Annotated in this window: 47 protein-coding genes (1 of these 47 running past the window's edge); 24 read left to right on the top strand and 23 right to left on the bottom strand. The window is 37.5% G+C overall.

The features are described 5' to 3' along the window. On the top strand, positions 1–1,206 hold the 3' portion of the coding sequence (gene gldG, locus NAT51_RS17345; RefSeq protein ID WP_250600960.1) for a gliding motility-associated ABC transporter substrate-binding protein GldG. The gene continues 459 nt to the left of window position 1, outside the view; 1,206 of the gene's 1,665 nt are visible here — the last part of the coding sequence; the start codon falls outside the window, past its left edge; its stop codon occupies positions 1,204–1,206. 118 nt (positions 1,207–1,324) lie between these two features. Further along, positions 1,325–2,443, top strand: coding sequence for a DNA polymerase III subunit beta (gene dnaN / locus NAT51_RS17340; RefSeq protein WP_250600958.1), 1,119 nt, complete (start codon positions 1,325–1,327; stop codon positions 2,441–2,443). Positions 2,444–2,486: 43 nt separating this feature from the next. Here the strand turns inward: dnaN and NAT51_RS17335 are convergent, their stop codons facing one another. Together NAT51_RS17335 and NAT51_RS17330 are read right to left on the bottom strand one after the other, a co-directional pair. After that, positions 2,487–2,873, bottom strand: coding sequence for a response regulator (locus NAT51_RS17335; RefSeq protein ID WP_250600956.1), 387 nt, complete (start codon positions 2,871–2,873; stop codon positions 2,487–2,489). Then, entirely contained in the window at positions 2,870–5,422 is a 2,553-nt protein-coding gene (locus NAT51_RS17330; protein ID WP_250600954.1) for a GAF domain-containing sensor histidine kinase, read from the bottom strand. Before NAT51_RS17330 ends, NAT51_RS17335 begins: the two co-directional genes overlap by 4 nt. A 136-nt stretch (positions 5,423–5,558) precedes the next feature. Between NAT51_RS17330 and NAT51_RS17325 the strand changes: the two genes are divergently transcribed. From NAT51_RS17325 to NAT51_RS17300, 6 genes are all read left to right on the top strand, one after another. Continuing rightward, positions 5,559–6,905: a DEAD/DEAH box helicase gene (locus tag NAT51_RS17325; protein ID WP_250600952.1), complete on the top strand. Its 1,347-nt coding sequence runs from the start codon at positions 5,559–5,561 to the stop codon at positions 6,903–6,905. A gap of 75 nt (positions 6,906–6,980) precedes the next feature. Continuing rightward, positions 6,981–7,493 carry a DUF4442 domain-containing protein gene (locus tag NAT51_RS17320; protein ID WP_250600950.1) on the top strand — a complete coding sequence of 171 codons (513 nt, stop codon included), beginning with the start codon at positions 6,981–6,983 and terminating at the stop codon, positions 7,491–7,493. 153 nt (positions 7,494–7,646) lie between these two features. Further along, the gene (locus tag NAT51_RS17315) at positions 7,647–9,575 is read left to right on the top strand and encodes a vWA domain-containing protein (RefSeq protein ID WP_250600948.1); all 1,929 of its coding nucleotides are present in this window, start codon (positions 7,647–7,649) and stop codon (positions 9,573–9,575) included. Beyond that, positions 9,572–10,825 carry a dihydroorotase gene (locus tag NAT51_RS17310; protein ID WP_250600946.1) on the top strand — a complete coding sequence of 418 codons (1,254 nt, stop codon included), beginning with the start codon at positions 9,572–9,574 and terminating at the stop codon, positions 10,823–10,825. The genes NAT51_RS17315 and NAT51_RS17310 overlap by 4 nt, the downstream gene beginning before the upstream one ends. Continuing rightward, a complete protein-coding gene (locus NAT51_RS17305; RefSeq protein WP_250600944.1) occupies positions 10,826–11,149 on the top strand; it encodes a DUF4870 domain-containing protein in 324 nt (107 codons plus the stop codon). After that, positions 11,150–11,800 (top strand): alpha/beta hydrolase, encoded by a 651-nt coding sequence (locus tag NAT51_RS17300; RefSeq protein WP_250600943.1) that lies wholly within the window; start codon positions 11,150–11,152, stop codon positions 11,798–11,800. Between the two features lie 575 nt (positions 11,801–12,375). Here the strand turns inward: NAT51_RS17300 and NAT51_RS17295 are convergent. Then, positions 12,376–12,840: a hypothetical protein gene (locus NAT51_RS17295; RefSeq protein ID WP_250600941.1), complete on the bottom strand. Its 465-nt coding sequence runs from the start codon at positions 12,838–12,840 to the stop codon at positions 12,376–12,378. Positions 12,841–12,843: 3 nt separating this feature from the next. Continuing rightward, positions 12,844–13,608 carry an MBL fold metallo-hydrolase gene (locus tag NAT51_RS17290; protein WP_250600939.1) on the bottom strand — a complete coding sequence of 255 codons (765 nt, stop codon included), beginning with the start codon at positions 13,606–13,608 and terminating at the stop codon, positions 12,844–12,846. Positions 13,609–13,693: 85 nt separating this feature from the next. On the opposite strand from NAT51_RS17290, the gene NAT51_RS17285 reads away from it, so the two are divergent. Continuing rightward, positions 13,694–15,166: a TonB-dependent receptor gene (locus NAT51_RS17285; protein ID WP_250600937.1), complete on the top strand. Its 1,473-nt coding sequence runs from the start codon at positions 13,694–13,696 to the stop codon at positions 15,164–15,166. Positions 15,167–15,192: 26 nt separating this feature from the next. On the opposite strand, the gene bcp is transcribed toward NAT51_RS17285, so the two are convergent. Then, complete coding sequence (bcp, locus tag NAT51_RS17280) at positions 15,193–15,645, bottom strand: thioredoxin-dependent thiol peroxidase (RefSeq protein ID WP_250600935.1); 453 nt, start codon at positions 15,643–15,645, stop codon at positions 15,193–15,195. 106 nt (positions 15,646–15,751) lie between these two features. Between bcp and NAT51_RS17275 the strand changes: the two genes are divergently transcribed. Next, the gene (locus NAT51_RS17275) at positions 15,752–16,414 is read left to right on the top strand and encodes an endonuclease III domain-containing protein (protein ID WP_250600933.1); all 663 of its coding nucleotides are present in this window, start codon (positions 15,752–15,754) and stop codon (positions 16,412–16,414) included. Positions 16,415–16,443: 29 nt separating this feature from the next. On the opposite strand, the gene NAT51_RS17270 is transcribed toward NAT51_RS17275, so the two are convergent. Beyond that, the gene (locus NAT51_RS17270; protein ID WP_250600931.1) at positions 16,444–16,587 is read right to left on the bottom strand and encodes a hypothetical protein; all 144 of its coding nucleotides are present in this window, start codon (positions 16,585–16,587) and stop codon (positions 16,444–16,446) included. Positions 16,588–16,637: 50 nt separating this feature from the next. Further along, positions 16,638–17,222, bottom strand: a complete 585-nt coding sequence (locus NAT51_RS17265) for an RNA polymerase sigma factor (RefSeq protein ID WP_250600929.1) — start codon at positions 17,220–17,222, stop codon at positions 16,638–16,640. A gap of 243 nt (positions 17,223–17,465) precedes the next feature. On the opposite strand from NAT51_RS17265, the gene uvrA reads away from it, so the two are divergent. After that, the gene (uvrA, locus tag NAT51_RS17260) at positions 17,466–20,252 is read left to right on the top strand and encodes an excinuclease ABC subunit UvrA (RefSeq protein ID WP_250600927.1); all 2,787 of its coding nucleotides are present in this window, start codon (positions 17,466–17,468) and stop codon (positions 20,250–20,252) included. 26 nt (positions 20,253–20,278) lie between these two features. Here the strand turns inward: uvrA and NAT51_RS17255 are convergent, their stop codons facing one another. Further along, the gene (locus NAT51_RS17255) at positions 20,279–21,460 is read right to left on the bottom strand and encodes a M20/M25/M40 family metallo-hydrolase (protein ID WP_250600925.1); all 1,182 of its coding nucleotides are present in this window, start codon (positions 21,458–21,460) and stop codon (positions 20,279–20,281) included. Positions 21,461–21,731: 271 nt separating this feature from the next. Here NAT51_RS17255 and NAT51_RS17250 point away from each other — a divergent pair, with 271 nt between their 5' ends. Then, positions 21,732–22,430 (top strand): hypothetical protein, encoded by a 699-nt coding sequence (locus tag NAT51_RS17250; RefSeq protein WP_250600923.1) that lies wholly within the window; start codon positions 21,732–21,734, stop codon positions 22,428–22,430. 199 nt (positions 22,431–22,629) lie between these two features. Here the strand turns inward: NAT51_RS17250 and NAT51_RS17245 are convergent, their stop codons facing one another. The 4 genes from NAT51_RS17245 to NAT51_RS17230 form a co-directional block, all read right to left on the bottom strand. After that, on the bottom strand, positions 22,630–23,904 hold the full coding sequence (locus tag NAT51_RS17245; RefSeq protein WP_262921825.1) for a glycosyltransferase family 4 protein: 1,275 nt from the start codon (positions 23,902–23,904) through the stop codon (positions 22,630–22,632). Then, a complete protein-coding gene (gene crcB, locus NAT51_RS17240) occupies positions 23,904–24,278 on the bottom strand; it encodes a fluoride efflux transporter CrcB (protein ID WP_250600921.1) in 375 nt (124 codons plus the stop codon). Before crcB ends, NAT51_RS17245 begins: the two co-directional genes overlap by 1 nt. 6 nt (positions 24,279–24,284) lie before the next feature. Beyond that, the gene (locus NAT51_RS17235) at positions 24,285–26,696 is read right to left on the bottom strand and encodes a YfhO family protein (protein WP_250600919.1); all 2,412 of its coding nucleotides are present in this window, start codon (positions 26,694–26,696) and stop codon (positions 24,285–24,287) included. A 126-nt stretch (positions 26,697–26,822) separates the two neighbouring features. Beyond that, entirely contained in the window at positions 26,823–27,089 is a 267-nt protein-coding gene (locus NAT51_RS17230; RefSeq protein ID WP_250600917.1) for a DUF4834 family protein, read from the bottom strand. A 94-nt stretch (positions 27,090–27,183) separates the two neighbouring features. Between NAT51_RS17230 and NAT51_RS17225 the strand changes: the two genes are divergently transcribed. Together NAT51_RS17225 and NAT51_RS17220 are read left to right on the top strand one after the other, a co-directional pair. After that, complete coding sequence (locus tag NAT51_RS17225; RefSeq protein WP_250600915.1) at positions 27,184–28,245, top strand: transporter; 1,062 nt, start codon at positions 27,184–27,186, stop codon at positions 28,243–28,245. A 3-nt stretch (positions 28,246–28,248) separates the two neighbouring features. Beyond that, positions 28,249–29,367, top strand: coding sequence for a GTP cyclohydrolase (locus tag NAT51_RS17220; protein WP_250600913.1), 1,119 nt, complete (start codon positions 28,249–28,251; stop codon positions 29,365–29,367). A 52-nt stretch (positions 29,368–29,419) separates the two neighbouring features. Here NAT51_RS17220 and NAT51_RS17215 read toward each other — a convergent pair whose 3' ends face one another. After that, a complete protein-coding gene (locus NAT51_RS17215) occupies positions 29,420–30,679 on the bottom strand; it encodes an aminotransferase class I/II-fold pyridoxal phosphate-dependent enzyme (RefSeq protein WP_250600912.1) in 1,260 nt (419 codons plus the stop codon). 266 nt (positions 30,680–30,945) lie between these two features. Between NAT51_RS17215 and NAT51_RS17210 the strand changes: the two genes are divergently transcribed. After that, positions 30,946–32,259: an APC family permease gene (locus NAT51_RS17210; RefSeq protein WP_250600910.1), complete on the top strand. Its 1,314-nt coding sequence runs from the start codon at positions 30,946–30,948 to the stop codon at positions 32,257–32,259. A 418-nt stretch (positions 32,260–32,677) separates the two neighbouring features. Here the strand turns inward: NAT51_RS17210 and NAT51_RS17205 are convergent, their stop codons facing one another. Next, positions 32,678–35,074: a hybrid sensor histidine kinase/response regulator gene (locus NAT51_RS17205; RefSeq protein WP_250600908.1), complete on the bottom strand. Its 2,397-nt coding sequence runs from the start codon at positions 35,072–35,074 to the stop codon at positions 32,678–32,680. Between the two features lie 135 nt (positions 35,075–35,209). Between NAT51_RS17205 and NAT51_RS17200 the strand changes: the two genes are divergently transcribed. The 5 genes from NAT51_RS17200 to NAT51_RS17180 all read left to right on the top strand — a co-directional run bounded on the left by NAT51_RS17200 (position 35,210) and on the right by NAT51_RS17180 (position 40,286). Further along, the gene (locus tag NAT51_RS17200; RefSeq protein WP_250600906.1) at positions 35,210–35,785 is read left to right on the top strand and encodes a non-canonical purine NTP diphosphatase; all 576 of its coding nucleotides are present in this window, start codon (positions 35,210–35,212) and stop codon (positions 35,783–35,785) included. Between the two features lie 176 nt (positions 35,786–35,961). Further along, positions 35,962–37,902, top strand: coding sequence for a DEAD/DEAH box helicase (locus NAT51_RS17195; RefSeq protein WP_250600904.1), 1,941 nt, complete (start codon positions 35,962–35,964; stop codon positions 37,900–37,902). Positions 37,903–37,997: 95 nt separating this feature from the next. Next, entirely contained in the window at positions 37,998–38,753 is a 756-nt protein-coding gene (locus NAT51_RS17190) for a carboxypeptidase-like regulatory domain-containing protein (protein WP_250600902.1), read from the top strand. Between the two features lie 10 nt (positions 38,754–38,763). Next, positions 38,764–39,396, top strand: a complete 633-nt coding sequence (locus NAT51_RS17185) for a DUF2306 domain-containing protein (RefSeq protein WP_250600900.1) — start codon at positions 38,764–38,766, stop codon at positions 39,394–39,396. After that, positions 39,393–40,286: a YARHG domain-containing protein gene (locus tag NAT51_RS17180; protein WP_250600898.1), complete on the top strand. Its 894-nt coding sequence runs from the start codon at positions 39,393–39,395 to the stop codon at positions 40,284–40,286. The genes NAT51_RS17185 and NAT51_RS17180 overlap by 4 nt, the downstream gene beginning before the upstream one ends. A gap of 4 nt (positions 40,287–40,290) precedes the next feature. On the opposite strand, the gene NAT51_RS17175 is transcribed toward NAT51_RS17180, so the two are convergent. Then, on the bottom strand, positions 40,291–40,965 hold the full coding sequence (locus NAT51_RS17175; RefSeq protein WP_250600895.1) for a TrmH family RNA methyltransferase: 675 nt from the start codon (positions 40,963–40,965) through the stop codon (positions 40,291–40,293). A 678-nt stretch (positions 40,966–41,643) separates the two neighbouring features. On the opposite strand from NAT51_RS17175, the gene NAT51_RS17170 reads away from it, so the two are divergent. The 4 genes from NAT51_RS17170 (at position 41,644) to NAT51_RS17155 (ending at position 45,473) form a co-directional block, all read left to right on the top strand. Further along, positions 41,644–42,327, top strand: coding sequence for an SIR2 family NAD-dependent protein deacylase (locus NAT51_RS17170; RefSeq protein ID WP_250600893.1), 684 nt, complete (start codon positions 41,644–41,646; stop codon positions 42,325–42,327). A gap of 145 nt (positions 42,328–42,472) precedes the next feature. Continuing rightward, a complete protein-coding gene (purB, locus tag NAT51_RS17165) occupies positions 42,473–43,816 on the top strand; it encodes an adenylosuccinate lyase (protein WP_250600891.1) in 1,344 nt (447 codons plus the stop codon). 322 nt (positions 43,817–44,138) lie between these two features. Next, positions 44,139–44,438, top strand: coding sequence for a hypothetical protein (locus NAT51_RS17160; protein WP_250600889.1), 300 nt, complete (start codon positions 44,139–44,141; stop codon positions 44,436–44,438). A gap of 15 nt (positions 44,439–44,453) precedes the next feature. Then, positions 44,454–45,473, top strand: a complete 1,020-nt coding sequence (locus tag NAT51_RS17155) for a radical SAM protein (protein WP_250600887.1) — start codon at positions 44,454–44,456, stop codon at positions 45,471–45,473. Between the two features lie 131 nt (positions 45,474–45,604). Here NAT51_RS17155 and NAT51_RS17150 read toward each other — a convergent pair whose 3' ends face one another. From NAT51_RS17150 to NAT51_RS17115, 8 genes are all read right to left on the bottom strand, one after another. Next, positions 45,605–46,918, bottom strand: coding sequence for an ammonium transporter (locus tag NAT51_RS17150; RefSeq protein ID WP_250600885.1), 1,314 nt, complete (start codon positions 46,916–46,918; stop codon positions 45,605–45,607). Positions 46,919–47,118: 200 nt separating this feature from the next. Next, a complete protein-coding gene (gene guaB / locus NAT51_RS17145; protein WP_250600883.1) occupies positions 47,119–48,591 on the bottom strand; it encodes an IMP dehydrogenase in 1,473 nt (490 codons plus the stop codon). A gap of 80 nt (positions 48,592–48,671) precedes the next feature. Continuing rightward, complete coding sequence (locus tag NAT51_RS17140) at positions 48,672–51,110, bottom strand: TonB-dependent receptor domain-containing protein (protein ID WP_250600881.1); 2,439 nt, start codon at positions 51,108–51,110, stop codon at positions 48,672–48,674. Continuing rightward, on the bottom strand, positions 51,091–52,458 hold the full coding sequence (locus NAT51_RS17135; protein WP_250600880.1) for an HTTM domain-containing protein: 1,368 nt from the start codon (positions 52,456–52,458) through the stop codon (positions 51,091–51,093). Before NAT51_RS17135 ends, NAT51_RS17140 begins: the two co-directional genes overlap by 20 nt. A 2-nt stretch (positions 52,459–52,460) precedes the next feature. Next, positions 52,461–53,579 carry an imelysin family protein gene (locus NAT51_RS17130; RefSeq protein WP_250600878.1) on the bottom strand — a complete coding sequence of 373 codons (1,119 nt, stop codon included), beginning with the start codon at positions 53,577–53,579 and terminating at the stop codon, positions 52,461–52,463. Between the two features lie 74 nt (positions 53,580–53,653). Beyond that, positions 53,654–54,865, bottom strand: a complete 1,212-nt coding sequence (locus NAT51_RS17125) for a DUF4856 domain-containing protein (RefSeq protein WP_250600876.1) — start codon at positions 54,863–54,865, stop codon at positions 53,654–53,656. Positions 54,866–55,118: 253 nt separating this feature from the next. After that, complete coding sequence (locus tag NAT51_RS17120) at positions 55,119–55,988, bottom strand: hydroxymethylglutaryl-CoA lyase (RefSeq protein ID WP_250600874.1); 870 nt, start codon at positions 55,986–55,988, stop codon at positions 55,119–55,121. A gap of 21 nt (positions 55,989–56,009) precedes the next feature. Continuing rightward, the gene (locus tag NAT51_RS17115) at positions 56,010–57,029 is read right to left on the bottom strand and encodes a quinone-dependent dihydroorotate dehydrogenase (protein WP_250600872.1); all 1,020 of its coding nucleotides are present in this window, start codon (positions 57,027–57,029) and stop codon (positions 56,010–56,012) included. Between the last annotated feature and the right edge of the window lie 642 nt (positions 57,030–57,671).

Raw genomic sequence — 57,671 nt, 5'->3', positions numbered from 1 at the left:
TTGGGCGCCACAACCGAACAGAAAGTTGTAAGTTCTGTCCAACATCTGGAATACGCCTTTGCAGACGGATTCAATAAAGTTACAACCCTAAAGCAAAAGAAGATAGCCGTTATCAAAGGGAAAAACGAATTACCTGATGCTTTTAAAGCCGATTTCCTGCAAACAGTACGTGACAATTATTACATCGCTCCGTTCCCGTTGGATTCCGTAGCCAAAGACCCGATTTTATTTACCAAAGCCTTAAAAACATTTGATTTAGCGATTATTGCCAAACCAAAAGCTGCTTTTACCGATGCTGAGAAACAGGTTTTGGACCAATACATCATTAACGGAGGGAAAGCCATCTGGTTAATTGATGCGGTAAACATTGATATGGAAAGTCTGAATCAATCCGGTTCGGGATTTGCTTTTCCTGTTGATTTAGGCTTGAATGATATGTTTTTTAAATACGGTTTCAGAATCAACCCTATTTTAATCAAAGACCTTCAAAGTGCTCCGATTGCTTTGGCCACAGGAAAACAGGGAAGCGAAACCCAATATCAGAAGTATCCGTGGTTTTATTCGCCGTATATTTTCCCTGAAAGCAAACATCCGGTCGTTAATAATATCGACGGACTTAAATTGGAATTTGCAAACAGCATTGATACGTTGAAAAACGGCATTAAGAAAACGGTTTTACTGCAATCTTCGATTTATTCCAAAAAAGTAGGAACACCTGTTGAAGTGGAATTAAAAATGGTTAACGAAAAACCAAATCCGGCAGATTATACGGCCGGTCATGTCCCTGTAGGTGTTTTATTGGAAGGTAATTTTCATTCGGTATTTGAAAACAGGGTACTGGCATTTAAAGATCCTGCTTTTAAACCGACTGACAAACCTTCAAAAATGATTGTGATTTCGGATGGTGATATCATCAAAAACCAATTGGACGAAAAAGGTCAACCCATGGAGCTTGGCTTCGACAAATGGACAAATCAGGTGTATGCCAACAAAGAATTCTTAATGAACTGTGTAAATTACCTGCTGGACGACAACGGACTTATCAACATTAGAAGCAAAGAAGTTGATTTACCGCTTCTGGACAAAGAAAAAGTGTATGAAAACTATTTGTACACCCAATTACTGACCGTTGGTCTTCCACTGGTAATCCTGACCATTTTCGGTGTGGCATTAACCTATTTAAGAAAAAGAAAATTCGCACGATAATTGTTGAAAACCTCAATTCTTGTTGATAAAAATGTTTTCAATAGTGATTCGTTTGCGATATATTTGTAAAATGTAAAAAAGTCTTCATTAGAAAGAAGAAATATATAAAAAGATGCAAATGAAATTTATAGTATCAAGTTCATATTTATTAAAACAACTACAGGTTTTAGGAAGTGTTATCAACAGTAGTAATACCTTACCTATCCTGGATAACTTTTTGTTTGAATTAAAACAAAACCAGTTGGTAGTTTCTGCATCTGACTTAGAAACCACTATGTCAGCTACATTATCTATCGATTCGACCAGTGAAGGAAGCGTGGCGGTTCCGGCAAAATTATTATTGGAAATCCTGAAAACGTTCCCTGAACAGCCTTTAACATTCACGGTTGAAGAGAACAATACTATAGAGATCAGTTCGCAATCAGGTAAGTATGCTTTAGCGTATGCGCCGGGTGAAGAATTCCCTAAATCGGTTAATTTGGAAGAACCTTCAAAAACATTGGTTCCTGCCGAAGTTTTATCAACCGCAATCAGTAAGACTATTTTTGCTGCCGGTAATGATGATTTGAGACCGGTTATGAGTGGTGTTTTCTTCCAGTTTTCTACAGAAGGATTGATTTTCGTAGCTACAGATGCACACAAATTAGTGAAATATGCACGTACAGATGTAAAAGCATCACAGGTTGCAGAATTCATCATGCCAAGAAAACCTTTGAATATTTTAAAAGGAATTTTATCTACATCAGATGCTGAAGTGACTATTGAATATAACGATGCCAATGCAACTTTCTCATTTGACAATTATGTATTGACCTGTCGTTTGATTGATGGTAAGTATCCAAACTATGAAGCGGTAATCCCGAAAGAGAATCCGAACAAATTAATGATTGACAGAACACAATTCCAAAGTTCAGTACGTCGTGTAGCGATCTTCTCGAATAAAACAACACACCAGATCCGTTTAAAAATTGCCGGTGCCGAATTGAACATTTCTGCTGAAGACATTGATTACTCAAACAAAGCAGAAGAGCGTTTGACTTGTGATTACCAGGGTGATGACATGCAGATTGGTTTCAACTCACGTTTCCTTACTGAAATGTTAACGAATTTACAGAGCGACATGATTATGCTTGAAATGTCTATGCCTAACCGTGCGGGTATTTTAACTCCTATTGATGGTTTAGACGAGGGAGAAACCGTTACAATGCTTGTAATGCCTGTTATGCTTAATAATTAAAAAAAACTCTATACTAAAAAAGCCATCTTCCTGATGGCTTTTTTTAATTTATTTCTTCGAGTATTTTATTTAGTTTATCTGCATTAACAGGCTTTGAGATAAAGTCTTTAACAATGGAATAGGTTTTTGATTTCTCAATATCGGTTCTGTCGATGGAAGAAGACATAATGTATACATTGAGTTGATCTTTCAGATCCGAATCTTCCAATTGATCCAAAAATTGCCAACCGTCAATAATAGGCATATTTAAATCCAACAGGATTACACAGGGTAATTCAGATTGTTTACTGAAAAGAATATCAATAGCATCATTCCCGTTTTTAAAATCAATTATATTCCCGAAATTCCCGTTCTTCTCAAGTAATTTCTTCAGAACGAAAACAAAAATAGCATCATCATCGATGATGTATGTCATTTTAATTTTACTCATATAAAATACAAACTAAATGTTGTTCCTTTATTAATTTCACTCTTTACTTCTACTCTTCCGCCCATAGATTCGATATGGTTTTTCACCATAAACAGACCTAATCCTACTGCATCAGGATTCCCATGGAATGTTTTATACATTCCGAAAATCTTTTCTTTATTTTTTTTCAAATCAATCCCTATCCCATTATCTGTAATTTGCAGTTTAACCTCATCACCTATTTTTTCAGCTGTTATTTTAATCCTTGGAGATCTATCCGGTGATTTATACTTAATGGCATTTGTCAACAAATTGAACACTATACTTTCAAAATAAGACTGCGTAGCTTCAATTACCAAATCTTCCGGGACTTTTATAATCAGTTCTGCATCACTGGTTTTGATGATTGCACTGATTCCCAATATTGTTTTCTGGATTTCTTCCCTCAAATTCAGTTTCACCTTTTCATTATTAATTCCGCTTTGTACGGCAACCGTTTCATTAAGAAAGAAAATAGTATCCGATAACTTATTGGTACTCTGTTTAAGCATTTTAAAATACTCTTTCCGTTCATCAGGATTGTCTGTTTCTTCAAACAGATCCAGAATCATGGCCAGATTACTTGTATGCGAACGGATATCATGCGATACGATATGGGTAAAATTGATCAGCTTCTCATTTTGTTTTTCGGTTATCTTAAATAATTTATTCCGTTCCCTCTCTTCTTCCTTCCGTTTGGAAATATCCCGGGTAATAATAATATACTTCGTATACATCCCTGTTTCAGGATCATAAATCACATTGGCTGAATCTTCCCGCCAGTGGTACACACCATCGGCTCCTTTAAAACGCAGTTCATATTTAAACTCCCCAAGCTGTTGTGAAAGACAGTCTAAAACATAATGTTTCACCGAATCTACATCCTCAGGATGGACCCGATCAAACAAATCATCTGCAGTGAAACTCAAATATTCTTTTCTTGAATAGTTAAGTAACCGGACATAAGAAGGAGAACAATAGGTAACTTTACCTTTTTCAATAACAACCACTCCGTCTGAAGTGTTTTCGGTAATTAAGCGGAGTTGATTTTCACTTTCCTTAAGCTTCTTTTCGGCTTTTTTCCTTTTATTTTCTTCAAGCGCAATACTTAAATAATCTGCCAGGGCTCTTGCGAATGAGATATCATTTTCACTCCAAACTCTCGGTTCATCCCGGTGTTCACAACATAAAACCCCGAAAAGCTGGCCGTTTGCCCTGATTGGGATATCCAGCATATCAGTTATACCAAGCGGTTTTAAATAGTTATCAACCAACTCCGATGTATGTTCATTGGTATATACATCATCAGCAACCAACGCCACCTGATTGTTAACGGCTGCAATATATTTTGGGATATCGCGGGTATCCAGAATCCGTTTTTTGGAATAAATATTTTTAACCTTGTCAAATAAATTACGGCATATCAGTTTATCCTTTTTAACTACCCAATAACTGGCCCTGTCAATATTCAAGCCTTTTGTTGCCAATGAAATAATATCAGCGACTTTACCCTTCACGTCTTTCCTTTCATTCGAACTGTAAAGCTTCAACAGTAATCCGTTTTGGATTTCCAGCGCTTTTTTCTGGATTTCAGCCTCAAACTCCAACTCCTTTTCCTGAGTAATATCCCTTGCCACCGTAACGGCTCTTACCGGCTTTCCGTCTTCATCATAATGCACGTTCATGATATCCTCGCGCCACATATAAGTGCCATCTCCCCTTTTTAAACGGAAAATATATTTGAATGAAGACATCTTCTTTGCAAGTGACCCGTAAATTGTGTTTTTGACATAATCATAATCATCAGGATGCACCAGATGAAACATATCAAGTTTGTGGTGTTTGTGCTTTTCTTCCGGCGTCATCCGGATCATTTCGTAATACCGTTTGGAAGCAAAAGCCATCTGATCGTTTTCAATTATATAAATACCATCGGATATATTTTCAGAGATAAACTTAAACCGCTCCTGGTTTTCAATAAGAATTTCTTCACTTTGCTTTCTTTTAAAAGCCTGTGTAATCAAACTCAGGATATCTGCAACAGAACGTGCAAAAGCAATATCATTTTCTGTCCAATCCTTAAATTTACCAGCCGACTCACAACAAAGAATTCCAACCAATTCACCGTTTTCGAGAATAGGTACATCCATAATACTTCTCACATCCAGAGGAAGCAGGTAAGAATCTTTTATTTCGGAAAACTGATGGTCTTCAAATGCATTACCGGCTGCAATTGGAACTCCTTTTAATAATAAGTCGTAATAAAAAGGAACATCTTCTTTTTTCAGATCATCGTACTGTTCAAATTTTCCGGTATTGGCAAGGTAAAGTTTTTCACATTTTAGCAGGTTATTTTCGAACTTCCATATCCCTACCCTTGATATCATTAATCCCAATGCCACCGATTTTACGATTTCTTCCTGTACTTCAGCAATAGATTCAAAACTGGTGAAGGAAGATTGGTACAAATCCAAAAGAATTTCAAACTGTTCATTTGAAAAATGCAACGAAAAACGGTTGGAAGTCAGCATTAATTTTTTTTATGAATTAACACGTACAATATAGCAGAATTATTCTGAAAAAACTATTTTTTTTCGACGAACTGCACACCACAATGGACAACTATGGATTTTAAACAATACCTTTGCATAAAATTTACATAGCAAGATGGCATCATTCGAGCAATTCAATCTCCCGAAATCATTACAAAAAGCAATAGACGACTTACAATTAACGACTCCGACACCCATTCAGGAAAAATCGTTTTCTGTGGTGATGTCAGGACGTGACATGATGGGAATTGCCCAAACCGGTACTGGTAAAACCTATGCTTATTTACTGCCATTACTGAAACAGTACAAATTCGTCAATACGTTCAATCCGAGGATTATGATATTGGTTCCAACCCGTGAACTGGTTGTCCAGGTGGTGGAAGAAGTTGAAAAACTGACCCAATATATGTCGGTTAGAACACTTGGTATTTACGGAGGCGTTAACATCAACACACAGAAAAACCAGGTATATCAGGGAATTGATGTTTTAGTGGGAACACCGGGACGTATAATGGATTTATCTTTAGACGGTGTCTTATCCTTACAGGAAGTAACAAAGTTAGTTATTGATGAGTTTGATGAAATGCTGAATTTAGGATTCCGTCCCCAGTTGACATCTATTTTGGCCATGTTAAAACCAAAACGTCAGAATATTTTGTTTTCGGCAACGATGACTGATGAAGTAGATGAAATCCTGAATGATTATTTTGACTTTCCCGAAGAAGTTTCATTGGCTCCGTCCGGAACTCCTTTGGAAAAAATTGAACAATTGTCATATCATGTTCCCAACTTCAACACTAAAGTCAATTTACTGAAGCATTTACTGAATACAGATGATTCTCTTGACAAGATATTAGTTTTCGTCAATAATAAAAAGATTGCCGATATGCTGTTGGACAAAATCGAAGCTGATTTTCCGGAGCAGTTTGGTGTAATTCATTCCAACAAATCACAAAACTACCGTTTGCTGACCATGCAGGATTTCCAGAACGGAACCTTACGCGGATTAATTACAACCGATGTTATGGCCCGTGGTTTGGATATTTCCAATATTTCCCATGTCATCAACTTTGAGATGGCTGAAATTCCGGAGCAATACATTCACCGTATTGGGCGTACCGGACGTGCCGATGCCAGCGGTATTGCTATCAGTTTTATCGCTCCACGTGAGGAAGACATCAAGATAGAAGCTGAAGTGTTGATGGAAAAAGAGATTGCTATCCTGGAGATGCCTACTGAAGTAGAAATATCAACCCAACTGATTGGTCCTGAGAAAGAAAAACAGAAAGTAAAATTCCTGCTAAAAAAACCGAAAGTAAGCGAGAACGCCGCTTTTCATGAAAAGTCGGATAAAAATAAAAAAGTAAACCTTGGTGGTCCCGGTAAACGTACACCTCGTAAAACCGCACCCCGTAACCGTGCCGTTGAACGCCAGCGTGCCCAAAAAAGAAAAAAGAAATAATTCATTTATAAATCCTCAATCCACCGATTGGGGATTTTTATTATATGCGCTATCTTTGGAATCCTAATCAATAGTATGTACCAGCAGTTATCAAAAATCGCCCGTAAGTTCATGAAAGAATCGACCATGTTTAAAGTCGGATTCAATTTATCACCCATGTACCGCCGCAGTACCGCACGCATTCAGTATGTGTCTGATGATCTTAAAACGGTAAAAATTAAAATTCCTTTGAACTATAAAAACAGGAACTATGTGGGCTCTATATTCGGGGGAAGTTTATTTGCAGCTGTCGATCCGATTCCGATGATCCAGCTGATGTACATATTCAAAGAACATTATATTGTTTGGGACAAATCGGCACAAATCCGTTTTAAAAGACCGGCAAGGGAAGATGTGTATGCCACTTTCGAATTTACCGAATCAGAATTAAAGGAGATTTTACAAAAAGTACATGAACAGAAAGAAGTTGAACATTTAAAAACAACTTATATCACTGACAAGACAGGGGAAACTGTATTTTGTGAAGTCACGAAAACGATTTATATTGCCGATAAAGAATTTTACAAACAGAAGAAGAGTACTAAGTGATTAGTGAATAGTAATTAGCAGATGATTTCTTTCAAATATTGAAAACTAATTACTTGTCACTATTTACTAATTACTTTAAATTTAATTATCTTTGGCAGACGAAATTACTAAACTCCGATAAGCAAGGTCCTGTAAAGTAAACATTAGAACTGAATGCAATTCAAACACCCGGAAATCCTCTACTTTCTCTTTTTACTGGTTATACCTGTTCTTGTGCATTTGTTTCAGTTACGGAAATTCAAAAAGGAATATTTCACCAATGTAAAATTACTGAAAGAACTTGCAATCCAAACCCGGAAAAGCTCTAAAATAAAGAAATACCTGCTACTGGCAACACGCCTTTTACTATTGGCCACATTGATTTTGGCTTTTGCCCAGCCTTATTTTAAAGCCAAAGACAGCGAAAGCAAGAACAACGAACTTTTTGTTGTGATTGACAATTCCTTCAGTATGCAGGCTAAAGGACAAAAAGGAGAATTGCTTAAACGTGCCGTTCAGGATTTACTGGAACACGCGCCTGAAAACTTACAGCTTTCGGTAGTGAGCAACAGTGAAGATTTTTGGAACACCAATATCAAATCAATTGAAAGAGACTTACAGAAACTAACGTATAGTCCCATTCCGTTTTCGATTGAAAACGCGCTTATAAAAGTCCGTTCACACAACAGCAACCGCGGTAAAGACATATTGGTAATTACTGACGGGATAGGCTTAAAAACAACCGGCTTAGACCAATTACCCGAGAATACCAAAACCCATTTCATCATCCCCGAAGCTGAAAAACTGGAGAACATTGCCATTGACAGTGTGTTTGTTTCACAGATACTCGACAACTTCTATGAAATTGGTGTGGATGTATCCTCCAACTTTGAAGAAGACAAATCGATACCCGTTTCGGTTTATAACAAAGAGAACCTTATTGCCAAAGCAATTCTAAAACTGAACCAGCGCAAACAAACACTCCGTTTCACCATTCCGAAAGATAATTTCAACGGTTATGTCTCCTTAAATGACAACAGCCTTGCGTTTGACAATACCTTTTATTTCAATATTTCAAAACCCGAAATCTGTAACGTATTAAGCATTGGGGAAACTGAAAAAAGCAGGTTCTTATCCAAAATATACACACAACCCGATTTCAATTACCGTAATGTTGAACTAAATACACTGAATTACAGTGAAATTTCGAAACAGGATGCCATCATTTTAAATGAATTGGACCAGATTCCAATGGCAATGCATACCAATTTGAGACAGTTTGTATCAAAAGGCGGGAATTTAGTTATCATTCCATCCGAGAAAAACGAAATCAGTAACATCAATAGTTTCCTTGCTAATTTTGGAGGGATACAGTTTACCAATGCACAAAGTGTAGAAAAGAAAGTGACCAAAATCAACTTCACCAATCCGTTATTTGCCAATGTATTTGAGAAGAAAACATCTAATTTCCAGTATCCTTACGTTACCAAAAGCTTCAGTCTGAAATCGAATGCTTCACAAGCTATTACTTACGAAGACCAAACCGCTTTCCTGTCAACACTTTCAAGAGATAGCGGAACATTGTATTTGTTTTCGGCACCAATAAACAAAGCCAACAGTAATTTCCAGAATTCGCCGTTAATTGTTCCTACCTTCTATAAAATGGGAATGAGCAATGAGAAAAACGGAGTTAAATTTGAAACCATCGGAAACAGTAAGCCAACGATTGTTGATGCCAAAGTAAGCAAAGACGAAGTGGTATCCATCCGTAATAAGTCGGAGGAATTCATACCCATGCAGCAAATCATGGATGACAAAATCAAGATTACCTCAGGAGACAATCCAAAGACAGCCGGGAATTTTGCCATCACACAAAATAAAAACGAAATTGGAAACCTGAGTTTCAACTACGACCGTAAGGAAAGCATGCTGACCGAACCGAGCAGTGAAAGTTTAGGAGACATCAACCAGACAGACAGTATGGAAACCTTTTTCAATACTTTACAGACCGAGCGTGAAGACAATCAGATCTGGAAATGGTTTCTTATTTTTACACTTCTGTTTCTAACCCTTGAAATACTTATTCAAAAATTTATAAAATGAGCTTAATTATCAGAAACGCCCGAATTATTGAATCTAAAAATCCCCTTCATAACCAAGTGGTCGACATTAAAATCAGTCACGGTAAAATTGAAAAAATAGGAAATTCAATTCAATCAGAAGACGGCTTTCAGGAAATTGAACTCCCAAATGCGCATGTTTCACCCGGATGGTTTGACATTAGTGTTTCACTTGGAGAACCAGGCTTTGAAGAACGCGAAACCATCAGCAACGGATTACTGGTTGCTGCAAAATCAGGATTTACCGGAATAGCATTACAGCCCAATTCAAACCCGGTTATAGACAACCAGTCGCAGGTACATTTTGTAAAGCAAAAAGCAAACGGAGCAGCCACTGAATTATACCCTATCGGAGCTTTAACCAAAAACAGTGACGGAATTGAATTAGCCGAACTATTTGACATGAAAAACGCCGGAGCGGTTGTTTTCGGGGATTACAATAAAAGTCTGGACAATGCCAATTTACTCAAAGTTGCCCTGCAATACACACAAGATTTTGACGGAAAAGTAATTGCTTTTTCACAAGACAACAACATCAAAGGAAAAGGAATTGTGAACGAGGGCATTACTTCAACCCAATTGGGTTTAAAAGGTATTCCTTCACTGGCAGAAGAATTAATCATTGCCCGCAATCTTTTCATACTGGAATACACAGGGGGAAAATTACACATCCCAACAGTTTCCTCAGCCAAATCAGTTGAACTGATCCGCGAAGCAAAAGCAAAAGGATTAAACGTTAGCTGCAGTGTAGCCGTTCATCAATTGGTTTTCACCGATGATGTTTTAAAAGCTTTTGATTCCAACTTCAGGTTAACACCGCCACTACGAACAGAAAAAGACAGAGAAGCTTTGATCAACGGTGTTTTGGACCATACAATCGACTGTATTACTTCTGATCATAATCCGATAGATGTGGAATTCAAAAAACTAGAGTTTGATTTGGCCAAAAACGGAACCATCGGTTTGGAAAGTGCATTCGGGGCGTTACAGACTGTTTTACCAACAGAAACCATCATCGGTAAATTAACAGCAGGAAGAACCATTTTCGGATTAGATGCAATTGAAATCAAAGAAGGAACTACCGCAAACCTTACATTCTTCAATCCGGAAGGAGAATCGACATTCACTTTGGAAAATATCCTTTCAAAATCGAAGAATTCAGCTTTCCTTGGAAGTAATTTAAAAGGAAAAGTATACGGAATTTACAATAACCAACAATTAGTTTTATCATAAATGCAGGACGAAATCAAACAAGGCAAAAACGCAGCCATTATCAGTTATATTTTATTTATCGGGCCCTTAATTGCCTTATCGATGAATTCGGAAAGTAAAAACAAATTTGCTTCCTTCCATATCAGACAGGGATTAGGATTAACAATCTGCTTTGTTGCCTTAGGATTGTTGATTTCAAATTTCAACTTTCCGATGGTCACCATTTCCATGTGGATTTTCATTTCCGTTTTATGCGTTTACGGATTAGTTACTGCTGCCAATGGAGAAACCAAAGCAATTCCGATATTGGGCAACTTCTTTCAAAAAATTTTTAAAAATATCTAAATGAGCTTATCCTTACACCATTTGGTCAGAGAACCGAAGGTAAAACTTGACAAAAACCCTTTTTTAGTTTTATTACACGGTTACGGAAGCAACGAAGAAGATTTATTTTCGTTTGCAACTGAGTTACCTGAAGAATATTATGTTATTTCGGCCCGTGCCCCTTATGATATGATGTACGGAAGTTATGCCTGGTATGCGATCAATTTTGATGCAGATGAAAACAAGTTCTCTGATTTAGACCAAGCCCGTGAATCAAGGGATCTTATCGTGAAATTCATTGATGAACTGGTAGCAACTTATCCTTTGGATGCAGAAAAGGCAACATTGGTAGGTTTCAGTCAGGGGTGTATCCTGAGTTATTCGGTTGCGATGTCCTATCCGCAGAAAGTACAACGTGTGGTGGGAATGAGCGGTTATTTCAATGAAGAGATAGCAGTAGACAATTACCAAACGAATGACTTCAGCAATCTACAGATTTTTGCTTCACACGGTAATGTGGATCAGGTTGTTCCGGTGGAATGGGCCCGCAAGGCAAAACCAATCCTTGACAACTTAGGCATTAAAAACATTTATAAAGAGTATCCGGTGGGTCATGGTGTGGCGCCGCAGAATTTTTACGATTTCAGGAATTGGCTGAATGATACGATGTAAAAATGACTCCATCCGGAGTCATTTTTATTTTAGTACTTAGTGATTAGTAACAAGTAATTAGTGGTTTTTATTTTTGAAAGAGAGCTTCAACAATGGTGAGTAGTGACTAGTAATTAGTCTATAGCACTTAGTCCTTAGTACTTTTATTTTAAAAATAGAGTTTCAACAATGAGGGAGTAGTGATTAGTAAAGAGTGATTAGCACTTAGTCCTTAGTAGTCCATCATTGATGCTATTAGTTCCACAATAAAATATATTGGCTCCACAATAAAACATATTGCCTCCACAATAAAATATGTTGGTTCCACAAGCGGTAATCGAGGCTTCACAAGCAACAATATTGACTCCACAATAGACAACAGAGGCTCCACAAGCAGCAATTGAGGCTCTACAAGCAACAATACTGACTCCACAATAGACAACAGAAGCCCAACAAGCAGCAATATTGACTCCACAATAGACAACAGAGGCTCAACAAGCAGCAATAGAAGCTCCACAAGCGGCAAAATTGACAAAACAAAAAACAGCCGGTTTTTCACCGGCTGTTTAGGTATTACTCTATTTTATACTTACTGTTTATCTTGGATACAATAATGTTTCGGCAGGTTCGAAAGTTGCCTTACCGTCTTTTTCCACAAAATATTTAATGATGATTTCCCCCCATCCCGCTTCACCGGTAAAATCGGCAATGATCCATCTGTGGTTGAGGAAACGGACTTTATTGAGTACCATTCCGTCATACGAAATCAAAGGATTCCCTTTCGGATTGTTATTGTACTCCATCAATTGTTCTTTGATTTGCGGCATCAACTGATTAACATCTATTCCGTCATAATAATTAATGGCGTTGTCGTTATGAGCCAATGAAAAATAGTCCCCTTCCTCTTTATCGGCAACAATTTTAGCAATTGTATCCTTCATTTTTGCCTTGTACTTTTCATGGTTATCCCCTTCAAAATTGGATTTTTTAGTGGCATACATCAGTTGGAAGATATTCACCAACACTGAAAAAATGAATCCGTATAAAAGTAACTTTCTCATAAACTATAAATTGATTTGTAAATTATCATAAGCTAAAAAAACATTTTCCGGCAGCTGCTTCTGGATCTCCTCATGAAAACCAAGTGCATGGCTGATGTGCGTAAGGTATGCCTTTTTGGGTTGGATCATATGGATAAAATCCAGTGCTTCCTCCAGATTAAAGTGCGTAGGATGCGGGTCGATACGTAAGGCATCCACTACTAAGACCTCGACATTCTCCAATTTGTGTAATTCTTCGGCCGGAACCGTTTTTACATCCGTCAGGTAGGCAAAATTTCCGAGACGGTAACCGAAGACCTGTAAATTACCGTGCATGGCATTAATAGGTATAATCTCCTTATCATCAAAAACGATATTTTCATCATTGACCACTTCAATCGCGTTTACAGCAGGAGCTCCGGGATAACGGTCTTCGGTTGCAAAAATATAATCGAAGCGTTTTTCCAAGTTCACCAGCACACGCTCGTGTCCGTAAATCTGAATATCACCCTGTTTATAGAAAAAAGGGCGGATATCATCCAGACCGGCTGTATGATCAGCATGTTCATGCGTAAAAAAAATGGCATCTATTTTGTGGCATTTAGACGAAAGCATCTGTTGCCTGAAATCAGGTCCACAGTCGATTACAAAAGAATGATTCCCCCATTCGATCCAGACAGCAACACGTAACCGGTTGTCTTTAGGATCGTTGCTAAGGCAAACAGGATGGTCGCTCCCGATCACGGGAACGCCTTGGGAAGTGCCAGTACCTAAGAAGTAAATTTTCAATTGGGTAAGCTTTTTTACAAAAGTAAATAATATTTGATAAAAAATAACGCATTCATTACCTTTGCAAGGTATTTAGTCAATGAAGATGAAAAACCTAGAAAGAGAAATAAAATTAAAAGGAGACAAAGACATTGAATCTATCCCATCAATTGGTGATAAAGCCCTAAGAATCAACCTAAACGCAAACATCTACGGAACATTTGCCGAAATTGGAGCGGGTCAGGAAACGGTACGTCACTTTTTCAGGGCCGGAGGTTCATCCGGAACAATTGCGAAGGCGATGTCTGCTTATGACAAGGATTTCAGTGATGCCATTTACGGTGCAGAAGATGATGGTCGTTATGTAACTGAAAACCGTTTGCGGAAGATGCTGAATCACGAAGTAGATTTGATTGAAGAACGCTTGAAAAGAGAAAAGCACCCTTCAAAAATGTTCTTCAGTTATGCCAATACAGTGGCTACCATTGATTTTGCCAAGCAATACAAAGGGCATGGATGGGTTGGTATCAAATACCAGATCGAGCCGGACGAAGCCTACAACGAAATTTTATTACACATCCGATTTAAGGAAACCGATGCACGTTTGCAACAGGAAACATTAGGAAAACTTGGTGTTAACTTAATTTACGGAGCTTTCTACAAATACAACGACCCTAAACGTTTATTACGTTATTTATACGACCACATTGACAGAGACCAGTTAGAGATTGACACCATCAACTTCTCAGGTCCGCGTTTTGCTGATGTAGACAACCGCTTGATGAGTTTACAGTTAGTTAAAAACGGAATGACCGACGCGGTAATGTTTGACCCAACAGGTAAAAACATCCTACCGGCTGCGGTATTATATAAGAAAAACATTTTGGCACTGAGAGGAAGTTTCCGTCCGGTAACCAAAGTAAACATGGACATGTATGAGAAATCATTACAAATGTTCATTGACGAGAATAAAGTAAAGAAAGAAAACACACTGGTTGTTTTTGAGATTACCCTTTCGAATTTACGTTCGGATGGGGAAATTGACGAAAGAGACTTCATGGACAGAGCCGAATTACTGTGTTCATTGGGGCAGACCGTAATGATTTCCAACTTCCAGGAATACTTTAAAGTGGTGGAGTACTTCTCTAACTACTCTAAAGAAAGAATGGGATTAGCTTTAGGTGTAAACAACCTTGTTGACATCTTTGACGAAAAATACTACCGTCACTTGAGCGGAGGAATCCTTGAAGCATTTGGTAAATTATTTTACCGTGACCTGAAAGTATATTTATACCCGATGGAAGACGAACAGGGAGTAATCCTGAATTCGCAAAACCTGAAAGTACACCCGAGAATGAAAGAACTGTACAAGTTCTTTGCTTACAACGGAAAAGTAATCGACATTACCGACTTTGACAAATCACACTTAAAGATATTCTCAAGGGAAGTATTAAAAATGATCAGCAAAAACAAACCAGGATGGGAAGAAATGCTTCCGGAAGGTATTGCAGAGCTTATCAAGCGTGACCATTTATTTGGTTTTAAGGAATCCAATTCGGTAGAAACCGAAACTGTATAAAAAAAGCAGGCTTAAAGCCTGCTTTTTTATTTTAAGATCTGATCTGAGTGTTCTTTGGTTTTCACCTTTAAGATTACTTCGTCAATAATTCCTTTCTCATTTATTATGAAAGTGGTACGGTGAATACCGTCAAATTCCCTACCCATGAATTTTTTAGGTCCCCAAACACCGAAAGCTTCGATCACTTTTTTATCCTCATCAGCCAAAAGCGGAAAAGGCAATTCATGTTTGTTTTTAAAATTAGACTGCTTCTTTTTTGTATCGGCGCTAACCCCTAACAAAGCATAACCTTCAGCAATAAACTTTCCGTAATTATCGCGAAGGTTGCATACTTCGATCGTACAACTTGGCGTACTGGCAGCAGGATAAAAGAAAACAACCAGTTTCTTTCCTTTATAATCTGATAATGAATGTATTTTACCGTCTTGATCGACAGCCGAAAAATCAGGAGCCTTATCCCCTTTTTGTAATGTTGTCATTTATATGCTATCAAAGTTTGTGAGCATCAAAGTTACGAAGTTTATTGGTTTCTAATCTTAGATTAAAATCATACATTCGCATAACCAATTATCAATTCAGCGTTTAATGAACAAAGCCGAAAAAGTACAGTTTGTAATCGACACTTTAAATACATTATACCCGGAAATCCCGATTCCGTTAGACCATAAAGACCCTTATACATTACTGATTGCCGTGTTGCTTTCGGCACAATGCACAGATGTGAGAGTGAATCAGATTACCCCTATTTTGTTTGCCAAAGCAGACAATCCGTATGATATGGTTAAATTATCGGTAGAGGAAATCAAAGAAATCATCAAACCTTGCGGACTTTCTCCAATGAAATCTAAAGGAATCCACGGATTATCCGAAATATTGATTGAAAAGCATAACGGAGAAGTTCCGGAGAGTTTTGAAGCATTGGAAGCCTTACCGGCAGTTGGCCATAAAACAGCCAGTGTTGTGATGAGTCAAGCATTTGGCGTACCTGCTTTTCCGGTAGACACCCATATTCACAGGTTGATGCACCGCTGGAATTTATCGAACGGAAAAAATGTACAGCAAACCGAAGCAGATGCCAAACGATTATTCCCAAGAGAAACCTGGAATGATCTGCATTTACAGATTATCTGGTACGGTAGGGAATATTCACCGGCGCGTGGCTGGAACCTGGAAAAGGACATTATCACCAAAACCATCGGAAGGCAAACAGTCTTAGATGAATACCATAAAAAAAACGCCGTTAAATAGGCGTTTTTTTTTCGAAAAAATTAGTTGTTTTAGTTTGAATGTAATTCAAAGTCTTCGGTTCCTACCTTAACAATTTTTAATGCTTTTGAATAGCTTAAAATAAAATCGATTGTTTCTTTTTTTGGAGACATCTCGGTAGCAACATTTTTTTCTTTAGTGTAAAGTTTCGCCATACTATTTGATTAGATTTACAGTATTAACGCAACCTATTTCACTTTATTGCTTAATTGGTCAAAATAATTTGATTTTTTTCTATAATTCTTCTCAGGTTCAATAAGGCGTAGCGCATTCTTCCTAAAGCCGTATTAATGCTAACCCCTGTTAAATCAGCAATTTCCTTAAAGCTCATGTCTTGGTAGATACGCATTTCCAGCACTTCTTTTTGATCTGTCGGTAATTCTTCAATTAGTCGTAATAAATCATTTTCCACTTGTTCAGTGATGATTTGACTTTCTACGTTCGGACTATTGTCGGCCATTACGGAGAAAATCGAGAACTCTTCCGTTTCACGGTAAAAAGGCATTTTTTTATCTTTTCTGAAGGTATCAATAATCAGATTATGGGCAATCCGCATAACCCATGGTAAAAATTTACCTTCTTCATTATACGAATTACTTTTTAGCGTTTTGATTACTTTGATAAAAGTGTCCTGGAAAATATCATCTGCCAAATCTCTGTCAAAAACTTTGGAATAAATAAAACCATAGATTTTTGACTGATGTCTTTCAATTAAGACAGCCAATGCATCTTCATTACCATCAATGTAGTTCTTAACTAGTAAAGCGTCAGGAAGTTGAGTAATAGCCATAACAATACTTTTTAGATTTTGGGTGTTTAATCTTGCAGAGAAATTTCTCTATAAAAGTATTTTTATGCTATACGCTTTTGTTTTAGTGTTTTGGTAAACCAAATTTAGTGTTATTTTTTTTAGAAAAGCAACAAAATTTTCATTTTTTAACATTTATTAAGAAAATAATTACGAGAAAATTGAGTTATAGGGGGCGCAAAAAAGTCGATTAATGTTTAACTTTGTCAAAACTGACTTCATTTTATGATTCCCGATATTTCTACGTTAGAACCTAAGAAAAACATCCTTATTAAAGGAGCACAAATCCACAATTTAAAGAATCTGGATGTCGCCATTCCGAGGAATAAATTAGTGGTTGTCACGGGATTATCCGGTTCCGGTAAATCCAGTCTGGCTTTTGATACTTTGTATGCAGAAGGCCAGCGCCGTTATGTGGAAAGTTTATCCAGTTACGCCCGTCAGTTTTTGGGCCGTCTGGACAAACCGAAAGTAGACTATATTAAAGGAATAGCTCCTGCCGTTGCCATTGAGCAAAAGGTAAATACAACTAATGCACGCTCAACCGTAGGGACTTCCACAGAGATTTATGATTATTTAAAATTGCTTTTTGCCCGTATCGGTAAAACATATTCACCCGTATCAGGCCAGGAAGTAAAGAAAAATACGGTTTCTGATGTCATCAATGACGTCAAAACATTTGAAACCGATTCAAAATGGCTGTTACTCTCTCCTATCCATCTGGAAGAAGGACGCCAATTGGAAAATAAACTCAAAGTTTTATTACAACAAGGTTTTGCGCGTATTTTAGTCAATAATGAGATGATCCGTCTGGATGAGATTGACCAGCATTCCTTAGACAATAAAGATATACTCTTAATTATTGACCGTATAGTAGTTAAAAACGAAGAAGACTTCTACAACCGTTTGGCCGATGCCGTACAAACCGCTTTTTATGAAGGAAAAGGTGTTTGTTACCTACAAGAACTAAACACAGAAAAAAGATATTCATACAGCACCAATTTTGAATTGGACGGAATGACATTCCTGGAACCCAATATTCATTTATTCAGTTTCAACAATCCGTATGGTGCCTGTCCGCAGTGTGAAGGTTACGGTAATGTGATTGGTATTGATGAAGAATTAGTTATACCCAATACCGCTTTATCCATTTACGAAAACGCCATTTACCCTTGGAGAGGCGAAAGTATGAGTTGGTACCGAGACCAGTTAGTCAACAACAGCCATAAATTCGATTTCCCTATCCACAAGCCTTATTTCCAATTATCCAATGAACAGAAAGATTTGGTTTGGAAAGGAAACCAGTATTTTGAAGGTTTGAACGACTTCTTTAAAGAACTTGAAGAAAAGAATTATAAAATCCAAAACCGTGTGATGCTTTCACGCTATCGCGGAAAAACCAAATGCAACGTTTGCCGGGGTAAACGTTTAAGACAAGAAGCCAATAATATTAAAGTGGGCGGTATTACTTTATCCGAATTAGTGGACATGCCGATTAAACGACTGATTCCGTTTTTTGCAGCATTGAAACTTTCCGAATATGATGAAAAAGTAGCCAAACGCCTTTTGATTGAAATCAATAACCGTTTATCATTCTTAGAAGATGTTGGATTGGATTATTTGACTTTAAACCGAAATTCGGCGACATTATCAGGAGGAGAATCACAACGTATCAACTTAGCCACTTCATTAGGAAGCAGCTTGGTTGGGTCGATGTATATTTTAGATGAACCCAGCATCGGATTACACCCAAAAGACACCGAAAGATTAATCAAAGTATTGCTTTCGTTGCGTGATTTAGGGAATACCGTAATTGTAGTGGAGCATGACGAAGACATCATGAAAGCAGCTGATATGATTATTGATATTGGTCCAGAAGCCGGTACTTTTGGTGGTGAACTGGTTGCTCAGGGAACTTTTGACGAAATTTTGAAATCGGATTCATTAACAGCCCAATACTTAAATGGCCAACTCGAAATTGCAGTTCCCAAAAAAAGAAGAAAATTCAAGAACTTCATTGAAGTCAAAGGTGCACGTGAAAACAACCTTCAAAATGTAGATGTAACTTTCCCGTTAGATGTATTGACTGTTATTACCGGAGTCTCAGGATCAGGAAAAAGTACTTTGGTCAAAAAAATATTGTATCCCGCCATGCAGAAGCAAATTGAAGGTGTGGGTGAAAAAGCGGGACAATTCAGTGAACTGACCGGAAGTTATTCCCATATCAAGCATATTGAATATGTAGACCAAAACCCGATAGGAAGAAGTTCGCGTTCCAATCCGGTGACTTATATAAAGGCTTACGATGATATCCGTGATTTATTTGCCAAAGAAAAACTGTCCAAAAACAGAGGTTATCAGGCCAAGCATTTTTCATTCAATGTTGACGGAGGAAGATGTGAAACCTGTAAAGGAGAAGGTTCCATCAATGTGGAAATGGTGTTCATGGCCGATGTTTCCCTTCCTTGCGAAACCTGTAACGGAAAGCGTTTCAAAAAAGAAGTGCTGGAAGTACAGTTTGAAGGCAAAAACATTGACGACATTTTAACAATGACCATTGATGAATCATTAACCTTCTTCAAAGAAAAAAACCAGGCTAAAATTGTACAAAAGCTACAACCTTTACAGGATGTAGGTTTAGGTTATGTGCAATTAGGCCAATCATCTTCCACACTTTCCGGTGGTGAAGCGCAACGTATTAAACTTGCCTCGTTCCTTGTAAAAGGAGCAACTAAAGACAAAGCATTATTTGTGTTTGATGAACCTACAACAGGATTGCATTTCCATGACATTAAAAAACTAATGGCTTCCTTTGAGGCATTGATTGAAAAAGGTCATTCCATCGTTGTAATCGAACACAATCTGGATTTAATTAAATGTGCCGATTACATCATCGATTTAGGACCTGAAGGTGGCGAAAACGGAGGTCAGTTACTTGCCTTCGGAACACCGGAAGAAATTGTAAAAAACAAAAAATCGATAACGGCAAAATACTTAGCCGAAAAATTATAAAAAAAAGCCTCTGATGAGGCTTTTTTTTATTGTATCACTATTTTTTTGGTTACTTTTTTATCACCGGATGATAAAGCCACAAGGTACATTCCTTTGGATAATCCCTGAATATCGATAGCTTCAATCAGCTTTGGGTTATTGAACGTAGACTTCAATGCTGTTTTTCCGTTAATATCAGTGATAAGAAGATCGTACTGACTCACATTCAGGCTTCCTAAATTAATATTCAGTCTGTCTTTTGTCGGATTTGGGTAAAAACTTACCTGATAGTCAAATTCATGGCCATCGTTTGACAAAACTGTTTCGGCTTTTGCGAAATGCAAAACAGCGCCTGTAGCCGCTTTGGCCACTTTATAATTGTAAACCGGATCCATATTCACTAACAAATCAGTTGCTGTATGTTTGTGACTGGTTTCGTTTTTTTCAAAAAAACCGGTAATGATTTCATTATTATCCTCAAAAGGCATATAATCTGAGGCGTAAGCATTTGACAGGAAAGTCTGTAAAGGAGAATACAAACCAACACACGTAATCAATTGGTTGGTCATTGTAGCCGATGCCGCATTATTTGTAGTTGGTGTTCCATTCGTGTCTTTTTCACAAGTGATCGTGTTGTTGGTCATTCCGGCAACACCTCCTACTTCATCAAGATTAAAAACCAATCTGATGTCCATTTTCGGAGTTGTACCATTTACTACTGCTGATACAAAATGCTGACTGCCTTTCAATCCGTCTTCTTCCCCACTGAAATTAATAAACTTTATTGAATATTCGGTATTTACATTTTGAAGCAAACGGGCTACTTCCAATATACTGGCAACACCACTTCCGTTGTCATTTGTTCCGGTACCATTGATCGAATCGTAATGTCCACATACAATTACATAAGTATTCGGATATAAGGTTCCCACTTTGGTTACCACTAAATTTTTGCACGTACTTCCCGAATAAGTATAAGTATCGGCCGTGATTTGTGCGGCAGAATATCCAAAGCTTGTATACTTATTCACCAACCACTGATAGGTATTCTCCAAAGCAGCCGTATTTCTGTACTTCACACCCAGTCCTTCAAACTGCGTTAAGCTATTGGTAATGTTTGTTTGTGATACCTGATTGGCGATATCCGCATAACGTTGTATAAAAGTTTGCCCTGAAGAAGCGTAATTAACTGATAAAAAAGTCAGTAAAGTTAGTAGTTTAGTTTTCATTGGTTTTTTAGTTTGGGTTTTTAACAAAAGTAAGCTATTCCGTTAAAAAAACAAATTATTTATACATCGTTAACAATCAACTACTTATGATTATTTTAAAAAATTATGCATGCATATAACAAGTTTTGGCACGCTAATTGGATATACCCTTACAACAAGTTAGATTACTTGTTCGACGAAGCCGAAAATCGAAAGAGTAAGCAAAAACAAATTATCGTATCAGGAAAAAATATAAAACTCCAAAATACCATAATTACTAAATTTAATAGTCATGAAAAAAGAAATTACATTAGTAATGGCCAGCATCTTCCTGGCAGGAAGTATGGCCTACGCGTCAGAAAACCCTGTTTTTTCTGACAACCAAGGCAAAGCAACTGTAAGACACCATGTAGATTACCGTGATGCTGAACCAATCAAATTTATGGAACGTGGAATTGAATTTTATGTATTCCCTAACGGAGATTTCGACTTCAATACACGTCCGCAAGACTCTGATACAGATGACGGTTATTATTTCAAAGCCGCAGGTAAAAGAGGAACCGTAACAGTAGAAAGACATCCGGTAAACTACGGAGTTCGTATCGAGCGTGATGCTTTCGGAAGAGTTAGAAGAGTTGGAAACACATTTATCAACTATGATGCTTTCGACAGAGTAAACAGAATTGGTACCGTGTACATGAAATACAACAGTTTCGCACTGACACAAATTGGTGGATTACGAATCGTTTATGACCGTAAAAGATGCATCATCAACATGTACGGAAACGTAAAAGGAAGAAGCTACGGATATGATTACCCAAGAGGCTATGAATCTCCAAGAAACGATTATCCAAGAAACGATTACCCTAGAGGTGGTGGTTATGAAAACGATGACGACGATTACTACTACTATAAAGCAGATGGTACAAAAGCTAAAATTGAAGATTCTTCCGACAATAAAGAGGATGAATCAGTAAGAAATAAAAGATAAGTTTTGTGAGATGAGTAGATCTCATATAAATTTGGTTAGGTTGGTTTTGTTTATGTTAACTCCGTGGTCGCCATACTACGGAGTTTTCTTTTTTAGGAGCTGTTTCCCGTCTTCCACTCTATCTTTTAAATTGTTTTGACAAACAATTCAAAAGGATGCCGTTTCAACCGGGGCTAGGGAAATCCGGTCAAAAGGAAAACTATACTAATTTGGATAATTGTCCGGTAAGGTTTTTACGGGAATATTGCTGCAAACCAACAGGAAATACTTTTAATTCCCTTTGTAAGTATTTCTCAAAATGAGCTAAAATGGTTGCTTTTAATCTTTCTTTCTCAGTATAGGTAAAGAAAGTGCCGGTGTTGGTTGACGTGATGATTTCGGCAAAGTCAGAATCTTTCGGTCCAATAGCCACAATCGGTCTTTCTGAAACAATATACTCAAACACTTTACCCGGAATAATACTTTTCGTTTCCTCCGAATCAATTTCAATCAACAACAAAACCTGTGATTTTCTCTGGTGTTCGACCGCTTCTTGATGCGATACATACCCCAGATTGTTCAAATAATCATTTAATCCGGATTCTGTTATCGTATCTAAAACTTCCTGACTCACTTTTCCCATCAACTTCAATTCGAAATAACGGGCAAATTCTTCATTATCATGAATCAGCTCACTGATGGATTCCCATAAAATTTTAGGATTCCTATCCGATAAAAACGAACCAATATGCGCCAATGTGAATTTTTCATCCAAAGGCTGCTTCACAACCTTTTCCACATCATAACCGTTTGTAATCACTTCGATTGGCTTCGATGTCAGGCGTTCAAATTCAACTTTGGTTGTTTTACTGGTTACAATAATCGTATCGGCCGTATTTAGAACAGTACTTTCCTGTAATTTGTGCTTTCTGTCGGCGTATTTTGAAAGTTTCAATGCAGAATGATATCCAATCGTCGTCCAGGGATCACGGAAATCGGCCAGCCATTTCACACCTAAATCTTCTTTTAACTGTAAACCAATCAAATGCAGACTGTGTGGTGGTCCTGAAGTTATAATAGTATCAATTCCGTTTTCCTTAATATACTTCTTTAAGTAACTTACTGAAGGTTTTACCCATAAAATCCTGGCATCGGGAATAAACAGATTTCCGCGTACCCAAAGCATCATCTTTTGCAAAAATGTCTGCTTCTTCTGATTGGGAATAATTCCCGAACTGATTCCTTTTGTATTTTTCTTTGAGAAAATGGATGCCAAACCGTATGGTTCAACAATTTTATTTTTTAAGATTATCGCTTTTTCCGAAACTTCTCCTACCAAACCTTCATCAACAATGGGATACATAGGGTTTTCCGGTACATAGACTACAGGCTGAATATCAAAATCCGGAAGATATTTGACAAATTTCAGCCAGCGCTGTACGCCCGGTCCGCCTGCTGGAGGCCAATAATAAGTTATGATGAGTACTTTTTTCATTATAATTTGGCAGCAATTAATATTCCGCACCAAGTTGCCGTAAAACCGATTATGATACTTAAAGCTGTATACAGTAAGGCTGTTCCCGTTTGATGATTCTGGATTAAACCTACGTTTTCAACTGAAAAAGCCGAAAAAGTGGTATAACCGCCACACAAACCGGTAATCAAAAACAGTTTTAAATCTTTTGACAACAAATTGTTTTTCTCAAAATACCCGAAAAACAATCCTATCAATAAACATCCTATACAATTGACCAGAAAAGTCCCCATGGGAAACGCCGAATTGAAAAATTTCCCGGCTATCAGATTCGTCAGATAGCGCAAGACACTACCAATTCCTCCTCCTATTCCTATGTAAATGATTGTTTTCAAAAAGCTTTATGCAGCAATTTTCTTTCTGTTCAGATAGATACCACCACCAATCAGTACCAACATCAATGCAAAACTGATCAAAGCAATTGTACTGCCTGTTTTTACAACCTGTGGCTCAAATCTGAACTCAACCGAATGCTTCCCTGCAGGAATTGCCAAACCTCTTAAGGCATAATCAACCCTGTCGTGTTCAACAAGTTTACCGTCAATATAAGCATTCCATCCGTTTTTATAATACATTTCAGAGAACACCGCATATCCGTTGTTTGGATTATCGGAAACGTATTTCAAATCGTTAGGTTTATATGATACAAGTTTAATGGTTGCTTTTGAATTATCAATTCCGCTTAAAAGCTCTTTTCCACCTTCATAATTTATAATTACCTGATTTTTTGAGTCAAATTTTGATAACATTTTCATTTCTTCATCAGCATTTTTTGCTTTCAGAATTTGCTTCACAAACCATGCATTACCATTGGCACCTGTACTCTTAATCGTAATTTGCTCCCCTTTTTCATTGGTTTGGATCATGTATTTCACATTCAGCATGTTCAAGACTTCAAGATTGTTTCTAACGATTTGATAATCGAACAATTCCTGCATACGTCTTGGTTTTGCCGCATGGTAACCTCCAATAGACTTATGGAAATAAGAAGCACGCGGATCACTCATGGCATTTCCGGAAACTTCAAATACACGGTAATGGGATTGATCCTGTAAAATAGCCGTATCAAATGGAGCTTCCACAAAAGGTTCATCCACCTCTTGTTTTGAAACGAAAGCTGAAGCATCAAGGTAATTTTTCCCAATTAAGAATAAATCGGCCACCATGAACAATCCAACTAATATTACCGCTACTTTACCCGAAATGGTGTTTTTAATTGACATCCAAAGAATTCCGAAAACCAATCCAACAAAAACCAAAGAACGGATCAAATCACTTGTATACAATGATTGTCTGTCGGCTTTAATTGCATCCACAAATTGCGGTCCGTATGATTCTCTCAAATAAGCATCTCCGCTTCCGGAAAAGCTGAACATTCCTTTGGCAAGGAATAATAAAATTAAAACACCACCACAAACTGCAGCCGATTTCCAAAGTGAATTCCATTTTTCTTTTTCTTCAGAAGTAAAGAATGTCTGTAATCCCATTAAGGCCAGAACCGGCATACAGATTTCCAATACAACCTGAATCGATGAAACCGCTCTGAATTTGTCGTACATCGGAACAAAATTGATAAAGAAATCGGTTAATATCGGGAAGTTTTTACCCCAAGACAATAGTAACGAAACTATTGCTCCGGCTAAAAAGGCGTATTTAATTTTACGTTTATCAACAAATAAAGCTAAAACCGCTAAGAAGAATACCACGATTCCAATATAAGCAGGCGCAGCAACGATAGGCTGATCGCCCCAGTAAGTCGGCACCCCTTTCACAATTTCCTTAGCCTGATCTTCAGTAAGTTGATGAGCAATGGCAAATTGGTACATTTCCGAATCGGTTCCCACATTCTCACTGTTTGAACCTCCAAAAAGCCTTGGTACAATCAGGTCAAAACTTTCTGCAATACCATAACTGTATTCTGTAATATAATCGTAAGTCATTGAAGTGTTTGACTCACTTTTCTTTCCATCCGGCGTAAAAGTTAATTCGCTTTTACCACGTGTACTTTCCTTAGCATATTCCTGAGTAGCCAAAATACCTGTAGCATTTGCGCCTACGGCAAGTAAACCGGCCACCACAAAAACTCCGAAACTATAAATCAACGGTTTCAATTCTTTCTCCTGAATAGCTCTGAAAGTATAATAAGCTGTCAAAATCAATAAGAAAATCAACAGGTAATAAGTCATTTGGTAGTGATTGGCATTTAATTCCAATGCCGCTGCTATCATGGTCAGTAATCCTCCCACAATCCAACGCTTTTGGAAAACCAGCAAAACGCCGGCTATTACCAATGGCATATAAGCAATAGCGTGTGCTTTAGCATTATGACCAACACCTAAAATTACGATAAGATAGGTTGAAAAACCAAACGCCAGTGCTCCAAAAAAAGCTTTGAGCGGCTTGATTTTCAATACCAATAATAAAATATAAAATCCTAAGAAATAGAGAAACATATAATCTGCAGGGCGCGGTAAAAAACGAAGCAGTCCGTCAACACTTTTTATATAATTATGCGGATAATTAGCACCCAACTGATACGTTGGCATTCCACCAAAAGCACTGTTTGTCCAGTAAGGTTCTTCATGATAAGCATCCCTGAAATCATTTTGTTCTTTTGCCATTGCCGTATATTGTACGATATCCGACTGCAGTAACTTTTTGCCTTGTAAAACGGGATAAAAATAGATAATAGAAACCAGCACAAAACCCAGTACGGCCAGTGCATGTGGATAAAAACGCTTCAGTTTGTCCATAGAATTTTCAGGTTATTCAAATAAAGGCGTGAAGATACGTTAAATTTTAGATTTAAAGCATCCCGTACAATATTTTTGATTTTTGCAGGTTATGAAGAATAATTTTAACCCGTAATGCTTCAAAAATCAATCAATTTCCTCGTAATCAATATATTCTCCTACTTGTTTTTTAGAAATGGGATTACCTTCTTTTTTTGGAGTATTGAAATCCTGATTGGTTTGTTGGTTAAAATTCCCCTGTTGGTAATGACGGTTAAAATTTTCCTGAGCCTTTTCCATCATGTTTTTCATGATTATAGGCATAAAAATGCGGGCCAAAATTTTAACTAAATAATAAAATCCAATGACAAAAATGATGACATTAACCAAACCTCTAAATGACGCTTCTTGCATGACAATTTTTTTTCAAAAATACGGATTATTGGCAATCACATTCTTAAAATAAAGATAAATTATGTTACATTTGGTTTTCTCAAATACTATAAAAATGAAATTACTCAGATTGGTATTATTAGGAAGTATTTTATGTGCTTCAACCTCAACCTACTCACAATTTACTGACCAGATCAATTCTAACCGACCAGGAAAATCGGCCGGAGCATTCGCTGTTGGTAAAAAAGTATTCCAAATCGAGTCGGGATTATACTATATTAATGAATCACACGATGTCCTTGATTATAAAGCAAACGGATTAGGATTAGAATTCACAGGCCGTTACGGATTATTAAAAGAACAACTGGAACTTACATTGGATGTACAGTTTCAGATGGATAAATACAAAAGTGATATTTTAGAAACCAACAGAAGTGGCCTGAGAAACACTACACTGGGTGCAAAATACTTATTTTATGATCCTTATAAAAAAGGAGAAGAAAAACCCAATATTTACAGTTGGAAAGCCAACCATAAATTCAAATGGAAAAGCCTTATCCCAGCCATTTCAGGTTATGCCGGGGTTAATTATACCATGGACAATGATTACAGCATCCCTGACGAAGCTACCATCAGCCCGAAAATCATGTTGATCACCCAAAATCATTTCAAAGGCAAATGGGTTTTTGTAACCAATTTAATAGCGGACAAAATTACTTCGGAAGCCAAAAATTTCGGATATGTCCTGACCATCACATACGGCGTCAATGAAAAATGGTCGGCTTTCTTTGAAAACAAGGGCGTAAAAGGTGATTATTATTCGGATGGCATTTTCACTTTGGGTGCCACACACTTATTAATGGACAATTTACAGGTAGATGCTTCCATCAGTAAAAACATCAAAACAACTCCTGATTTAATTTACGGCGGAATAGGTTTTTCTTGGCGTTTTGACAAAAAACACAAAGACATCGAAATCAAAGACGGAAAAGAAGTCAAGGAAAAGAAAGAAGGGAAATCCAAAAACGGCGTTTTATCTGACGAAGAATTGCAAAAAGCATCTGAAAAAGCAGAGAAAAAGAAACGCAGAAATAAAGGGGAAGATTTACCTGAAAAATCAACTCAGGAACAAGAAGAACAAAAATCAAAACGTCTGGAAGACGAAATAGAACCATAAACCATGATTAACATAATTGAAGCCAATACTAAAAGCCTTTTAAAAGATTTCGTTAAGTTTCCGTTTACCCTATACAAAGACAATCCATACTGGGTTCCGCCTTTGATCCAGGACGAAATGGAGACTTTCGACAAAACCAAGAATCCGGCTTTTTCAAGTGCTGAAGCCTATTTCTACATTGCATACAAAGACAACAAAATTGTTGGCCGTATCGCCGCCATCATCAACTGGGACGAAGTAAACGATCAAGAAAAAAAGAAAGTACGTTTTGGCTGGTGGGAAGTAATTGATGACATTGAAGTAACCAAAGCCTTATTGGAAAAAGTATATGAATTAGGACGTAAAAGCAATCTGGAATACGTTGAAGGTCCGATGGGCTTCTCAAACCTTGATAAAGTAGGAGTTGTTACCGAAGGCTTTGATGAAATAGGATCGATGATTACTTGGTACAATTATCCATATTATAAAGAACACTTGGAAAAATTAGGATATATCAAGGAAAAAGAATACCTCGAAAATAAATTTCCATTTTCAAATGTAAACCCAGACTTCTTCTTTAAAGCTCAGGAGCTGATTAAAAAAAGATATAGTTTGCGTCCAATCAATTTCACCAAAACAAAAGACATCATGCCTTATGTTGATGAAATGTTTGATTTGTTCAACAGTTCTTATGCCAGCTTATCTTCATTTGTCGCCATAACAGATGTTCAGAAAGAATACTTCAAGAAGAAATACATCGGCTTTATCAACCCGGAATACATTAAATTTGTAGTTGACAAGGATAATAAAATTGTAGCATTCAGTATTGTAATGCCTAGTTTTGGACAAGCGTTACAAAAAGCAAAAGGTAAATTATTCCCATTTGGCTTTTATCATTTACTAAAAGCAAAGAAAGAAAGCAAAGAAGTACTCTTTTATCTTATCGGAGTTGATCCCGAATACCAAAGTAAAGGAGTTACAGCCGTCATTTTTAATGAATATTACCATACTTTTAAAGAATTGGGCATTAAAGAATGTGTCCGGACTCCTGAATTGGAAGACAATACCGCCATTCATAATATCTGGAAGCACTTTGATCCGGTTACCTTCAGAAGAAGAAGAACCTATAAAAAAGATTTGTAAAATAAAAAAGCATCCTTGATCGGATGCTTTTTTTATGCTTTACTGTTTGAAATTAAGAAACGTCAACAGTTGTTTTATCAGCAATTGCTTTGTAAGTACCATTCGTTAATTTTTCACGGATAGCTTCAAACGCAGCTAATGTTTCAGAGATATCTTCTAATGTATGCGAAGCCGTAGGGATCATTCTCAACAAGATAATTCCTTTCGGGATTACCGGATACACAACGATAGATAAGAAAATATTATAGTTTTCACGCAAGTCATTTACCATTACCATCGCCTCTGGAATAGAACCTTCAAGATAAACCGGTGTCACACATGTATTAGTATCACCTATATTGAAACCTCTTTCTTTCAATCCGTTTTGTAATGTATTTACGTTAACCCAAAGTTTATCTTTCAATTCTGAAGATTTACGCAATAACTCCAAACGCTTCAATGAACCTATTGTCTGGATCATCGGCAACGCTTTTGCAAACATTTGCGAACGTAAGTTATATTTCAAATAATCGATAATATCTTTATCTGCCGCTACAAAAGCACCAATGTTTGCCATTGATTTAGCAAAAGTCGAGAAATACACGTCAATTCCGTCCTGACATCCTTGCTCCTCACCTGCTCCGGCACCGGTTTTCCCTAAAGTACCAAAACCATGAGCATCATCAACCAATAAACGGAAGTTGTATCTGTTTTTCATCTCAACGATTTCTTTCAGCTTTCCTTGCTGACCGCGCATTCCGAAAACTCCTTCAGTGATGAATAAAATTCCTCCTCCGGTTTCCTGCGCTAATTTAGTCGCACGCTGAAGGTTTTTCTCCATACTCTCAATATCGTTGTGCTTATAAGTAAAACGCTTACCCATATGCAAACGGACACCGTCAATAATACATGCGTGCGCGTCAACGTCATAAACAATTACGTCGTTTTTAGTCACTAATGCATCAATGATTGAAACCATTCCCTGGTAACCGAAATTCAATAAATAAGCTGCTTCTTTCATTACGAATTCAGCCAACTCATTTTCCAACTGCTCATGATAATTAGTATGACCAGACATCATACGTGCTCCCATCGGGTAAGCCGCACCATACATTTCTGCTGCTTCAACATCTGCTTTACGCACTTCAGGGTGGTTAGCCAATCCTAAATAATCATTAATAGACCAGTTTAATATTTCTTTTCCGTGGAATTGCATTCTTGGTCCAAGTTGTCCCTCTAACTTTGGAAAAACATAGTATCCTTCTGCTTGTGAAGCCCATTTTCCTAAAGGCCCTTTATTGTTTTGAATTCTTTCAAATAAATCTTTTACCATGATAAAATTGTGTTTTAAAAACGCCCCAAAAGTAATTATTTCTAAGCTTTAAACATAATTATTTATGAAAATAATACGCTTCGGTTCTGACTTTTCCTTTTAAACTTACTTTCGCTAAAATACTGGCCTTAAATCAATAATAACTGCACTGTCTGTAACAGCAAATAAGCAACTTTTAACAAAAAAGCTTTAATTTCAAACTTTAATCTTAAATTGGTAACGCATAATAACTACTCTTATTACAACCAACTAAATCATCTACCTATATGGCAGAAAAAAACAATCTTAAAAGTATTCTTGGTGTAGGTTTCGGAATTGCTGTCACTATCGGCGGCGTAATCGGATCGGGAATTTTATACAATCCGGGAATAATCACCGGTTTACTGAAAAATCATTGGCTCATTCTCTTATGCTGGCTGCTGGGCGGAGGTTATTTACTCATGGCTATTGGTGCCTACTCCGAATTGGGAACCATGATTCCAAAAGCCGGTGGCCCTTATAATTATGCCGAAAGAGCTTTCGGAAAATACATGGGTTTCCTCACTGGTTGGTTTGATTTCTTAGTAAACTCGTTGGCTCCAGCCTATATCAGCATTGCGATTTCTGAATATTTAGCCATTCTTTTCCCAACATTAAAAGGTTTTGAAACCTTAATCGCCATAAGTATTGTAATACTGTTTACCGTATACCATATTGGCGGAGTGAAAAATGGTGATATCTTCCAAAAAATAACAAGCATGGTAAAAGTCTGTGTATTTACTTTCCTGATTATTGCCTGTTTTTATTATGCCGGCGGAAAAGGTTCGTTGTTCACACATAATACAAACAGTTTTGATTTGAATGAAAGCGGAATTTATATTTCGGTTTTCAAAGCTTTACAACTAATAATAGGTACTTACGGTGGATGGAATGCTGCCTGTTATTTTGCCGAAGAGTTTAAAAACCCAGGGAAAGAACTTCCTAAATCATTGCTCTTCGGAGTATCGATTGTCATCGTAATTTATTTACTTTTTAATGCTGCATTACTGAGTGTGGTTCCAATGGATATTTTATCGGGCTCTTCCCTTGCGGCTTCCGATGCTGCCACTGTTGTGTTCGGAAAAACCGGAGGAACAATCTTCACTCTCGTTGCCATCTTATCATTAACAAGCATACTGAACGCATTTATTATGGTGCCGTCGCGTATTTTATTCGGGTTAAGCCGAAGCGGACATTTTATATCCCAAGGTGCCACAATCAATGAAAAAGGCTCTCCTTATATTGCGATGATCATTATTTGCATCCTCGAAATAATATACATTTTCTCTGGTTCATTTTCCGAATTGTTTGCACTGGGCACCTTTACAGTTTTAATTGTTGATGCATTGGCTTATGCTTCTGTCATTAAACTCCGTAAATCTGAACCGCAACTCCCGCGCCCATACAAACAAAAAGGATATCCTTTAAGCAGCTGGTTTCTGATTCTGGTGGTCATTACATTGCTAACCGGTTTTGCCATTGCTGATTATAAAAGTTTATTGATTCTTCTGGGAATTGTTGCCGTTTCGTATCCGGCATTCAGAATGTTACGGAAGAAATAACAGACTACAAAAAGAAAAGCCACTCTAGTGAGTGGCTTTTCTAACGAATTAATCTTCTAAAATTAAAGAACAAATTCTAAATGGAGTTAAAATTTTGAAAAATAGTAAAAACAGATGTGGTATTAACTTCTTAAAAAAACATTTGACTTTTGTCCCCAATCTAAAGTTTTTATGAAAGTATTCTGTTCTCTAGGTTTTTTAATTCATTCTTTTTAAGATTAGATTCTAGTTAGTTTGCTTGTTCAATTAAAACTTATATGTCAAAAGTAGCACAGATATACGAATGAGCGTTACGGTTTTTCCGCATTTCTTGTTAAAATTTGAATTTTTCCTACACTATTAAAATTCCACTTAAAAAAAATGCGGCTATTATTAAGTAAATAACAGCTTAGATTGAAATATATAAGAATCATTTTCCTTAAAAACAGGCTTGGATGTAGTTAAAAAGAGAGTCCTTATCCAAAGGCTTAGAAACGTGTCTGTTCATACCAATTTCCAGAACACGTGATTGGGTAGTTTCTGTCACATCGGCTGTGACAGCTATAATAGGAATGTTTTTATTGGATTCGCCGGCATGACCGTTCCTTATTGCTATGGTAGCTTCATAACCATCCATTACAGGCATATGCAGATCCATCAATATGATATCAAAATCTTTTTCTTTAAGAATACTGATTCCCTCTTTACCATTATTGGCAAATTCGATTTCGGTATTAGACCATTTTTTAGTAATCGTTTTAACAACCATCTGATTCATCGCATTGTCTTCAACAACCAAAATTCTTTTACCCTGCAGATCGTATTCTGGACCTGAAATATTCTGCGTGGAAGTATTTTTTTCAAAAATTTCAAAATCCAACTCTATATTGCAACGTGTTCCCTGTCCGGGCCGGCTTGTAATCTTTAAATGACCCTGATGCATATCGACAAGTGTTTTCACGATATAAAGTCCAAGTCCAAGTCCACCGAATCTTCTCTTATTATTTATAGTCTCCTGAGAGAATGAATCAAATATACTTTCCATTTTTTCTTTTTGGATTCCGACACCTGTATCTGTTACTTCCAAAACAATACGCACCTTCTGATTGCCCAACCTTTCCAAATCGCATTTTACCTCAACCTGACCTTCCGAAGTAAACTTAATCGCATTATTGATAACGTTATTGATTATTTGTTCAAATCGGACACCGTCTCCCAAAATAAAATCAGGAAAATCTTCAGCTATATTAAATGACATCCCAATATTTTTGCTTTCGGCCAGCATCAGCGATCTGGATTTAACAATATCCAAAACCTTCACCGGGTCAAAAGGTACCTGCTCTAACTTAAGCTCATTTTTCTCAATTTTGGAAAAATCCAGGATATCATTAACTGAGCTCAGTAAACTTTCTGAAGAATACTTTATGCTTTTACTGCTTTCTTTTACCTTTAAGATATCTGTCTCATCATTAAGCGAATCGCTCAAACTCATAATAGCATTTAAAGGAGTACGCAGTTCATGACTGATATTAGACAAAAAATAAGACTTCATCTCATTCATTTCTTCCGATCGCTGCAAGGCCTGGTTCTGAAGTTCCTGCCTTTCATTCTTTAAACTTCTGATCAGATTAGCCATCGAAAGTGACAAAAACAATACTTCCATCCCCGTTCCTAATTTCGAGGCATTCTCTGTCCAGAAAGTCAATGGCAGAACTCCAAAATTTTTCAGGATAAAAATGACAAAGCCACTAATAAGAAATAAAATACCTGTCGAAAAGAAATAATAAATCTTCCGTGTTTTATTAAAAACAATAATCTGGGAAACTATAATAAGAAACAATAAAACCAATCCCAGCAAATTGGCAACAGGATAAGAAAACGCTAAAAAACGGGGAATAAAAATCAAACTGAAGAAGCACATAAAATCTAATGCATATAAAATGTAAAATGCAACAGTCACCACTCTGCTATACAATCCGATCTTAAGAAAAATCTGTGCATACCGGCCCAAGAAGAAATTCGCAATAACAGCAAAAAGAATTACCGAATGTAATGACAGCCATCCGGGTTGCGGTGTGATAAATTCATAAAAATAGCCATCAATCGAAAACTGCAACAAACCAATAAACACAACATATATACTATAATACAAAAAGACCTTATCCTGCATTGCAAAGAAGAAAAACAAATATAAAATACTGGCAATTGCAAGCAAACCGTAGAAGAAACCAAATACAAACTGCTCAAAGGATGTTTCTTCGATCATGCTTTCCTGTGTATGCAGCATCATAGGCAACGACAATAACTCACCATCACTTTTAAGATGAAGGTAAAAGTTTTGGGTTTCGGAAGGATTAAGCTTAATCTTAAAAATTGCTTTCCTGTGGGCGAAGTTTTTTTCGGAAAAAGGAATCTTATCACCATTTTTAAGCAGGTTAACTTTACCGGTTGAGTTAACAATATAAAGTTCGGCTATATCTGTAATAGGCCTTGCTGTTTCAAAAAAACAAACCACCTGTTCATTTGAAGAATTTTCAAGTTTAAACTGTACCCAAAAATGATGTGTAGTAAATCCAAAATCATAATTCTGTTTAGGAATGGGCAAAAACTTCAGTGAAGAATTATTAATCACTTCATTCAAAGAAAGATCCTGTTTGCCAACATCAACATATTTAGCATATGCATAAATATCTCTTTGTTGGGATAAATTTGACTGATTGAAAACATATTGGGCAGAAACCGGGACAGCAAAAAGCAATCCGATAAGTAAAAAACTCAGAATAGTAAAAAAATATCTATTTCTATTTTTACAACTCATCCAAAAGAAGAAATTCATTACTTATTTTTGAAAATGAAATCAGTTCAAGTATCATTTAAATTTACGAAATCAATTTGAATTTAGATGTATTTTCCTCCTAATTGGGCAATTTTAAATACTTTTGCTCTACTAAATTCAAAAAAAACCGATAAAATGCAACTCGTTTTCGCCTCAAACAACAAAAACAAAATCACCGAAATCCAACAACTGGTTCCGCAACATATTAAAGTATTAAGTCTTGAAGATATTGGCTGTGATGTTGACATCCCCGAAACTGCCGATACTATTGAAGGCAATGCTATCCTGAAAGCAAGCTACGTAACCGAACATTACGGCTATCCCTGCTTTGCCGATGACAGCGGCCTTGAAGTACATGCGTTAAACGGGGAACCGGGTGTAATTTCGGCCCGTTATGCCGGATCACACCGCAACAACGACGATAATATCAATAAGGTACTGGATAAATTAAGTAATGAAACGAACCGCAGGGCCAACTTCAAAACGGTAATCGCATTACATATTAATAGTGAAGAACATTTATTCACCGGAATCATCAACGGTACCATCATCACTGAAAAAAGAGGCACAAACGGATTTGGTTACGATCCTGTTTTCGTTCCGGATGGTTACACTAAAACATTCGCCGAATTCACTCTTGATGAAAAATCAGCCATCAGCCACCGCGGTATTGCCGTAAAACAATTGGTTTCCTATCTTGAAACATTGTGATTTTTTTGAAAAATTCTCAATAAACAACCCTTTAAATCTGTAAATCATCAAACTTTCAAAAAGCTATTTTTTGTAAATTATTGATTATCAAACTTTAATAAAATCACAAATAAAAAGATTCTGTTAGTTTATATCGTTTATAAACACTACTTTTGCACCCAATTTAAAAATAGATAATGAATAAATTTGAACAATTAGGATTGAATGAATCGCTACTGCTGGCGGTTAAAGATCTAGGATTTGAAAATCCGTCAGAAGTACAGGAAAAGGCGATTCCAATACTATTGGAGCAAAACACAGACATTGTAGCATTAGCACAAACAGGAACAGGTAAAACGGCAGCTTTCGGGTTTCCGCTTATCCAGAAGATCGATGCTGATGACAGAAGCACTCAAGGCTTGATTTTATCGCCAACACGCGAACTTTGTTTACAGATCACAAACGAGATCAAACAATATTCAAAATACATTAAAGGCTTACACACCGTAGCGGTTTATGGTGGTGCAAGCATTACCGAGCAGGCGCGTGAAGTAAAAAGAGGTGCACAGATTATTGTGGCTACTCCAGGACGTATGCAAGACATGATTAACCGTGGTCTTGTTAACATTAAGAACATTAACTTTTGTGTGCTTGATGAAGCAGACGAAATGTTGAACATGGGATTCTATGATGATATCTGCTCGATATTATCAGATACACCTGATGAAAAAAACACATGGTTATTCTCGGCTACCATGCCGCAGGAAGTAGCCAGGATTGCAAAACAATTCATGCACGATCCGCAGGAAATCACTGTAGGTACTAAAAACTCAGGTTCTTCAACGGTATCTCACGAGTTTTACATGGTAAATGCACGTGACCGTTATGAAGCATTAAAACGTTTGGCTGATGCTAACCCGGATATTTTCTCTGTGGTTTTCTGCCGTACTAAAAGAGATACACAGTCTATCGCTGAAAAATTAATCGAAGACGGTTACAACGCTGCTGCTTTACACGGTGATTTATCACAGGCACAACGTGACGGAGTAATGAAAGCATTCCGTGGACGCCAGATCCAAATGTTAGTTGCTACTGACGTAGCAGCCCGTGGTATAGACGTTGACAACGTAACTCACGTAGTGAACTACCAGTTACCGGATGAAATCGAAACCTACAACCACCGTTCAGGACGTACAGGACGTGCAGGTAAATTAGGTACTTCGATTGTAATCGTAACCAAAAGTGAATTACGCAAGATTCACGCAATTGAAAAAATCATCAAACAGAAGTTTGAAGAGAAATCAATTCCAAGCGGAATCGAAATCTGTGAAATCCAGTTATTACACTTAGCAAACAAAATCCACGATACGGAAATTGATCACGAAATCGACAATTACCTTCCGGCTATCTACGAAGTTTTCCAGGACTTAACAAAAGAAGAACTGGTAAAAAGAATGGTGTCTGTTGAATTCAACCGTTTCTTATCCTACTACAAATCAAAACGTGACCTATCAAGTCAAGGTGGTGAAAGAGGTGAAAGAAGTTCTGAACCAAGAGAAATCAGAGCCGGAGATCCGGTACGTTACTTCATCAACATCGGGGCGAGAGATGATTTCGACTGGATGCAGTTGAAAGATTTCTTAAAAGAAACATTGGAATTAGGCCGTGATGATGTATTCAAAGTTGACGTTAAAGAAGGATTCTCTTTCTTCAACACTGACGGTGAACATACTGCCAAAGTAATGGAAGTATTAAACGGTTTTGAACTTCACGGAAGAAGAATCAACGTTGAAATCTCTAAAAATGATGGTGGTGGAAATTCATCACGTCGTGACCATAACGGAAGAAGTTCTGGTGGAAGAAGAGAAGGCGGATTCGGCGGAAGAAGAGAAGGTGGTTTTGGAGGAAAAAGAGAAGGTGGTTTTGGAGGAAAAAGAGAAGGTGGTTTTGGAGGAAGAAGCGAATCCCGTTCTTCTGACAGAGCTCCAAGAACAGAAAGACGCGGTGAAGGAAGATCTTCTGAAAGAAGAAGCGATTCTTCTGACAGAGCGCCAAGAAACGAAAGACGCCCGGGTTCTATCCAAAGAGGTTCTGATTCTTCAAGCGCTCCAAGAGAAAGAAGACCAAGAAGAAGCTAACAACAACGCTTTAAAAGCTAACTGCTGTTAATTTTCTTATAATTCATAGTTAAACTACAAAATATCTAGTACATTTAGATCCTCTAAAAGCACGTATGAAATATTTTGTAGTTTTCTTTTTATGCCTCATCGCATTTCCGGCCTTTTCACAGGAAACAACCGTGAAAGGAGTTGTTGTAAATGACAATACTTTCGTTCCGATATGGAATGTAAACATCGTAAATACCAAAAAAGTAAGAGGTGCCGTTACTGATGCCAACGGAAATTTTGAAATTTATGCCGATCTTGACGATACCCTTCTTATTTCCTGTTTAGGATTTCAGTCGATTGAAGTAAGAGTTACAAACGACTGGATTAAAAACCGAACTACCCGCATTAAATTAACTGAAAAAGCATATGCGCTTGAAGAAATCGTGATTCCTCCTTATGAATTGACGGGTTATCTTGAGGTTGATTCCAAATTAATTCCGGAAAGGGAAAATTACTGGTACTCGATTGCCGGTTTGACCAAAAGATATGAAGGTGGTGAAAACTCTCCGAATGCTTTTTCCCGAGTAATGGGCTCTCTATTCAATCCTGCAGATGCTTTGTATAACTTCTTTGGTAAAAAACCGAAAGAACTAAAGAAACTCCGCGAATTGAAAAAGGATGACAACCTTCGCAATATCTTACAAACCCGTTACGACCGTCAGACTATTTATACAATGCTAGGCATCAATGAAAAAGAATTACTTGAAATTCTGGAACGTTGCAATTACTCTGAATCATTCATGAGAACTGCAAATGACTTACAGGTTCTGGATGCCGTGAGTGGCTGTTATGAAGAATATAAAGTCCTGAAAAAGAATTAAACCGACTTCCTTGAAGGCTTCATTTAATTACAGAAGTATTTTCTGGTCATTGCTTTTCGGTTATTTTTTCTACTTAATGTTTGAAATAACCGTAAAGTATATTCCCGTAAGTGCCCACGTAGCTTTTTTAAACATCAAACAGACAGAAGTGACCGGTATTCCGTTCTACCTTCCTGTGTTTTATGTTCATGTACTGACATCCATTTTTTGCTTACTGGCCGGATTCACACAGTTCAACAACAGTATTTTAAATAAAAGACCAGACATTCATAGGTTAATAGGAAAACTATACGTAGGAACCATCCTGCTTTTTGCTGCACCTTCCGGATTGTTCATTGGGCTGTTTGCCAATGGTGGCTTATTCTCCAGAATATCTTTTATCGTTTTGGCCCTATTGTGGTTTTATTTTACCTTGAAAGCTTTTACGTCCATCAAACAAAAAGACATCCTTTCACATCAAAAATTCATGTACCGCAGCTTTGCCCTGACCTGTTCGGCTATTACATTGCGTTTATGGAAAGTCATTATTGTTTACGTATTCCAACCATCTCCCATGGATGTGTACCAAATTATCGCCTGGCTGGGTTGGATCCCGAATATCTTAATCATCGAATATTACATCGCTAAAAAACTTATAAAATGAAAAAACTATTATTAACTGCCTTATCTGTGGTATTCCTTGTTTCCTGCAAGGATGAAGCTAAACAGGTCGCCAAAGCAGAAGAAAAAACAACCGGAGAAAAGGAACTGTATAAAGAACTCTACGGAAACTGGGTGGGTGATTTCAAGGCCGAAGAACATGCCAGAGGAGAAGATTATGTATATTCAAACAAAATCAACATTGTCATCAAAAAGATAGTGGGAAATAAAGTTATCGGTCAAAATATTGTAGCCGGGAACAATCGTCCGTTATCTGGAGAAGTAAAAGTCGTTGCTTTAAACGAATTTCAGTTTGAACTGAAAGAACCCGGAGACGATAAAAAGGACGGTATTTTCACTTTTACGATTAAAAACGATACACTTTCAGGAGAATGGACAGCCAACAACAAAAAGGCTTCAGTTACGAAAAGAGCTTATAAATTGACCAAACAGCAATTTAAATACGATCCGAATCTTATGTTACCTTCAGAAGATGAATACGGACAACGTTACATGGATTCTTACTCGATGAAGCTGGACAGTATCGAATATGAAGCTGAAGATGGCGCAAAGGAAGTTGAATACAACGAAATGTACCGGACAGCATCTGATGTGGTAACCACATTAAACTCCTCAACTACTGTTTTAAAGGAAAGTGACCTGAAGAATCTTAAAAAGCTGGAGCTTGAAATTTTACGCAATACTATTTTTGCACGCCACGGCTACACATTCAAGAAGAAGACATACAGACAGTTTTTTGATCCGGTAGACTGGTATGTTCCCGTATCTGATGATGTGACAAAAGAATTAACCGTTATCGAAAAACAAAACATCAAGTTGTTACAGCGATTTGAAAAATATGCTGAAGACAATTATGATACTTTCGGAAGGTAACGGCTTACAATTTCTGACTTTCTAAATACTTATTAGTAATAAAATCTATATCCTTGATGGATTTACGGGTCCAGTCGATCCTTTTTTCAAGCAATTCGGCTTCGGTGAGTTGCCATTGTATATCGGAATGACGCAAACGTGTCGACACATTCTGGAGTATAATGGCAGCTGAAACCGATATGTTCAGGCTTTCGGTAAAGCCTACCATCGGGATTTTTACAAAACCGTCTGCCTGTTGCAATACTTCTTCCGATAAACCATGACGCTCTGTTCCAAAGAACAAAGCCGAAGGTTTTGTAATATCAAAATCTTCCAGCATGCAGTCATTTTCATGGGGCGTTGTGGCAATGATCTGATAACCCTGCGCTTTTAAATGATCGATACTCGCCTGATTAGTGGAATAACGGTGTATGTCTACCCATTTCTCGGCACCCATGGCAATTTCTTTGTCGATATCCTTACCATACTTTTGTTCCACTACATGCAATTCCTGCACCCCGAATACTTCACAACTGCGCATCACGGCACTGGTGTTGTGCAACTGGTACAGATCTTCGCAAACTACCGTAAAATGTTTGGTACGCTGTGACAATACGCGCAAAAATCCTTCTTTACGGCTTTCGGTGATGAACTCCTCTAAATAGTGTAAATAGTTTTCGTCTTGGAATAACGATTGCATTTTGATTGGTATTTATGTATTTTGGGCAAAGATAGTGTTTTAGTCCTTAGTGATTAGCACTTAGCCCTTAGTAACTAGTGATTAGTGAAGTGTGATAGTACTTAGTTCCAGTCTTTTTTACTCAACATCCAGCCTTTTTTACTCAAATTCCAGCCTTTTATACTCAACGTCCAGCCTTTTTTACTCAACGTCCAGCCTTATTTACTCAAATTCCAGTCTTTTTTACTTAACATCCAGTCTTTTATACTCAAGCTCCAGTCTTTTAGAGTACCTGGTTTACATTTTTGGTTGATTAGTGAAGTGTGATTGGTGAATAGCTGTTAGTCCATAGCGCATAATACTTAGTATTTCTAAAAAGAAAAATAATCCTAATTTAGTTATATTGAATTATTATTTATTACAGAAAAAAGTAAAAAACAATTACCGGTTATCAAAAACTAAGGACTAGGAACTAAGGGCTAAGGACTAAAAATTCATAACTTGCCAAAGAGTATTATTTGAAAGATAATCCTTATTGACAGAACGCGTGAAGGATAGCAGCGGAAAGCCCACAGGGAGGTACGACCGAGGACTTGCAGCGGATAGCCTGACGCAGGCTGGTGGTAGAAAATTATGAAATATAGGTTAAAACTTCCGAAACCACCAGACTGGGGCACGCCCAAAATATAAAATATGAATATGAAAAAGAAAATAGTTGTTTTAACCGGCGCCGGAATGAGTGCCGAAAGCGGAATCAGTACGTTCAGAGATTCGAACGGTTTATGGGAAAATCACGACATCATGGAAGTGGCTTCGCCGGAAGGCTGGCTAAACAATCCTGCTTTAGTACTTGATTTTTATAACAAAAGAAGAGCCCAGCTGAAAGAGGTAAAACCCAACCGTGGCCATGAAATACTGGCTGAAATGGAAAAAGATCATGATGTTCAGATCATCACTCAAAACGTAGATAATCTCCATGAAAAAGCCGGAAGTTCCAATATTTTGCATTTGCATGGTGAATTAACCAAAGTGAGAAGTGTTGCCGATGAGAACTTTATTCTTGATTGGACGAATGACCTGCATTTAGGTGATACCGACAATAACGGAAAGCAACTGCGACCACATATCGTGTGGTTCGGCGAAGAAGTTCCGGCCATCGAGCAAGCCATTCCCATGATGGAAGAAGCGGATGTGGTGATTATCATCGGAACTTCATTACAGGTATACCCTGCCGCCGGACTAATGCATTATGCGAAGCCACATGTTCCGGTGTATTACATCGACCCTAATCCGGCAACTATTTACGATCTCGCTAATCCGCTGGAGGTTTTAGCCATGAGCGCGAGTGAAGGAATGGAAAGAATTATGAGTTATGAATTATAAGTAGTTTATAGTTTGTTGTTTGTTGTTTGCTTCTAAAACCTGAAACAACAAACTATAAACAAATAATTCAAAAAACTCATAACTCATAATTCATAACTCACAACTTATAATTACTTTTGCCCTTTCTTTAACAACACACAACAAAATGCAATTAACTGAACTGAATGCTATTTCGCCTATTGACGGACGTTATAGAAATAAAACGGTTTCACTGGCACCTTACTTTTCTGAAGAAGCCTTAATCAAATACCGCGTACTAATTGAAGTTGAATATTTTATCGCGCTTTGTGAAGCGGGATTGCCACAACTGTCCGGTGTAGATAAAAACCTGTATGCCGATTTGAGAAAGATCTATGAGAACTTCGCTACCGAAGATGCTTTATGGATCAAGGAAACCGAAAAGACTACCAATCACGATGTAAAAGCAGTGGAATATTTCATCAAAGCTAAATTTGATGCTTTAAACCTGCAGCAATATAAAGAGTTCATCCACTTCGGATTAACTTCTCAGGATATCAATAATACTGCGATTCCTTTATCAACCAAAGATGCTTATGAGAAAGTATATTTACCAACATTAATCAATGTGGTGGCTAAACTAAAAGAATTAAGCGTGGAATGGAAAGATATCCCGATGTTAGCCCGCACTCACGGCCAACCTGCCTCTCCTACCCGTTTAGGAAAGGAAATCCTGGTTTTTGTGGAGCGTTTGGAAGAACAAATGCGTTTGTTGTACAACATCCCTTTTGCTGCTAAGTTTGGCGGTGCAACCGGGAACTACAATGCTCACAAAATTGCATACCCTAACAACGATTGGAAAGCTTTCGGAACACAATTCGTAGAGGAAAGCTTAGGATTACACCATTCGTTTCCTACAACCCAAATTGAACATTACGATCATTTTGCGGCTTTCTTCGATGCTTTGAAACGCATCAACACGATTTTGATTGATTTGGACAGAGATATCTGGACGTATGTTTCGATGGATTATTTCAAACAGAAAATCAAAGCCGGAGAAATTGGTTCTTCTGCCATGCCACATAAAGTCAACCCGATCGATTTTGAAAACTCGGAAGGAAACTTAGGTATTGCCAACGCTATTTTTGAGCATTTATCGGCTAAATTACCTATTTCAAGATTACAGCGTGACCTGACCGACAGTACGGTTTTAAGAAACATTGGTGTTCCGATGGGACACACCATCATTGCTTTTGAAGCGACTTTAAAAGGATTGAACAAGTTGTTACTGAATGAAGATAAGTTCGCTGAAGACTTGGAGAAAAACTGGGCAGTGGTTGCAGAAGCGATTCAAACCATTTTGAGAAGGGAAGCTTACCCAAATCCGTATGAAGCCTTGAAAGATTTAACAAGAACGAATTCGGTTATCAATAAAGAATCGATTCACGCTTTTATCGAAACCCTGAATGTTTCGGATGCTATCAAATCGGAATTGAAACAAATCACCCCAAGCAATTATTTAGGTATATAATTATTCCCGATATTATCTTAAATCCCGATTCGTCGGGATTTTTTATTTATATGACTTAACAATTTATAAGGAAAAACCGTACGGCAAGTGCAAATCCCCTTGTTAACTTTGTAATTAGCAAATAATCTTGCGGCTAAAGTAAATACAACAATATTCCAAAAGCATTTTATTTTTTACTTCAACTGTTAAAGCGGTATCTATTAATCAAACAACTAAAACTATTACCATTTTAGCAATTAAGCATTTAATTTTTAACCCTTTCCGATTAACCAGGGAAGCTGAAAACTGGACAGAGTAAGCACAACCTTTAAATGTAATGCTTATGGATAACGTAAAGGATTTTGAAAGGCTTTTGATGCAAAAGCTGAATCAGTACGATTTGGACAAAACGTTTCTGAAAAGAACATCAAGCGCCATTGTATCTTTAAAAAGACAGGGATTGGTCATTGATCAGGTAAGCATTAAGGGAAAAGTACATGTAGACCGGATTTTAATCAACGGTATTATTGATCCTGAGTTCTGGAAACACTTTAACCAGATAGACAATCTTTCACGGTTCAAAGTCTTTCCGTACGGAATCATTAATCCGGAAGGTTTCCGGTTTGAAGGGTACGTCCGTTAAAAAATGGAACCTGCCATGACAGTTAAACAGACTGCTGTTGAAAGCAGTCTGTTTAAAACCATCCAGATTCATCCCAGCCGGAAGTGTAATTTATCATGCCTGCATTGTTATTCGAGTTCGTCACCCCATTACAGCCAGATGCTGGACATAGAAGAGTTAAAGTCATTTCTGGTGTATGCCAGAGAACAGGGATATAACAATATCTCATTGTCCGGAGGCGAACCTTTTTTGTATAAAAACCTGGAAGAGCTTTTGAAATTCAGCAAATCACTGGGGTTTCAGAATGCACTGGCCACAAACGGAATGTTATTGCAATCGGACAGGAATCAAAACTTATTGCAACACATCGATATTATTGCCATCAGCATTGACGGAAAAAAAGAACTCCATGACAAAATAAGAGGTCAGGCCGGTGCTTTTGAAAAAATGCTAAAAGGAGTAGATGTATTGAATTCACACGGAAAGTATTTCGGATTTATACACACGATTACTCCTGACAGCTGGGAAGATTTAATATGGCTGGGGGACTTTGCTTATGAGCACAACGCAAAGTTATTGCAACTCCATCCATTGGAAATGTACGGAAGAGCACTTGAAGAGCTTAAAGATTCCTCTTTAGATGATACACTCGCATACAAAGCGTTCATTCTGTCCAACTATTTAACCGATAAATACCAACATAAAATGATTATCCAATTGGATTTACTACACAAGGAATACCTGAAAGACTTTCCTGAAATTGTGAATCCGTTTTGCAAATCAACTGAAACCTACACGAAGATCTCCGATTACTTTGACACCATAATCGTAGATGATTCGGGGAAGATAATTCCGATGGCTTACGGTTTTAATCCGGATTATTGTTTAGGAAATATCAGTTCTTTGAAAGATTCGGCTTTTGATGAGTACGTCTCCGGAAAAATGAGCAACCTCAAAAAACTCTATTCTGACACTTTGACCAAAGTTTTTTCAGAAACCGGAACAGACGTCTTCAACTGGAACGAAATTATCGTCCACGAAAGCCGCTTTATTTAAAAAAAGCATCCGGAAAGCCTCCATGTCAAAATTTGCGTGTATTACTTCATGACATGAAAGCTTTACCGGATGCTTTACTATTTTAGCAAGGACCGAACACTAATTACTCTTAACTAATCACTAGTCACTATCTATAAGTATTCTCCATGTTGGGTAATATCCAAACCTAATTCTTCTTTCTCATGACTGACTCTTAGTGGTGTTATTTTATTTACAACATAAAACAGAACGTAAGACATCACAAATGAAAAGACTGAAACCAGGATTAAAACCAGCAAATGACTGAAGAATAATTTGGTTTCACCAAAAAACAATCCCTGATGCTCGATGGCCGGGTTGATTTCTTTTGAAGCAAAAACACCGGTAAGCAACATTCCTACCATTCCTCCTACTCCGTGACAACTGAAAACATCCAAAGCATCGTCGATTTTACCTTTCGGGAACTTAGATACGATTATATTACTGGCCACACTGCTGAACAAGCCAATGAAAATAGCGTGTGGAATACTTACAAACCCGGCTGCCGGAGTTATGGCTACCAAACCTACAACCGCTCCGATACAAGCACCCATAGCCGATAGTTTGTGGCCGATGATTTTATCATAAAAAACCCAGGCCATCGATGCAGTAGCTGCTGCTACCGTAGTTGTTGACAAAGCCTGTACGGCCAGATGATTGGCCCCCATGGCAGATCCTGCATTAAATCCGAACCAGCCAAACCATAATAATCCGGTTCCCAAAAGTACATATGTGATTCTCGCCGGACTGTTCTTCTGGTTTTTACGTTTACCCAGGAAAATTGCTCCTGCCAAAGCTGCCCAACCGGCACTCATGTGTACGGCAACGCCGCCGGCAAAATCCAATACACCCATTTTAAAGAAAATACCTTCCGGATGCCAGGCGCAATGTGTTAATGGTGCATACACAACCAATATGAACAAAACCATGAAGAGCAAATAAGCCCAGAAACGGATTCTTTCGGCAAAAGCTCCGGTAATTAAAGCCGGTGTAATGATGGCGAATTTTGCCTGAAACAAAGCAAACAGTAATAATGGGATTGTTGGTGCGAGACTCCATGAACGGTCAACGCCTACCTGATTAAAAAACAGGTTATCAAAAGGGTTGCCGATGATACCGTGCCAGGAATCGCCAAAAGACAAGCCGTAACCAATTACAACCCACAATACACTTACGATGACCATCGCCATAAAACTCTGCAACATCGTACTGATTACGTTCTTTTTTCCAACCATTCCTCCGTAGAAGAAACCTAAACCGGGCGTCATCAGCAATACCAATGCAGTAGCCACAATCATCCAGGCAGTATCACCGCTGTCGAATTGTACTTTCACTGAATTTGGTGTTGCTGAAGGTTCGAAATCAATTAACAATGATGTTAATGCCAGTGCCAATAGAATAAAGGCTAAAAAATACTTTCTTTTCATAGGTAAAATATTTAAAAATCCATTCTAAATATAATCAACCCTATAAAAACAATAACGCTAGCCATTAATTTTTACAAATTCAAAAATTTACCCCTATAAAAAATACACTATACCAAATTAAAGTTTTAAAAAATACGAAATAGACAATAAAAAAATCCATTCAATTGAATGGATTTAAATTTATCAGGATTTTTTAACTCTTATCTTGAATAATTCGGAGCTTCTTTTGTGATGGTCACATTGTGCGGATGGCTTTCACCGATTCCGCTGGCAGTAATTCTTACGAAGCGGCCTGTAGTTTGCAGTGTTTCAATATCTTTAGCACCACAATAACCCATTCCGGCACGCAAACCTCCAACAAACTGTAGCATACTTTCGTTTAGTTCACCTTTATATGGTACGCGTCCAACGATTCCTTCCGGAACCAGTTTTTTAACGTCATCTTCCACATCCTGGAAATAACGGTCTTTTGAACCTTCTTTCATCGCTTCAACAGAACCCATTCCACGGTATGATTTGAATTTTCTTCCTTCAAAAATGATTGTTTCACCCGGTGATTCTTTGGTACCGGCCAATAACGAACCTAACATCACACTGTCAGCACCGGCTGCAATTGCTTTCGGAATATCTCCCGTATAACGGATACCGCCATCAGCAATAACAGGAACCCCTGTACCACGTAACGCTGCTGCTACTTCTAATACTGCAGAGAATTGCGGAAAACCAACACCTGCCACAACACGTGTTGTACAGATTGAACCCGGGCCGATACCTACTTTAACCGCATCTGCACCATTCTCAGCAAGGTATAAAGCTGCTTCAGGTGTAGCGATGTTTCCAACCACTACATCCAACTGTGGGAATTTAGCTTTTACCTGTTTCAATACATCCACCACACCTTTAGTATGTCCGTGTGCCGTATCAATAATTACTGCATCCACACCTGCATTTACAAGTGCTTCTGCCCTGTCAACAGCGTCAACAGTTACTCCTAAAGCTGCAGCAACGCGCAAGCGTCCGAATTGGTCTTTATTTGCATTGGGTTTTTGTGTCAGTTTTGTGATATCACGGAATGTGATTAAACCAACTAATTTATATTCTGAATTTACTACCGGTAGTTTTTCAATTTTATTTCCCTGAAGAATTTCTTCGGCTTGAGCCAATGTTGTTCCTTCCGGAGCAGTTACTAAGTTTTGGGAAGTCATCACTTCAGTAATGGCTCTTTCATTGTTTTTTTCAAAACGCAAATCGCGGTTGGTTACAATTCCTTTCAAAACCTGATTATCATCCACCACCGGAATACCTCCGATACTGAATTCACGCATTACTTGTTTAGCATCACCAACAGTTGCAGTTAAAGGTAAAGTAACCGGATCAATGATCATACCGCTTTCGGCACGTTTAACCTTACGTACTTCCGCTGCCTGCTTTTTTATTGACATGTTTTTATGCAAAACACCAATACCACCTTCTTGAGCCATGGCAATAGCCATTGCACTTTCTGTTACCGTATCCATGGCAGCAGATACTATAGGCGTGTTCAGCGTAATGTTTTTCGTGAATTTAGTTTTGATACTTACTTCGCGTGGCAGGATTTCTGAATAGTTTGGAACTAACAGAACGTCGTCATAGGTTAATCCTTCTCCGACAATTTTAGCAGAATGTGCTTTCATGTTGCAATTTGTAGTTGTAGTTAAATTGCATGCAAATATAGTAAAATTATCCGAACCTGAAAAACAGTTTTAACTTCTCTTTAAAAAACAAATTCAAGTGACATATAAAATGTTCTCGGTTCCGAAGGAATTATCCCAGGCCCCGGATATCCTGTAGCCCTACGCGTAAAATACCAGTTATTGGTCAGGTTGTTCACACCCGTCTCCAATTTAAATCTTTTCCATTTGTAAGCCGTTGAAAAATCCATCACATAATAGGAAGGGATTTTACCGAATATACCGTAAACATTATCATTACTGTCTGTTGTATGATTCTCTGCATCGGTAAACTCAGATGAAACATACGAAACCTGCAAATGTGAAAGGAAGTTTTTATATCCGAATCCCATTCCGGCTTTTAAATTATAAAGCGGTACGAATTCTACTTTATTTCCCTGAACATTCGGAACATCTGATTTCAGATATTCAGATTCGGTTATGGAAGCATTTGTAAAAATATTCCAGATGATGTTTTCTTTTTCACCAAGAAAAATATTACGTAGATTCCAGTCGATCATACTTTCAAAACCATAGGTTATTGCCGTACCGATGTTATCTCTGAATCTAACAACAGCACCGCCTCCATTAGGGTTAGGAGTTTCATATTCGCCAATTTTATCATCATAATACAGTGCAAATCCACTAACATCAAAAGAAACTGAGTTCCCTATTTTTCCTCTAACTCCAATATCAGAACTGTATCCGCTTTCATCTGTAATATTCTCGTCAATAGCCTGACTCGGACTTGCAGTCCTGATATCATTAAAAGTTACTGAACGGTAGTTTTGTGAAACATTTCCATATACCTCAATTCCGTTTAGTGGTTTATAACTAAGCCCTATTCCCAACAATAAAAAGTTTCTTTCCTTAACATTGTGTTCAACAACTGTTTCATCAAAAATCACATTACCGGCTAAATCACGGTTAATTCTTCTATAACTTCCGTTAGCCTGTGTTTTGATAATTTCATAACGGAATCCGGGTGTAATTGAAAGAGTTGGCGATACTCTGAAAATATTCTCTCCGAATACAGCAACGTTTAAATTCGGGAACTTATAAGAAGACTGGGTTCCGTAAAAAGGGAATTCGTCATCTGCCAAATCAAAATTGGCATCACTTCCTGAACTTCCGGCACCTTGAATACCTGCGTTATCAGACTGATAGTATTTTGCGCCAATTAAAAATGCACTGTTATTCTTAAACAAATCATATTTCTTCAGATAACGTATTTCTGTTCCCCAGTTCACGAAGTCACCAATAATCAAATCCCTTTCGGTACCGGGTGTATCAGGATTTGCAACGCGGTTAGACCTGTACCCTAAAGCCTTTCTTGAAGCATCCAACCCAAATAATTGAACCGATAAATCAGCATTGTTATCAAACTTATGTTTCAATTTCAATGCAAATAGATTCCAGTTGATATCAAACCAGTTCCGGCTTCTGTTGCTTTGAGTCGGATCCTGATTGAACATATAATCAGTTAAACCACCGGGTTGTTTTGCAAGGTAATCGAAATGGGTATAATCAAAATGCAAAGAAGTTTTCGGTGAAATCTGGTAATTAAGGTTTGTGAAAAAGTTTTTTGCATCAAATTGTGAATTTGGCCTAAAACCATTTCCCTGTTTATAATTGTAAAATGAATAATGGCTGAATTTACCATTGGTACCGCTCAAGCTCGTAAAACTGGTAAACAAATCATAAGAGCCGCCGGTCAAACGCTGGGTAATTTCCATTTCCTTTTTACTCGGACTTTTCAATTGGAAATTAATCATACCTCCGAATTGTGTTCCATACTGTAATGATGCGGCACCACGGACAATCTGGATTTCCTCCAAAGCTTCCGTAGGTGTGGCATAATAACTTTCCGGATACCCCAAAACATCGGCACTGATATCATATCCGTTTTGACGTGTATTGAAATTAGAAGTACGGTTAGGATCCAAACCACGGCCGCCGATTGAAAGCTGCAATCCGCCGTCATTACTCTCATTTATCGTGAGTCCGACCACTTGTGAAAAGATCTGTCTGGCATTATTTGTTGCTTTATTAGCAATGATTTTGTTCAATTGGACAACTTCCGTTTTTTTACCGGCATAGATTGCAGTTCCTTCAATATCTTTCAATTTCCGGATTGCAGATAACTTTTCACGCTGTTGACTGATGACTACTTCGGAAAGCCGGGTTAATTTATCCAAAACAATTGTATTATTTTTAGCTGAAGAAGCAATGGACTGTTCAACTATTTCATAACCTTCTTTATAAAAAACCAACTCATGTGCTCCATTCCCGCTTACATTAATCACAAAACTTCCTTCCTTATTTGTAAAGGATTTTGAACCTGTTGTTTTATCAAAAATCTCAACATAATCCAATTTGATTCCATTGGAAGAAACTACGTTTCCTGAAATTGAATTTTGCGAAAATACTTTAAAAGTTAGTAAAAATGCTACTGCTAAAAATTTATAATCCTTTAATCTCATCTGTAAATGGAAGTATCCAGGTTTTATGTTTGAATGATTCTTTTTCTTTGGCCAAATCGACATCTGGGTTGATATATCTCTGACTCAGGCGTCCGTTGAGAGCGACATAACTCTCTGCATGGACTTGCGGGCTTGTAAAACCCATTTCTATATAATAATCGCGCAGGAAATGCGCATACTCTAAAATAAAATCCGGTTGGAATGACATTTGTTTTTCCTGAAAAGGAGTTAAAAACTCACTGTTTTCAATTAAAACCGTTTGTTTTGTCTTTGAGTCGGTTACTTTGAATTGCGTATAGCCTGATTTTTCCATCAGCATTACCCTCCACGAGAAACGATATCCTTCTTCAGTCCAGAACAATTCTTCCGGATAAGCCAGATACCTAAATGGAAAAACAAGCTGAAAAATCAAAAACAAAGAAACAAAACTTAATTTAAGACCATTCCATCCAGAAGCTTCCTGCATCATCACCTTACCGTTTATGAACCTATCCGTCTCTAATTTAAAAAAAGCAGCTATTTTCTTTAATACCTTCTCATGAAACCCGGAATTAAAGAAAATCAGCGTACTGATAATCATGACATATGGAAAAACCCCGATCGGGAAAAGCATTTTGGTAAATATGTGAAAAATAACAACCAAAACAAATCCGAACAATCTTGTTCTTCTGTACAATAATAAAAACGGAATACCTAAATCATACAAAGCACCAGTCCAACTGAAAGCATAGTGAGCCCAATTTTGATTCAGGAAATCTCCTACCACCGGCATTCCGGAACTCATTGGCAGCCATATTTTAAGAGGCATGGCATCTACAAGCCAATCAGAATTTAGTTTTGCCAAACCGGCATAAAAATAAACAATACCCAAAATCAGTTTAATAGCATCTACTGTCCAGGCCGGTATACGTTGAAATGCTAAATTCTTGTTTTTATAGGCATCAACCGAATAAGAAGCATTTGCCGGCAAAAAAATAAGAAGGAAAGCCACCACCGAGATAAAGTAATAGTGGTTAAGATAAGTCGTTTTATCCATCAGTTCGATGTACGTAAAACTTAGGAAAAATACGACCGTTGCTATTCTGTATTTGTAACCTATTGCCAGTAATAAAGCCGATAAGCCACAAATAAAAAACAACACATACGTAAAATCACCGAGAGGTTTTACCCATCCGAAACCGTAATAAGTAAAATGGAATTGCGGTTTAATGTACATTTTATCAATCCAGCCATACAATGCAAACCGGACAATACTAAAAAGCATCATTAAACCAAACGCCAGCCTGAAAAAAGCTAGCGTTGTGGTTTCTGTAGTTTTATTTAAATAGTTTTTAAATCTATCCAACATAATTAATCACCATCAGCATCGACATAATCAACTGTGATATTTAAAGCCGGCATCATATCCGTTTTGAAATACTGTACATTTAACTGAAGTTGATCGTATGCATTAAGCATTTTTGTATTATCCAAAGTGATTTGTTGGGAGAAACTATCATTCAATAATCCGTTAGTAGTATAGATTACCGTAAACTGGTTATTGATAATATCACTTAATTTTTGTCCGCTTCGTACTACATTCAGATTATCCAGATATTCTTTCAAACCATGGCTTGTAGTTGCAGCGTTAAAATATTTTCCGTTGAAAAAGTCCTGAGTAGCTTTTACAGCCTCATTCAATAAAATTTTGGAAACATCATTTTTGTAATAAGCTTCTACTTTATTCACATAAGTAGTCCCTGATGAAAATTTACCCGCCGGTATACCTACTTTACCAGCACGAACGTTTTTCTCATAATTTTTGACAAAGATATTTACCATTCTGTTTACAGAACTACTTACCGAATTACCATTACTTGCAATGAATGTGTTTCTGTACGCACCTTTCCAGTCATTTGTGATTACATCAGCATTATCTTTCAATCTTGCTGCCAAATCTGTTAAGTATTGCTTGTATTTTACAGCATTACCATTAGTTGTATAAAAGCCTAAGATTGCTGCATCATCAGCTCCCAATCCATATATCATATAATCCAAGGCAGGAAATCCCTGTTTATCGATTTGAGTTAAAGAAGCCAGGTTATAACCTCCATTAGCAATATTGGTTTCTATTGCAGCCGTATTAGCAGGGTAAATATTTGTAAAGCTTATAAAGTTCATTTCTTCCGCTTTCCCGATTTCAAATATTGAAACATATTGAAATGCCTTGTAAGCATCTAACCAAGATGTTCTGACATCTGCCAGGGTAGTATTAGACGGAGAGGCGTTAAATGCCGTTACTTTATTTTTAAGATCAGTAACTTTAGTCTGATAATTTTCAAACGACGGAATAATGATATTGTCTGCCCAATTCGTCAGTAAATCCGTTCTATTGTAGTTATCTCCCGAAGAATCTGATTCCCCGTCACCTGAACAGGCAATAAATACACCAAGTGTCAGAAAGCTTAATAACAAATATATTTTCTTCATCTTTTTTGAAATTTTGTGCAAAAGTACAAAAAAGCAGAAGAATTTATCTTCTGCTTTTTTTAATTTATAATCTTTTAGATTGACTGAGCCTGAGCAACAGTAAATCCGAATTTCTCAGCGATTTTAGTAGCTAAACCATCGATGTGTGAATTCAGGTAATCGATATCCCAAAGACCGTGCTTAGCTGTACCAGCCATCAATTCAGTTAAGATAGCGTCTACTTCAGCTTTAGTCATGTATGGATTGTTTGTTCCAGGCTTGTTAGTATATCTTAAGCTCATGATAAAACCGTATCCTTCAGACAAAGCGTGGAAAGCTTTGATTCCGTCATCACCAGCAGTTAACTTAGCTTTACCTTCTTTTAAGTAGAACACCGCTCTTACAGCAGGAACAATAGAAAATTTCTCTTTAATGATCTTGATTTGCTCATTACGTGTTTTATAGTCACCTGCAACGATAGCTGCTCTACCTTTTCTGAAAGCAGCATTGATATCAGCTTTTACAGTGTTGAAATCAGCATCAGCATTCACTTGGTTAATGTAGCTATCCCAGTATTTACCACCACCAGCTCCGTAGATGTAACCATAAGCTTCATCCCAAAGGTGTTCCATTTTAGTATAGTTTTTACCAGTTTCAAGAACTTTATCATCATTATTTTTACGGTTGTTACCTTCGTCAAGAACTGAAACACTTAAATAATTGTTCAATACCTGATCCATTAAACAAGCTCCCATCATACCTTTTAAAAGGATCTGTTGAGGCTCTAAACCGTTAGCATCATATAATCTTTTAGAAGAGCCATCCACATAAAAACCTGCAACACCGTTAGAAGCTGCAACACCTTGACTCGCAGCATCAGCATTATCAAATTGTGTTTCGAAGAAACCTCTTACGCTTGCCTGTTCAACAGAAGAACCTCCACCACCGAAGTTTACGAAGAAATCTCTTGAAGCAGCTGTTTTATTTTTCAACTGTTTATCAGTAGCAGCGTTTAATTCAGCAGTAGCGAAAGGACTGTTTGTATTTGTGTACATGTCTGATAATTTAGCATCATCAGCAACAGCACCAGCAGTAGCTTGGTTTTTGATATAGTTACCCATTTCCTGTAACATCAACAATCTGTTCGTTTGACCTCCAAAGTCAACAGTTGTAGCTGCGTTTCTTTCAAAAGTATACGTTTCAGGAACTGTATACTCAAATTTCTGTTCCTCGTCATCATTTGAACATGAAGCAACAAATAAAGACATAACCGGTAATGAAGCTAAAAAGATATTCTTAAAATTCATGGGTGTATTTTATTTAGATTGAATTAAAATAATTTGATGCAAATATAAAGACACATTCTAAATAGTCAAAATTTATTTAGATTATTTTTAAATAGAAAAGTACTACAAGGCTAAATTATTGAATTTAAGCAAAATACAATCAAACCAAAAAGAAGAAAATCCTTACGGAGTACACAAAAAAGACCACAAAACATGAAACCGAAAGGTATATTCCACATACCACAACTGTAGTATGTTTTATAAAAACAACCGATTAATGGTAAACCGTGAATATTTTCAATGCTTCATTATAAGCACTTTCAAAACTCATGGCGCTCAAGTTATGATCTGCTTTTTGGGTTGTAAAATACGATAAGAGTTTTTCTGTAGGCATGTTACCGGTCAGTTTATCGGTAGCCATGGGACAACCGCCAAAGCCCTGAATTGCACCGTCAAAGCGGCGGCAGCCTGCTTTATATGCAGCATCGACTTTCTCATGCCATTTATCAGGAGTGGTATGCAGATGCGCACCAAACTCGATGTGTGGGTATTTCGGGATAAGGTTTGAGAACAGGTAATCGATTACTTCAGGGGTTGAAGAACCGACAGTATCTGAAAGCGAGAGTATTTTCACTCCCATATTGGCAAGTCTTTCTGTCCACTCCCCTACGATTTCCACATTCCAGGGGTCGCCGTACGGATTTCCGAAGCCCATTGAGATGTAAGTCACCACTTCTTTATTAGAGCGGTCAGCTATATTCAGGATTTCCTGTAAGGTTACCAATGATTCGGCGATGGTTTTATGTGTATTACGCATCTGGAAGTTTTCCGAAATGGAAAAAGGAAACCCCAGGTAGTTAATTTCCGGGTGTACCGATGCATTCTCGGCCCCCTGTGTATTAGCTATTATTGCTAAAAGCTTACTGTCTGTTTTGGACAAATCCAGTTTAGCCAGAACTTCGGTAGTATCCTGCATTTGCGGAATGGCTTTTGCCGAAACAAAGCTTCCGAAATCGATGGTATCAAAGCCAACACGCAGCAGTGACTGGATGTATTGTACTTTTTTATCGGTAGGGATAAAATCTTTGATGCCTTGCATGGCATCACGCGGACATTCTACTAGTTTGATTTTTTCGGCATTCATAGACTTCAAAAGTAAAACTATTTATGCTTTTTCTAAAATCTTTTTATTAATTGCTTTGATCAGAGCGGGACCTTCGTAGATAAATCCGGTATACAACTGTATCAAAGAAGCTCCTGCTTCCAGTTTTTCGATGGCATCATCAGCAGAATGGATACCGCCGACACCGATAATCGGGAAAGCCTTATTGCTCTTTTCCGAAAGGAAACGGATGACTTCGGTAGAACGTTTTGTTAATGGCTTACCGGACAACCCTCCCATCTCCTCTTTATTGACAGATTTTAAACCGTCGCGGGAAATGGTTGTATTTGTGGCAATTACCCCTGCTATTTGCGTTGCTTTTACGATTTCAATGATGTCCAGTAACTGGTCATCTGTTAAATCAGGAGCGATTTTAAGCAGGATAGGTTTAGACTTTTCTTTCTGATTATTTAAATCCTGAAGGGTTTGCAGTAACTTAATCAACGGTTCCTTTTCCTGTAGTTCTCTTAATCCGGGAGTATTAGGCGAACTTACATTCACCACGAAATAATCCACATGGGGAAATAAGACCTCAAAACAGATTTCGTAATCGTTAACAGCTTCTTCATTCGGGGTTACTTTATTCTTCCCGATGTTACCGCCTATGAGAACGCCTTTGTTCTTCTTCAATCTTTCAACCGCTTCCAGAACACCTCCGTTATTGAATCCCATTCTGTTGATAATAGCAGAATCTTCCAATAAGCGGAACAGTCTTTTCTTTGGGTTACCTTCCTGTCCTTTTGGGGTCAGGGTACCGATTTCAATGAATCCGAAACCGAAATTGGATAATTCCTGATAGAGTTTCGCGTCTTTATCAAATCCGGCTGCGAGTCCGACCGGGTTACTGAACTTCAATCCGAATACTTCACGCTCCAGACGCGGGTCGTTAACTTTGTAAATGGTCTTGATAAGACCGGGTATTCCGGGAATCTTATTAGCAATTCGGACAGCTGAAAAAGTAAAATGGTGCACTTCTTCCGGATCGAAACCGAAAAGAACGGGGCGGATAATTGATTTGTACATAGTTAGTGTTGTTGTGGCGCAAAAATAAATATAAGTTATGAGTTATGAGTTATGAGTTATGAGTTTTTTGTTGGATGTTTATTGTTTGTGATTTATTGTTTGAAGGTTCGTTACCGGAGAGGTTCAACTTCTAAGAAGTCTGAAAATCTGATAATCGGGCAATCTTCTAATCTAACAATACTTATACTCCATTCCTATATTACTAATACATTACTTCGATATTACTTTGATACTACTTTGATACTACTTTGATACTACTTTGATACTACTTTGATACTACTTTGATATGGCTTTAGTATGGCTTTAGTATGGCTTTAGTATGGGTCAAGTATGGGTCGGCTTCGATACTTCGACAGGCTCAGTAACCGGAGCTCAGCCACCGTACATTACCTTGGTACGGATTAAACACGCCTTATAGGGTATTTAACCGGCAAACCGGAACGGGGTATCTTTATTGTGCAGTTGTTGAAAAATTGTTAGATTTCCCGGACTTCTTGGATGAAGAGTTAACCGCTGTGCCTGTTGTACAACTCAAATATAAGAATTTCGTATATTTAGCTATGCAAGGCACAAAGACATTTATTCCCAAGTTATTTACCACTGTCAATTTAGATCAATTGGTTCCCATGGATAATTTTTATA

It is taken from the genome of Flavobacterium amniphilum (assembly GCF_023634845.1).
GTDB classification, from domain to species: domain Bacteria; phylum Bacteroidota; class Bacteroidia; order Flavobacteriales; family Flavobacteriaceae; genus Flavobacterium; species Flavobacterium amniphilum.
Note: the sequence above shows the minus strand (reverse complement) of the source record. Positions and strands in the feature narration are given on the sequence as shown.

Bases quoted from the DNA above. Each gene is read 5' to 3' on its own strand.
- dnaN (WP_250600958.1), top strand. From the start codon at position 1,325: ATGAAATTTATAGTATCAAGTTCATATTTATTAAAACAACTACAGGTT.
- NAT51_RS17335 (WP_250600956.1), bottom strand. From the start codon at position 2,873: ATGAGTAAAATTAAAATGACATACATCATCGATGATGATGCTATTTTT.
- NAT51_RS17330 (WP_250600954.1), bottom strand. From the start codon at position 5,422: ATGCTGACTTCCAACCGTTTTTCGTTGCATTTTTCAAATGAACAGTTT.
- NAT51_RS17325 (WP_250600952.1), top strand. From the start codon at position 5,559: ATGGCATCATTCGAGCAATTCAATCTCCCGAAATCATTACAAAAAGCA.
- NAT51_RS17320 (WP_250600950.1), top strand. From the start codon at position 6,981: ATGTACCAGCAGTTATCAAAAATCGCCCGTAAGTTCATGAAAGAATCG.
- NAT51_RS17315 (WP_250600948.1), top strand. From the start codon at position 7,647: ATGCAATTCAAACACCCGGAAATCCTCTACTTTCTCTTTTTACTGGTT.
- NAT51_RS17310 (WP_250600946.1), top strand. From the start codon at position 9,572: ATGAGCTTAATTATCAGAAACGCCCGAATTATTGAATCTAAAAATCCC.
- NAT51_RS17305 (WP_250600944.1), top strand. From the start codon at position 10,826: ATGCAGGACGAAATCAAACAAGGCAAAAACGCAGCCATTATCAGTTAT.
- NAT51_RS17300 (WP_250600943.1), top strand. From the start codon at position 11,150: ATGAGCTTATCCTTACACCATTTGGTCAGAGAACCGAAGGTAAAACTT.
- NAT51_RS17295 (WP_250600941.1), bottom strand. From the start codon at position 12,840: ATGAGAAAGTTACTTTTATACGGATTCATTTTTTCAGTGTTGGTGAAT.
- NAT51_RS17285 (WP_250600937.1), top strand. From the start codon at position 13,694: ATGAAAAACCTAGAAAGAGAAATAAAATTAAAAGGAGACAAAGACATT.
- bcp (WP_250600935.1), bottom strand. From the start codon at position 15,645: ATGACAACATTACAAAAAGGGGATAAGGCTCCTGATTTTTCGGCTGTC.
- NAT51_RS17275 (WP_250600933.1), top strand. From the start codon at position 15,752: ATGAACAAAGCCGAAAAAGTACAGTTTGTAATCGACACTTTAAATACA.
- NAT51_RS17270 (WP_250600931.1), bottom strand. From the start codon at position 16,587: ATGGCGAAACTTTACACTAAAGAAAAAAATGTTGCTACCGAGATGTCT.
- NAT51_RS17265 (WP_250600929.1), bottom strand. From the start codon at position 17,222: ATGGCTATTACTCAACTTCCTGACGCTTTACTAGTTAAGAACTACATT.
- uvrA (WP_250600927.1), top strand. From the start codon at position 17,466: ATGATTCCCGATATTTCTACGTTAGAACCTAAGAAAAACATCCTTATT.
- NAT51_RS17255 (WP_250600925.1), bottom strand. From the start codon at position 21,460: ATGAAAACTAAACTACTAACTTTACTGACTTTTTTATCAGTTAATTAC.
- NAT51_RS17250 (WP_250600923.1), top strand. From the start codon at position 21,732: ATGAAAAAAGAAATTACATTAGTAATGGCCAGCATCTTCCTGGCAGGA.
- NAT51_RS17245 (WP_262921825.1), bottom strand. From the start codon at position 23,904: ATGAAAAAAGTACTCATCATAACTTATTATTGGCCTCCAGCAGGCGGA.
- NAT51_RS17235 (WP_250600919.1), bottom strand. From the start codon at position 26,696: ATGGACAAACTGAAGCGTTTTTATCCACATGCACTGGCCGTACTGGGT.
- NAT51_RS17230 (WP_250600917.1), bottom strand. From the start codon at position 27,089: ATGCAAGAAGCGTCATTTAGAGGTTTGGTTAATGTCATCATTTTTGTC.
- NAT51_RS17225 (WP_250600915.1), top strand. From the start codon at position 27,184: ATGAAATTACTCAGATTGGTATTATTAGGAAGTATTTTATGTGCTTCA.
- NAT51_RS17220 (WP_250600913.1), top strand. From the start codon at position 28,249: ATGATTAACATAATTGAAGCCAATACTAAAAGCCTTTTAAAAGATTTC.
- NAT51_RS17215 (WP_250600912.1), bottom strand. From the start codon at position 30,679: ATGGTAAAAGATTTATTTGAAAGAATTCAAAACAATAAAGGGCCTTTA.
- NAT51_RS17210 (WP_250600910.1), top strand. From the start codon at position 30,946: ATGGCAGAAAAAAACAATCTTAAAAGTATTCTTGGTGTAGGTTTCGGA.
- NAT51_RS17205 (WP_250600908.1), bottom strand. From the start codon at position 35,074: ATGAATTTCTTCTTTTGGATGAGTTGTAAAAATAGAAATAGATATTTT.
- NAT51_RS17200 (WP_250600906.1), top strand. From the start codon at position 35,210: ATGCAACTCGTTTTCGCCTCAAACAACAAAAACAAAATCACCGAAATC.
- NAT51_RS17195 (WP_250600904.1), top strand. From the start codon at position 35,962: ATGAATAAATTTGAACAATTAGGATTGAATGAATCGCTACTGCTGGCG.
- NAT51_RS17190 (WP_250600902.1), top strand. From the start codon at position 37,998: ATGAAATATTTTGTAGTTTTCTTTTTATGCCTCATCGCATTTCCGGCC.
- NAT51_RS17180 (WP_250600898.1), top strand. From the start codon at position 39,393: ATGAAAAAACTATTATTAACTGCCTTATCTGTGGTATTCCTTGTTTCC.
- NAT51_RS17175 (WP_250600895.1), bottom strand. From the start codon at position 40,965: ATGCAATCGTTATTCCAAGACGAAAACTATTTACACTATTTAGAGGAG.
- NAT51_RS17170 (WP_250600893.1), top strand. From the start codon at position 41,644: ATGAAAAAGAAAATAGTTGTTTTAACCGGCGCCGGAATGAGTGCCGAA.
- purB (WP_250600891.1), top strand. From the start codon at position 42,473: ATGCAATTAACTGAACTGAATGCTATTTCGCCTATTGACGGACGTTAT.
- NAT51_RS17160 (WP_250600889.1), top strand. From the start codon at position 44,139: ATGGATAACGTAAAGGATTTTGAAAGGCTTTTGATGCAAAAGCTGAAT.
- NAT51_RS17155 (WP_250600887.1), top strand. From the start codon at position 44,454: ATGACAGTTAAACAGACTGCTGTTGAAAGCAGTCTGTTTAAAACCATC.
- NAT51_RS17150 (WP_250600885.1), bottom strand. From the start codon at position 46,918: ATGAAAAGAAAGTATTTTTTAGCCTTTATTCTATTGGCACTGGCATTA.
- guaB (WP_250600883.1), bottom strand. From the start codon at position 48,591: ATGAAAGCACATTCTGCTAAAATTGTCGGAGAAGGATTAACCTATGAC.
- NAT51_RS17140 (WP_250600881.1), bottom strand. From the start codon at position 51,110: ATGAGATTAAAGGATTATAAATTTTTAGCAGTAGCATTTTTACTAACT.
- NAT51_RS17135 (WP_250600880.1), bottom strand. From the start codon at position 52,458: ATGTTGGATAGATTTAAAAACTATTTAAATAAAACTACAGAAACCACA.
- NAT51_RS17130 (WP_250600878.1), bottom strand. From the start codon at position 53,579: ATGAAGAAAATATATTTGTTATTAAGCTTTCTGACACTTGGTGTATTT.
- NAT51_RS17125 (WP_250600876.1), bottom strand. From the start codon at position 54,865: ATGAATTTTAAGAATATCTTTTTAGCTTCATTACCGGTTATGTCTTTA.
- NAT51_RS17120 (WP_250600874.1), bottom strand. From the start codon at position 55,988: ATGAATGCCGAAAAAATCAAACTAGTAGAATGTCCGCGTGATGCCATG.
- NAT51_RS17115 (WP_250600872.1), bottom strand. From the start codon at position 57,029: ATGTACAAATCAATTATCCGCCCCGTTCTTTTCGGTTTCGATCCGGAA.